Below are 49,513 nucleotides of genomic sequence, written 5' to 3'. Positions count from 1 at the left end.
CCTGTAACTCTATGCGGTCGATGAACTCGGGCCCGACGTAGTGAATGAGGTCCTCAAGCGGCCCCGCCGCAAGTACAGCAAGAATTGGCTCCGGTGGGTTGCGAGCGAGAATTTCCAGAATTGTTGCCCAGCAATCTTCTGCGCTTGCCGTATCGCCCGGAAACATAAAACGCTCGGCAGCCCAAAACAATGGATGGCCATCCAGTGCCCGGCCGCCATCCTGCTGCAGCGCGATGTACGCGCTTGCCCAGTCTTCGATTGTTCGCGAGTCCATGCTGTGCTGCCTAACGCTGGAGTTGAGCGGCGGCGTAGCCGTCCGCCTCGAACGAACTGTTAGACCTCACCCGAAGTCGCTTGGTTATCTTGATGGCGGCTGAGGATGTCTGCTAAGACCTTGTCGAAGCCCATTAGTCCGTCAATTGCTTCGTCAAGTGGCATAGGGGTACCCCGGCTCAGAACGAACGAAGCCGCCATTCTGTCGCCACCAATGACCAACTCCAATGCCTCTCGAAAAATCGCGTCGGGCACTTGAGCGGGGAACAAGTGTGCCACTTTTGACCTTAGGAATTCGAAACGTGCTGAGGTTAGCGGATGCCGACCAACGGAGTTGACCGCAATCTGGGAGAGAACCTGTGCCGTCGGTGCAGCCGCCATTGCACCAACAAGGCGGACTAGATCTTGGGTCACACGAGATGCAAGGTCTTCCGGAGATGAGAAGAAATTTACGACGTGACGCTCTTTGAGTTGACGCTTAAGCTCCCGCAAATTCGTCGCAGAATCACCAGTATCTACATGCTTTGGTAAAACCGAATGAGTCTCCTCGTCCATCACGTAAATGAGGCTCGGAAGGTGAACTGCTTGCGCCTCCTCATATTCAAGCTGGGTTAGCGATTTCCCTGACGCTTCGTCAACGTGGCCGTATCGCATTCCGAAGACCCCAACGTACGCGTTGGCGGCTCGAACCAGACGGAGACACTCATCTTTTGGTGTGTCAGGCAATGCACCAAAAAACTCCATGGCTTTTGAGTTCTGTTCCAACCTAGTGATTGCGTCGCGGACCAAAGCGCGATGCTGCGCCAAGTCAGCAAACGTAGATCCAAGGAATACTGTTACTGGCATGTGATGTCTAACGCCTGAGTTAAGCGGCGGCGCAGCCGTCCGCTTGGACGAGGAGTTAGACGGTTGCGACGCAGCATGCTTGGGCGACGATGTTGGCGCACAACGAACACGAAGCTTGAGCAACCGACTACCCCAAAAACTGCCAGCTCTGAAAGCTCAGGCTTGCGACGGCGCTGCGCGAAAAGTTGCTGCGGCGACGGACGACAAGCCAGCGCGAAGCTGGGCGAAACACACCACACGAAGAACCCACACGAGCTACCGACTAACGCTGGAATTGAGCGGCGGCGAAGCCGTCCGCCTCGAATGAAATGTTAGATGCCATGCTGCGCACGCAACCGGTCATAGCACGCGCCGCACAGAAGTTTGATGCCTGCAAACGCCTCGGAACGCTCGTTCCAATCGCCGGTCGAACCACCCTCGCGAACGCGAACCTCCTCACACGTGGAGCACCAAGCATCACCGCGCGGGCCACCCGACCAAAAGAACCCGACCTTCTCGCCCGTGTGGAGGGTGTCGACAAGATGTTGGCAAACGAAGGTTTCGTCTTGCTCTCCGTGTGCATGGCATTCGACAGTGTTGGTCATGGGATCTAACGCTGGAATTAAGCGGCGGCGCAGCCGTCCGCTTGAATGACTGGTTAGGACTTTGCGGCCCGAGCATGCCATGACCAACTGCACCATGCCGTGCAAGAACAACGAGCCGAAACCCCCACACTCTGAAACCTGATGACTTGCCGCAAACCCCAAAGGCAGCTTGCCGAAGCGAAGCATCTCACGTCAACGTGCTGCCTGACGAAAACCAAACTTGCGAACAGCACAGCAAGCAATGGCCTAACGCTTGAGTTGAGCGGCGGCGGAGCCGTCCGCCTCGAACGAAATGTTATACCGCGCCCACCCTATTGCCGAGCTTTGTTGCACGGGAAAGTCGTGGCAATGACGGCGCCTACGAGACTAGAAGCAGGCAGCTCTTTATCTCCGGGGTTGACCATTAAGTCTGCACCCAGCTTTGCCTTTACGAGCATTTCAAACTTTGAATCCTGCACATCGTCGGGAATGCACGGCCTCCCCGACGCGACTTTGCCGTCTGCCATGCCCAGCCCGATATTGATGCCCTGAACAATGCCCATGATGTAGAACCTACATGGCGCATCGACGTCACGGTTTGCACTACTACAGATCTGTTGAAGATCGCCGGCCGTCATCTCCTTGGCCCTCGCCGGGGAGCTCTGTGCAGCCGCAACTGCAGCAAGCAGGAATAGCAGCGAACAGGCTAGCTTTTGCATGATTCTTCCCTGTGCTTGCGCGGTATAACGCTGGAGTTAAGCGGCGGCGTAGCCGTCCGCCTTGAACGAAATGTTAGGACTCACCTGCGGTATGTGTGCCGCCTTGGCGAGGCCAGCTCCACGCATACCAAACCGTGAGCAGCCCAACTGCGATTTCTACGACGCCCAGCAATATGTAGAAGCTCCATGCGCCAGGCATGGTGAGCGCCATGACAGCAATGTAGAACGCGCCAAGCACGATGTTGCCCCAGCGGCAGATGGTTGCCGGCAAAACGAGCGAGAGAAACACCATGAGGCCGGGAACGGCGAGCAAGATGGACGTAATGATGAGTGTGCTCTGGCTCACATGCCCAATTGGACCGTCGCCATCGATCATGCCGCTAAGTTTGCCCGGCACGTAGAGGCCGAAGTAGTCGCCGTAGATGTAGCAGAACATCAATGCTGCCCAAAGCGCGGATAGTTTGGCTCGAACGGGTACCGTTACATCAACAAGTGGGGACGCGGCCATGCAGTGCTTTTCCCTTCTGGTAGCGAATATTTTCGGTGTGAGTCCTAACGCTGGAATTAAGCGGCGGCGGAGCCGTCCGCTTGGATGACGGGTTAGACCTCACTCTACGTTGAGCAACACAACTTTGCCATGCTCGACTAGTTTGACGTTGCCGAAATTGGACACGTACGCCGAGCAGATGCCGATTGCTTTAGCGCCGCTGGCAATGCTGTCAGGTGCAACACACGAACCTTGGCACTCGCTGGAGTCTGAGCAGACCTTGCCGGAGTCAGTGGCCTTGAGGTCGCAGACTTTTGGCTTGCCAGGATATGGAATACCGAGCGTTGTCCAGTTGCCGCCTCGCGCGGCGCACTCGGCTGCCGATTGCGGAACTGCCGGCTTTGTGACGGTTGCGGCCAACCTCGGGCCAGCGCAAGCGCTGACGACGAGAGGAACAAAGATCGAGATCAGCACGCGCAGAAGAGTCATGTTGTGAGGTCTAACGCTTGAGTTAAGCGGCGGCGAAGCCGTCCGCCTTGAACGAGATGTTAGACGGTTGCGACACAGCATGCTCGGGCGACAACAACTTGCCGACGAACGCAATGCATGAGCAACCGACTGCCCCAAAAAAACCAGCTCTGAATGCCCAGGCTTGTGGCGATGCCGCGCGAAAAGCTGCTGCGGCGACGGACGACAAGCCAGCGCGAAGCTGGGCAAAACACACCACACGAAGAACCAACACGAGCTACCGACTAACGCTGGAGTTAAGCGGCGGCGCAGCCGTCCGCCTTGAACGAAATGTTAGACGCCTACGGTGAACTGTGTACGCCAGCGGGTTGTGAAGCGGCCTCGCGAGCTTTTGCTTTGAGGTAGAAGGCTGTTGCAAACAGCGACTGCTGCTCCTTCTCCGAAGTGTCCTTTTGTAGAAAGATTACCTCGCCATCACTGGAAACTTGAGCAGCCCCGTCGGAAGGCTTGGCCAACATGACAATTTGGAGAGTTGCAGAATCGGAGTCTTGCTTAAAGTTGCCAGGATTGACTCCCGAACCATCCACAGTCACAACCTTGGAATGGACGGCTATATCTTGCATTGCGGCCTGAAGTTCTTTTGTGACCGTCACTTCCTCGGCCGAGACAGCGAAGGCGCAGATGGCGACGGAAGCTAAGAGCAATTTGGTTAAGTGACGCACGTTATTCCCCTGTGTCTAACGCTTGAGTTAAGCGGCGGCGAAGCCGTCCGCCTTGAACGAAATGTTAGACGGCACTTGCGTACCACCCAGGCGGCGCTTGGTCTTGAACGGACCAGGTCCAATCAACAAGACAATCAATATAGTCCGCAGGGTCAATTGCCAGGTTATGCGTCTCTGCAAGCATCGATGAACAGGCGAACCCCGCATTGATGGCGGCAGAGAAAGCATCGGGTACATATTTGATATCTATGAGCATCCCGCGCCCGCCACCGAACTGAGGTAGCAAGCACGCGAATTCATGTTGTTGCCCGCGCTCAAGATCGATGCAGAAAGATCCGATGAATTCAATCTTGAGCGCTTCAGCTACAGCACGCCATTGTTCTCGCAGGAGTTCACGATCCGTCATTTCGATACCGTCTAACGCTTGAGTTAAGCGGCGGCGAAGCCGTCCGCCTTGAACGAAATGTTAGACAGCCTCGCGGCTGCCTACCTTGGCCAGCCTGCTTGCCCGGAAGGCGAGAAAGCCAAAAAGTACGGAACATGCGAGTGCAACACACATGAGCATGCCCCAAAAGTTGAAGTTACGCAGAGCGCGCTCGCCAGTGAAGAGGCTGGCAGCTTGCAAGATGCCGAGAGCAGAGTAAATCGCAGCCAGAACCATAAGAACCGACAAGGCCGCGAATGCTTTTTTCTTTGCCTGATAGGTCATTGGCGGTCTAACGCTGGAATTGAGCGGCGGCGTAGCCGTCCGCCTCGAATGAACTGTTAGACAAACACTCCTCAGTATTGGGCACGTAGCTCAGCGCCTAGATGCTCCATAACTTGCGTAAGATGACCTGACAAGGTTTTAAAAGCGTGTTCTGACTCTTCTGCTGAAGAAGCAAGGGTAATTTTTGACAGGGCACTGTGAAATGTTTTGAGCTCAGATCGTAGCGCATCGTCTGCTACGCGCTGGACCAAGACTGTCAGGCGTCGGTTGGCAAGGCGCTGACCTTCGTTGACCTCTGGTGTGAGTAATTGTTTGCCCCAAACGCCGGTCTTTCGATGTGCTGCGCGATCTTCAGAGTCGCCTTGTGCGATAAGTCGCATCAGATCAAGGACCGCCTCTTGGAGCTCTAAGAGCGTATCGCGTTGAAACACTCGACGTGCTTCGATCCTGGCAAGCATTGATGCCGATGCTTGAAGCGAAGACGCTTGCCGATTTGAAAGCCACGTAGCGCCAATACTTGCAAGCGCGCCAACAAGTGTGCCGATAAATCCCCAAAGCGCAGCCGCCATCAGTCTCCCCTTGTTGATCTAACGCTGGAGTTAAGCGGCGGCGTAGCCGTCCGCCTTGAACGAATAGTTAGGCCGCAGCCCACCGAGTGATGAACCAGCCAACCGCAGAGCCGGCCAAGCCACCCCAAATAACGCCGGTGGAAAATTGGGCGCCGCTGACGTAAGCGACTGCAGCCCCGATGCCGGCGCCGACGAGAGCGAGCCAAGCGACTCGCCGTTTGCGAGCAAGTTGCGCGGACTCTATGGCCCGCTTGCTCCGGAGCTCTTCTTGAGCGCGAAGGTCCGGCTCTAGGATGGCCCGAGCGACCGCGTCAGCTTGCGACTTTTCCATGTTGCGAATATCCCTGTGTGCGGCCTAACGCTTGAGTTATGCGGCGGCGAAGCCGTCCGCCTTGAACGAGTAGTTAGACCCCTTGCGGAGGCCTACCACGGAGACTTAAGCCAATAGAAGCAGTGTGGACAATAGTCGATGTCGAGGGGCGATGCCCGCTCGAATGGACTGACCGGAGTTTGGGAGCAGTGGGGACAGACCAGGCTGACTCTCTCTGCGGCACGAGCGATCATGAGGGCAAGAAAGAAAGCAAGGAACAGGGCAACAACATAGATGTTTTGCAGATAGACGCCGGCAGCTATACAGGCCAGCGCTGCCAAGCCTATAGAGGGCTGCACAAGTTTGTATCGCTTGCGATACGTCGATGTCGCTTGTGCCCAAGCGGCAATTACTTGTGGATCATTTACGGCTCGAATCGGCACTGGGTCTAACGCTGGAGTTGAGCGGCGGCGTAGCCAGCCCGCCTCGAACGAAATGTTAGATTGCATGGACGCGGACTTTGGCAAAGGCATCTACAAACACCTGCTGAAGGCCCTGAGGAGGAACAATAAGCCATGTACACGCTACTGTTGTAAACGCCTCAATTGCGTCAATGGTATTTGGAAACACGACGCCGGGTCTCGCAAGATCAAGGACGGCCTGCATGGGACCAAGATCGGCGCCGCCAACTACCGGCTCTAAAGTATGGCCGAACTGATTTCGTATGGCGTTGAGCCGCAAAATACCGGGCTTTACGAAAGCGGCCGATTCAGCGGAGTCGGGAAGAAGCGTAGCTTTTTGGAAGAACGAAAGCTTTGCACTACTGATGTTATTGAGATTGAAGTGTGCCGCTAGAAACCGACCAAGATAGTGCTCGACGATTAGGTGACACTTGAGTACACGCCCAAGGGTGTCGTGATCGCGTGCGAATAGCGCTTTGAAACGCTCGTTCTCACGGTTGAAGTCGTCTTCGATCGCGGCCCAGTGGGGGCGCAAAATCTCGATCGCTTCTTCGATTCCTTCAATTTCGCGCATTTCTCACCAATGACATCTAACGCTTATTAGACCCCACATTGGGCCATATGCATTGGATGTTCAGCTCTAGGACGCTCTTCGTCAAGCGGACAAATCTCACGGACTGACAAGGGTTTGCCGCATGGTGGGTGCCGTGAGAAGGGGCGAGGATGACCTTTGCATATTGAGTGGAGCGAAGCGCTATGTCTTATGGCCCCGGAAGCGCAGGAATAAACCGTATGGTCGGTGGTTCGGCCGCGCCGCGGTTGATGGACGAAGTGCGGCGGGTGTTGCGGCTGAAGCATTACAGCATGCGTACCGAGACGGTCTATGTCGGCTGGATCCGCCGCTTCATCCTGGCCAATGGCAAGCGGCATCCGCGCGATATGGGCGAAGCCGAGGTCGAGGGGTTTCTGTCGCATTTGGCGGTTGAGGGCAAGGTGGCGGCGACGACGCAAAACCAGGCGTTGGCGGCACTGCTGTTCCTGTACAAGCAGGTGCTGGGTATCGACCTGCCATGGATGGAAGGGGTGGTGCGGGCCAAGCGGTCGCAGCATGTGCCGACTGTGCTTTCGCGTGACGAGATCACGCGCGTGCTGGCCAGGATGGACGGTCGACCCTGGCTACTGGCGAGCCTGCTGTACGGCACCGGCATGCGCCTGATGGAAGCGCTGCGGCTGCGGATCAAGGACGTGGATTTCGCACGCAATGAAATCACCATCCGCGACGGCAAGGGTGGCAAGGACCGCCGCACCATGCTGCCGCGATCGCTGGCCGAACCGTTGCTGCGCGAGATCGAACGTGCCCGTCTGCTGCACGAGGTTGATCTAAACGAGGGATTTGGCGCGACATGGCTGCCGCACGCGCTGGCACGCAAGTATCCGAATGCCCCGCGGGAGATCGGCTGGCAGTACGTGTTTCCCGCTACGCATCGTTCCCGTGATCCACGCGAAGATATCGAGCGTCGGCATCATTTTGACGACGCCATACTCTCGCGTGCCTTGAAGAAGGCGTGCCGCGCCGCCGATATCGCCAAGCTGGTGAGTGCGCACACGCTGCGCCACTCGTTCGCCACGCACCTGCTGGAATCCGGATATGACATCCGCACGGTCCAGGAACTGCTCGGCCACAAGGATGTCGCTACCACCCAGATCTATACGCATGTACTCAATCGCGGTGGCCACGGTGTACTGAGTCCGCTGGACCGAGGCTGAGGGCAAGCTGCGCAGCGGCGACGTCCGCACAACTCAATGGAACTGATCGCTGGCCGGTACCCACGACGAGCTGGATGAAGACGCGGGCCTGCCCGCCGGCTTGACTGGCAGCACGATGCCCTCGCAACCGGGCGGCGGTGGGCTGCCGGCGACCCGGGCCGCCGCGCATTCTGCGCTGTTGTCGAACTTGACCATGGGTGCCGGCGCCGCACTGCTGACTGCCGGCGCCGGTGGTGCCAGCGGGTTGGCGGGCGCGAGATGCATGCGTTCGTAGACCTTCGCGTCGACCGGCTTCGGCGGCGGGTCGGGATTCTTGCAGCCGAGCAGCGACATCGGCAGCAGCGGCATCACCGCACATTCGACACGCACGCCGCGCGGCAGATGGAAGGTGTGCTTCACGGTGGTCTTTTCCACGGCATGGCGCAGTGCGGTGTCGATCGAACTCTCGCCTTCGGGTGCCCAGTCCTGTTCGAAGCGGGTCGACCGGTAGCCGATGTTCGGCGTGCCGTGGCTCATGACTTCGGTATCGCCGCGCGGCTTCAGCTGCACGTAACTGCCGACCTGCCCCTGCAGCGCGCCCGGGGCGAGACTGCCCTGGTCGGCACCGGGCCGGTTGCCACCGGGCTGACCGATGCCCTGCTGCTTGCCGCTGCGGCCCTTGTCGCTGCCCTTCCCTGCTGTCGGCTGTACCGCGGCGGTGTTGCTGCCGGCATTTTCCGGCGCGGCAGTCGCGCCGTCAGGCTCGCCAGGGACGGCCGTGTCGCTGCCTTGCGGTGTTGCATTGGGCGCGCTGCTGACATCGCGACCGCTGTTGACTTCGCCCGGGCTCGGGGTGATCTCGTGCGCCGAGGGTTGCTCCGTGGTGTCGGCTGACGGCGCCTGTGCTGGCTTGCTGGCAGTTGCGGCAGCCGCTGTCGAGACAGTCGGCGGGGCGCTCAGTTGCGGCCGCTCGATGGACGGCTGGACGGCTGTCTTCGGCGCCGTGTCCGCAACGTCGATCTTCACCGCTGGCGCTGCCATCGCCGCCTGCGCCGGTGCTGCCGGGGTCAGCGGCACCGCTTCGAGTTCGGCCTCGGCTACTTCAATGCTCGGTGCCTGCACCTGCGGCTTTTCCGTGGGCACGGTCGGCGCCGGCACGCTCAGTTGCGCCTGCAGGTTCACACTGGGCGATGGCTGGGCCGGCAGCGGGATCGGCTGCATTTCGGGCACGGGCGGCGCGGCAGGCAGCTGCGCACGGGCCGGCGTTACGCTGGCGGGCGAGCTGGATTTGGGCACCTCGGCATTCAACGCAATGCTGGAAACGGTGATGGGCGGTGACGACGGTGCCGATACTTCCGGCAGCGCCAGCGAGGCCGGAGGCGGCAGTGGCTGGGTACCTTCCAGTTGCGGCTTGCGTACCGACTCGGGCTGGAACTTCGGCGGCACCGGTGGTTGCAACGCGGGCGTCGGCAGCGTCACCGACGGCGGCTCGCCCGCCAGTGGGATGGGTTGCAGCTCCGGCGCCGGTGCCGGTTGCGGCAGGCTCACCGGCGGCGGTGGCGCTGCCACGGGTTTCGGCGCCGGCGCGCGTGGCTTTGTCGCCTTGGCGATCGCCGGTGGCGCCGTGGCCGGCACCGGTTGCACCACCGCCACAGCCTGCGTAAAGGCACTGCGCTCGCTGCTCGGTAAGGGCCGACTGCTGCGACCCTGGTGGCGCGGCCCGCGTTCTTTCGGTGGCGTGCCGCGCACGGGCGGCGGCGGTGGCGGTTCGGGTGGCTCGATCAGGCGTACCTGCAGAAACTGCTGGGCCGACTCCGGCGGCAATTTCAGCTCGTACGCCGGGCCGAGCACGAAAGCGAACAGGAACAACAGATGCACCACCAACGCACCCACCGCGGCGAGTACGCGCAGGCCGCTTTCGCGCGGGCGCTGCCGGGTGCGCTGGTGATAGACCCGCGCCCGGCTGGCCGCTGCCAGCGGCGAGTTCAGCATGATCCGCGCAGGATTGGCGGAACGGCCGGCAGGTTGATCCGGGGGCGGCAAGGGCATGCGGCCAGTGTAACGGGCGCAGCCGTGGTTCCGCATGACACTCAGTGAGCGCGGGCGGCACCTGCGGCGCGATCACGCAACTCCGCATCAACCGCACGGTTCGGGGTATCCACCGGGCACCCCCACACCAGCGGCTTGCCGGCACGATACATGGCGACGCATGCCTCCTCGGCGGGCTTTTTTGGCGCATGCGCCGCGCCGTCCAGCGGACTGGCTGGCGCCATGCTGAGACGTTCGTCGCCGTCCTTGGCTGACGGCGGCGCGGGCGGATTGATGCAATTCGGGGTCGGAATGCCCAGCACCGTCATGCATTTCAGATGCACGCCACCGGGCAGGTCCACGTCCTGCGACTTCACCACGGCATCGACCACATGCCGAACCGCCGCGCCACCGGCCGTTTCACCCGGCGGTGGAAAGTACTGCTCGAAGCGCGTCGCCTTGTACTTGATCGGATCGGTGTGCTGCATGACACGCGCATCGCCTTGCGGCAGGTGTTGCACATAGCCGGGCTCGGGCGCACTGGTGGCAGCGGCCGGCAGCAGCGGCTGGCCGTGCTCGTCATACAGGTGCGCCGCGGCGGCCGGCCTGGGCGTCGGCAACTGCAAGGTCATCGCGTTTTTTGCCACCGGCTCCGGTCGCCGCGGCAACACGCGGGGTTTCGATGGCGGCGGTGGCGCCTGCAGTGGCGGTGGCTCGGCGAGGGTGTTCGGGGTGCTGGCGATGAAGCGCACCTGCAACACTTCGTCGGGCTGTGCCTGGGCCAGCGCGGTTGTCGGCGGCGGACGCATGCCGTACCAGATCGCCACCACGAATACCGCATGCAACAACACGGCCACCACCAGCGCCAGCCAGTGCTGCCGGTGGTCATGCCCCGGTTCGCGGCCACTCCGCTGCGGCAGCATCGCCCGCACCGAACCTTCCGGCGGGATCAGCCCGCCATCGGGTTGATCCTGATCCGGCGGTGGCTGGCGACGATATGCAACCTGCGTCGAACGGACGATGGCAATGCCTCATGGGATGCGGGTGACTGCGGACAGGATGCCGAATGGCGCTTGAACCCCACCGCACCGAGCGGACTTGATTGAGTCCGCTGGATGTGGCGCAGGTTCGCGCCCACCACAGACCACGCGGGCACCGCGGCGGTTCCCCGCAGTGCAACTTGACCGCACCGGCGGTTCGCTCAAGTCTAGGCGAACGGCGCACCGCGCCGTCTCTCCGCCATGACCGCCATCGCCCGGTGCACGCACGCCCTGCACATGTGCAAGACGACCATGACGGCCCGCCATCGTCAGCCGCCAATGCGCGGCCTCATGCGGCGCCGTTCATGCCACGAGGCCACGCCCTGCATGGGAGGGTCGCATCGTGACGTATTCCACGGAAAGCATCCGCAACATCGCACTCGCCGGACACGCCGGTGTCGGCAAGACCACGCTGTTCGAAGCCCTGCTGCTGGCCGGCGGCGTGATCCAGGCACCAGGCACGGTCGAGCGCGGCAACACGGTATCGGACACCGACAGCCAGGAAAAGGCACGCGTGCATTCGATCGACAACTGCATCGCCGGCATGGATCGCGGCGACTGCCACTTCAACCTGATCGACACCGCCGGCTACGCCGATTTCCGCGGCCCCACGCTGGCCGCACTGGCCGCGGTGGAAACCGTGGCGATCGTGGTCAATGCGATCAACGGCATCGAACACGGCACCCGACGCATGATGATGCACGCGAAGCAGCGCGGCCTGGCACGCATGCTGGTGATCAACAAGATCGACTTCGACGGCGCCAACCTTGCCGCGCTGGTGGACGCGCTGCGCGAGGAGTTCGGCAGCGAATGCCTGCCGGTGAACCTGCCGGTCGGTCGCGGCAGGCGCGTGCTGGACTGTTTCTTCCACAGCGAAGGCGCCACCGATTTTTCCTCGCTGGCCGAGGCGCACCAGCGCATCCTCGACCAGGTGGTCGAGATCAACGAATCGGTGATGGGCCAGTACCTCGATGCCGGCGAAGGCGCGCTCACGCCGCAGCAGCTGCACGATGCGTTCGAGCAGTGTCTGCGCGAAGGTCACCTGGTACCGATCTGCTTCGTCAGCGCCCGCACCGGTGCTGGCATCAATGAATTGCTGGATGTCGCCACACGGCTGCTGCCGAATCCGGCCGAGGGCAACCCGCCGCCGTTCGTGCGCGGCGACGGCACGCCGCTGCAGATCAGCGCCGATCCGGCGGCCCACGTGATTGCCGACGTGTTCAAGATCGTCAACGATCCGTTCGTGGGCAAGCTCGGCGTGTTCCGCGTCTGGCAGGGCACGATCCGGCGCGACAGCCAGCTGCTGGTCGACCACGGACGCAAGCCGTTCAAGGTCGGCCATCTGTTCCGGCTGCAGGGCAAGACCCATGTGGAGATCGAGGCGGCGATACCCGGCGACATCGCCGCGGTGGCCAAGATCGAGGAGATCCATTTCGACGCGGTGCTGCACGATTCGCACGACGAGGACCTGATCACGCTGGCACCGCTGGCGTTTCCGTTGCCGATGTTCGGCCTCGCGCTGGAGCCGAAGCACACCGGTCAGGAGCAGAAGCTCTCCAACGCGCTGGCGCGGCTGGCCGAGGAGGACCCGTGCTTTCGCATCGAGCATCACAAGGAGCTCAACGAGACGGTGGTGCGCGGATTGTCCGACCTGCATCTGAAGATCATGCTGGAACGCATGCGCGAGCGTTATGGGGTCGAAGTGGAAACCCATCCGCCACGAATCGCCTATCGCGAAACCATCGCCGGCCACGCCGAAGGCCACCACAAGCACAAGAAGCAGACCGGGGGTGCCGGCCAGTTCGGCGAAGTGTTTCTGCGCATCGAGCCGCTCGAGCGCGGCGCCGGTTTCGAATTTGTCGATGCGGTGAAGGGCGGCGTGATTCCCGGCCAGTTCCTGCCGGCGATCGAGAAAGGCGTGCGCCAGGCGATGGAACACGGCGCGATCGCCGGCTATCCGCTGCAGGATCTGCGGGTGACCGTATACGACGGCAAGTACCACCCGGTCGACTCGAAGGAGGTCGCTTTCATCAGCGCCGGCAAGAAGGCGTTCATCGACGCCGTCGGCAAGGCGCGACCGATCGTGCTGGAGCCGATCGTCAACGTCGAGGTGGCGATCCCCGAGCACAATGTCGGCGACGTCACCGGCGGGCTCGCCGGCAAGCGCGCGCGCATCCTGGGCACCGACACCCAGCGCGGCGGCGAGCTGGTGATCAAGGCGCAAGCGCCGCTGGCCGAACTGGTCGACTACCCCACCGAACTGAAATCGATGACCGGTGGACGTGGCCGCTACAGCCTCGACCTCAGCCACTACGAAGCGGTGCCACCCACCGTGCAGAAGCAGCTCAGCGAGGCGTGGAAGCCGCACGTGGAGGAGGATTGAGGGGTGTTTTCGGCGTTCGGGAATGGGAATTCGAATCGACATCGAAACTCGGCCGAAAGCCCCTCTCCCCTCGGGAGAGGGGTTGGGGTGAGGGTACGGGCGAAGCGAGCTATGGCAGCAATCCATATTGCGGCTCCACGCTTCGCCCATACCCTCATCCGGCGCTGCGCGCCACCTTCTCCCAAAGGGAGAAGGGCCATTTCGGCCGAGCCTCGACGCCAATTCGAATCCCGACCTACAGCCGACTGCTGCGCTTCACGGCCAGGTAGCGCTCGATCAGCGCACCGGACAATTCCGCGCAGCCGACATCGAGCGTGTTGATGCCTTCGCGGCGCAGGCCTTCGTGCACGCGCTCGCGCTCGGCCAGGTAGTGCATCGCCGCCGCGCTGCGGATGCTGGTTTCCAGATCGTCGCCCGGTTCGACCGCGGCACGATCCAGTGCCAGTTCGCGCAGGCTGACCAGCATCACCAGGTGCCGCTTGGCCAGCATCGATACCGCCATGCGCAGCTCCACATCGTCTTCGTCGCGTACGTTGGTGATCAGCACCACCAGCGCGCGGCGCCGCTGATGCGCCTGCAAGGCACTGGCAGCGGCGAGGTAGTCGGTGGCCAGCGGCATCGCCTGCAGGTCGTAGCCGGCGCCCAGCAGCATGTCCATGCCACCGCTGCCCTGCTGCGGCGGCAGCCAGCGTTGCTGCTGTCCGGTGCAGGCCAGCATGCCGACCGCATCGCCCTGGCGCAGTGCGATGCTGGCCAGCGCCAGCGACGCGTTCAAGACGTGATCGAAATGCGCCAGCTGATCGTCCTGCGCCAGCATGCGTCGGCCGCAGTCGAGCATCAGCACCACCTGCTGGTTGCGTTCGTCGCGGTACTCACGCGAGATCAGCCGGCTGCTGCGCGCGGTGGCCTTCCAGTCGATCTTGCGCAGGCTGTCGCCGACCCGGTAATCGCGCAGTTCCTGGAACTCGGTGCCTTCGCCGCGCCGCCGCTGCAGCCGCGCGCCGACACTGCGCGAAGCGAGCTCCACGCTCAGCCCCGCCAGCTCGGCCAGCGACGCGAAATTCGGATATACCCGCACCGTCGAGGCCGCGCCGACGACGCGGCACGACGACCAGCAATGCCACGGCGAACGCAATTGCAGATGGCAACCGTCGAAGGCGAACTGGCCGCGCGCGTCCGGCGTCACCGCATAGTCGAGCAGCACGTCGTTGCCCGGCTGCAAGGAAACTTTGCGCGGCATGCCGCGCACCGCCCAGCCGCCCGGATGCAGGTCGTGCAGCCGCAGTTGTTGGATGCGTGTCGCCGACGCACGCAGACGCAGACCCACCCGCGCCTCGGGCCCCAGCGGCATCACCGGCGATACGTCGCGCTGCACGCTCGGCGAAGGCATCCGCCGCAAACGCCAGCCATCGACCCATGCCAGCACCGCGATGACAGCGCCGCACGCCAGCCATGCCGTCAACGGCAGCCACGCCAGACTGGCTAGCACGCCGAGCACGGTCCAGCCGGACAGCAACCACAGCAGTAGAGGTGCGGGTCGCATCATTGGCGCGGCGCAGGCACCTTGTGCAGCAGCGCGGTGAGTACGTCGTCGGGGCGCTGGCGTTCGATCAGAGCTTCCGGCGCCAGCACCAGCCGATGCCGCAAGGCCGGCAAGGCCACCGCGCGCACATCGTCGGGCGTGACGAAATCGCGACCATCGAGCACCGCCTGCGCGCGCGCCAGCCGCGCCAGCGCCAGGCCCCCACGCGGGCCCGCGCCGCCGATCACGCCCGGCCACTCGCGCGTAGTGCGCACGATGCGCACGGCGTAGTCGGTCACCGTCTTGTCCATGCGGGTCGCGGCGACACCCTGCTGCAAGGCCAGCAGTTCCGCCTGTCCCATCACCGGCTTCACCTGCGACACATCGAGGTCGGATGCCACCTTGCCGTTGACCACGCTGGCGACCATGCGGCTCTCGTCCTCCGCGCTGGGATAGCCGATCACCACCTTGATCAGGAACCGGTCCAGCTGCGCCTCGGGCAGCGGATAGGTACCCTCCTGCTCGATCGGGTTCTGCGTGGCCACCACCATGAACGGTGCCGGCAGCGCGAAGCGGCGACCTTCGATGGTCACCTGCCCTTCCTGCATGGATTCGAGCAGCGCCGCCTGCGTTTTCGCCGGCGCGCGATTGATCTCGTCGGCCAGCAGCAGGTTGGCGAATACCGGGCCGCGACGGATCTGGAAACGCTCGGCTTTCGGATCGTAGATGGCGTGGCCGGTGACGTCGGCCGGCATCAGGTCGGGCGTGAACTGGATGCGCCCGAAGGTGCAGCCGACCGATGCGGCCAGTGCGCGCACCAGCAGGGTCTTGCCCAGCCCCGGCACGCCTTCGATCAGCACGTGGCCTGCCGCCAGCAGCGCCAGCAGCACCTGGTCGAACACTTCCGCCTGGCCGATGAAGGCGTGCGCGACCTGCTCGCGCAGCGCCCGCGCATGCGCGCCGAGTTCCGCGATCGAAAGCGGCGCCAGCAGGGTAGCCGGTACAGCGGCAAGTGTCTCGGTGGTCATGAGTGGCTCCTGAGTCGCGCCAGGGTGATGATGCTTGCGCGAAACGCCGGTGCGTTCGCGGGTGACTGGAAGGCCTGGGCGATTTGCAGCGCATCGAGATCGCTGCGCTCGGCCAGGCGCGCATACAAGGCGTCGCCGTTAAACATCGCGCAGGCCGGATCGCGCCGGCGCAGGCGCGCCAGCACGGTGTGGCAGGCCAAGTTGTGCAGGCTGCGACCGCCATCGCGGCGATACAGAAACTCGCCGGCGGCCTGCACATGTTCGAGCAACGCGCGTCGATGCAGTACCGGCGCCGGCATCAGCGGACCCAGCCGCGCGCTGCTGCTGGCCATCCAGCCGGCCAGCAGCAGGGTCAGCGCCAGCAGCGCCGGCCAGCCATCGCGCAGCAGCATTTTCAGGAACGAGATGCCGTCCAGTGCGTAGACGAGATAGACGCGGCCGTTGCCCATGTTGGGCGCCAGCAGGCGCCAGCCGAACTGCTGCGCCGCGGGGTGCTTCAGAGCGTTGCGGGAGAGAGTGTCCAGGTTGACCAGCAGGCTGACCGAGCCCCTGGCCACCCGCGTGCGGGCAAACAGATAGCCGCCCTGCGCGTCGCCGATCGCCGCATCGACGGCCGCGCTCGCTGCCGACTTGAGCCGGAACCGCGTGCCGCACAACCGGGTAGTGTCCTTGTCGTTGGTGATTTCATCCATGTGGATCGCGCTGCAGGCATATTTCGCCGGGCGCGGATCGAGCAGGCCAAGCGCCTCGAACAATGGCGTATGGACGGCCAAATCCGGTAACCCCGGCGACAGCAGCAAGTGACCGCCGCCACGAACCCATGCGGCTATACGCGTGGCATCGTCGACATCGACCCGGGCCACGTCGTCACCCAGCACCAGGGTATCGCCCGGATGCAACGGCACCCGTTGCGGATCGAGCGTGGTCAGCGAGGTCGCCGGCAGGTTCAGCCGATCCAGCGTCTGCTCCAGCGCGAAGAAGCGGTTGAAGCGCGCCTCGCCCGTAGCAGCCGCCGGCTCGCTGACGTCCTTGTGCTCGAACAGGGCGAAGAATCCACCGACAAGAAGCAGCAGCACCGCGAGCACCAGCAGAATCACATAGAGCGGCTTGCGATTCATGCCGGCACTCCTGTCTGCGCCGGCCATCCGGCGAGCAGGCTCTCGATGCCGGCGTCATCCGGATAGCGCCCCGCATAGGCGGCGAACTGCCAGGTGCGCACGATCGCGATGACGCGTTGCGCGCGGGCTGGGTCGTCGATCGCCGCGGCCTGGCGCAGCCAGTCCGCCTCGGTCGCATCTGGGGACGGCGGCACCTTCAGCAGTCGGGCGGTCTGTTCCACGCAGCCGCGATACATCAGCGCCAGCGCCTCACGCTGATACTGCGCCTGCCACAACGCACGCGCGGCGCCCGCCAGATCGGCCGGCAGCGGCGCGTCCGCCACGACACTCGCATGCACACTCTGCGACAGCGCCGACGCCGGTTCGGCTGGCGTCGGCGCCAGGCGCCCACGCCAGCGCCAGGCGAAGCGCAGCAGCGCCCCGATCGCCACGATCAGCAGCAGCCACATGAAGGCCTTGAATACGACGGCCAGAGCGGTGCCGAAGGCCGGGAACAGTATCGGCTGCGCGCTCGTCGCAGCCTTCGGCGTGTACTTGAAGACCCACTTGCGCAGCTTGTGTTCACCACCGAAACGCGGATCGCGGTACGTCTCCGCCGCTGCCGTGGCAAAGCGCTGATCGGCGCTGTCCATCGGCTGCCGGAATACTTGCTGCAACGATGTCACCATGGGCTTCGGCGGTGCATCCGCCGGTGTCGCCGCATGGCCCGACATTGGCCACACGCACGCACACACCAGCAACACGCCCAACACCTTGCCCAGCGCCTGCAGCCGTGTACGCAGGCGCCGGAACGCCAGATCGATGTCCCACGCTTCCAGCTGCGTACGCCGGTTGAGATACAGCGCGAACCCGCACGCCACGTACAGCGGTTCAATCGCGCTCATCGCCAGATAGGCCACGGTTGCGCCCAGCAGCGTCCACATCGTCGATGCGTCACGCACGTCGTGACGAAAGAAATCGGCCAGCGATTGCGGCAACCACTCGCTCGGTATCAGCAGCAGCACCAGCAGCCATACACTGAGAAACAGCACCAGCTCGAATTGCAGGCAGCCATACGTCAACAGACTGGTGTCGGCCACGATGCGCCGACGCAGCACTTTCCAGCGAGCCATGCGTTGTTTGCGCGGTGCGCCTTCAAGCAATTCCATCGGCAGGCGCAGTGCGCGATTGCTGTCGATACGCAGCCAGCTGAGCGCGGCCAGTGTGCTGCGCCAGCTCCACTGACGCTGGCCGCGCAGGGTTTCGCGCCAGTTCGGTGCGCGATCGAACACGGCGCGCGACAACACGTACAGCGGCAACCTGTCGAACATCGGCTTCAGCCACCACATCAACACCAGACCCAGCCACGGCAGGCCCAGCAGCACGCCCAGCACATTGCAGGCGATGAAGATCGGCACCGTAAACGCGAACCATGCCGACCACACCGCCACGGCATTTGCGCGCAACATCGCGGCGCCCAGATCCAGCACCTCGCGCGGTGCGCGCGGCCGCAGCACCACGCTGATCCGTTCAAGCTCCATGCGTACCCGCCCTGCCGCCGCGCCACAACCAGCCCAGCACCAGCACCCACAGCAACGCGCCGCTGCCGAACTTCAGCAGATCCGGCAGCGCCGCGATCGACGACCAGTACGCCTCGACGAAGGCCGCCGCCAGCAACATCGCGAACGCGCCCAGCGCCAGCTGCGCACCGACCCAGCCAGCCGCGACCAGCGCCGGGCCGCGCCTCTGCCGGCCCGGCATCAGCAAGGTCAGCCCCAACTGCAGGCCGGCGCCGCCGGCGATCACCAGCGCGCTCAATTCGAACGCCGAATGTCCCACCACGAAACGCCAGAATGGACCGCCGTAACCGATCGCGGTGAGATGCCCGGCGACACCTCCGATCAGCACGCCGTTGGCACCCAGCACGTAGATCGCGCCGACCCCGAAGAACAATCCCGACGCAAACGTGCGGAACGCGATGCTGACGTTGTTCATCACGTAGAAACCGAACATCTGCATGTCGGTGCCGCTGTTGCGGCCGATGTGCGCATTCGCCGGGTCGTACATCTTTTCGAAATCGGCCAGCTGGGCGCTGCTGAATACCGTATGCGCCAGCTCGGGCCGCAGTTGCATCAGCACCAGGGTGATCAGGGCGGGCACGTAGAACAGCACCGCCGCCGCGATCATGCAGCGCCACTGCGCGCGCACCAGGCGCGGGAATCCCGCGACCAGGAAACTGGCCACCCGATGCCAGCGCGGTGCCGGTGCCCGATACAGCACGCGATGCCCCTGCTGCACCAGGCGCTGCAGGCGATCGGTGACTTCATGGCTGTAACCGCGCCCGCGCGCCAGCGCCAGATGGTGGCAGGCGCGTCGATACGACTGCGGAAAATCCAGCGCCTGTTCCTGCCGAAGAGTGCGCTTGGGCTGCCGTTCGAGTGCGCTCAGCCACGACTGCAGGCTGTCCCACTCGCCTCCATGCAGCGCCACGAAACGCTGCTGCTTCATGGCCGCCCCAGCAGCCAGTTGGCATGCCCGATCAATTGCCGTACTGCCGCGGTATCACTGCGCGCGGTCAACGGTGTGAGCAGATTGGCCAGCTCCTCCTGCCGCTGCAGGGTGAGCTGGCCCGAGCGTTCGGCAAACTCCACCAGTGCCGCCTGCTCGTCGGCGGCAAGCACCAGCGGCAGTGGCACGGCGGCGGCCGCCGGCACCTGCTGACCTGTCGGCAGGTCGCTGGCATGGATCACCATCGTGCCGGCCACGATGTCACCCAGCCGGCGCCCATAAGGATCGATCAGTGTGCTGGCCAGACCCACGCCGTATACGCCCGGCAACACGTCCACCACGCGCAGCAGGTTGCGCACCACCGACGGCAGCCACGTCACCGGCGTGCCGTCCGCGTTGACCACACGCAAGCCCAGCGCGCGCTTGCCCAACGTCTGCCCATCCAGCCAGACCTCGCACACCACCCAGTACGCCCACATCAGCGCGAACAGCAACAACATGGCCAGCCCGTTGCCGCCCGCGCCGAACAGCGACAGCGGGATCATCGCCACCGTGAACACGCCCATGCGCAAAACCAGGTCGACCATCCACGCCTGCGCACGCGGCAGCGCACCTGCTGCACGCAGGTGCAGAGAGATGCCTTCGGGTGTCTCGATCTCGCGAACGGTGTCGAGCATCAAGCGTCGACGACGATGGTGTCGGCGATCAGGTCGTGCAGGCAGCGGCGTTCCTTGCCGAAGATCAGCAGCGGATCGACCAGGTTGATCAGCCTGCCCACGAAAGGAATCATGCTGATCAGAATGATCGGCACCACCCGCAGGAAGATGTAGCGAAGCAGTCCGATGCGGCTGCCGTCGGTACGCACGATGGCAATATCCAGTGCACGCTTGCCGATGGTCTGGCCACTGCGGTGAATCATCATGCAGTTGACGACGAAGATGCCGATCAACAGGGCCAGACCCAGCAGCATCACGCCCACCATCGGCGCGGCCGGCTTCAGCCCGTGCCTGACGTCAACCGCCATGGTGGCACCCCAGATGATCGGGAGAATCCAGATCAGGTTGATCACGCCATCCAGCAGCGCAGCGCCTAGGCGTTTGCCACGCCCGGCCTTGCGGTTTTCCAAGTCATACGCATCCCATGCGGCCACATCGTCGACAACGGCCGCTGGCGCGGCGTACGGATTCGCTTCCATCGCTTCCTTCCCCTTGTTGCTGTCCTCGTTGCCCTCCCCCATGTCGGGCAACTTTCAGGAGTATAGAAGCGAATTTTGATCGTTGCCTACCGCTTCGGCTTGAGCAGGGTGCCGCTGCATTTCGGCGAGCCGCACAGGCAAACCCACAGCTTTTTCAGGCGCGCGGTGTGCGGTACATCCAGCACGATGCCGTAGTCGTAGGTGAGCTCCTCGCCCGGCTTGATCGCGCGGATCGTCTCGATCAGCACCTTGTCCTTGCGCGGATCGCCGCTGGCGCTTTCCTCGACCACGGCGCGGCAGTTCGGCGCGCAGCTGTGGTTGATCCAGCGCGCGCTGTTGCCGTGCTGGTTGGCGTCGATAATGTAGTCGTCGTTGAGGGTGAACAGGAACGTGTGGCCGGTCTCGCCACCGTCGCCATACAGCTCGTCGGCCTCGGCATGAGTCAGCAATTTGCCCTTGTACTGGATGATCTCCTCGCCTTTGGCAATGGCGCTGACGGCGAAGACTCCGTTGCCGTGGATCGGCGAACGGCGGGCGATGATGCGACGTGCTGAGGTCATGGGCGAATCTGCTGGCTCTGGGAAATGGAGCGGGGATGATGCCCGTTGCGGGCCGTCATGGGAATTTCCGCCAATTTTGCTAAGATTCAAACAATCGTTTGAGGTGAAGCCATGAAACGACTGCTGCAAGGATTTCTGCTCGTGCTGCTGGCGGCCGGCCTGATCGCCTGCGGCCCGGCGAAGAAGAGTGTCTACCCGCCCACGCTGAGCATCCAGCAGCTGTCGGTGCTGCCCGGCGGTCAGTGGCAGTTGACCATGCGCATCCAGAACAACAGCTACGGCGAGATGGATTTCAAATCGCTGGACGGCCAGCTGCAGATCACCGACTCGGTGCCGATCCGGCTGCACGCCGTGTTCAAGCTGGACATTCCGGCGCTCGCTGGCGACGTGATCCAGCTCGACGTGCTGCCCACCGCGGCGATGACGCAGGCGCTGCAGACGATCGCCGGCAAAGGCAGCGGCGGCAGGCTGGCCTATCGCGTCGGCGGCAGTGCCAGTGCCAAGCCTGAACAGGAAGACAAGCCGCGCGACTTCGACTTCAACGGCAACGACTGGATCTCGCCGGTGCCGGGCATTGCCAACACGTATCGCTGATCTCGTTCCACGACGTCACCTTTCATCGCATGTCACCTTTACCCCAGGAATCACCATGACCGCTTACAAGGCTCCCCTCGATGACCTGCGCTTCGCCCTGTTTGATGTGCTGGGCGCCGAAAAAACCCTGACCGGTCTGCGCGATGGCGAGGCACACAGCCGCGACCTGCTCGACGCCGTGCTTGAAGAAGCCGGCCGCCTCAGCGAGCAGCTGCTGGCGCCGACCAACGGCCCCGCCGATGAGGAAGGCTGCCACTTCGACAAGGCCACCCAGACGGTGACCACGCCGAAGGGTTTCAAGGAAGCGTTCAAGCAGTTTGCCGAAGGCGGCTGGACCGGCCTGACCAACCCCGAGGCCTACGGCGGCCAGGCGCTGCCCAATGTACTGGGCACCGCCACCACCGAAATCTTCCAGTCCGGCAACCTGGCCTGGAGCCTGTATCCGCTGCTGTCCGAAGGCGCCACCCATGCCATGGAGATGCATGGTGAAGAGTGGCAGCGCGAGCGCTTCATGAAGCCGATCGTCGAAGGCCGCTGGACCGGCACCATGTGCCTGACCGAGCCGCAGGCCGGCTCCGACCTCGGCCTGCTGAAAACCCGCGCCGAACCGGGCGACGGCAATGCCAACGGCCACACGAACTACCGGATCACCGGCACCAAGATCTTCATCAGTGCCGGCGAACACGACCTCACCGAGAACATCGTGCACCTGGTGCTGGCGCGCCTGCCCGACGCGCCGGAAGGCAGCCGCGGCATCTCGATGTTCATCGTGCCGAAGTTCAAGGTCAACGAGGACGGTTCGCTCGGCGCGCGCAACACCGTTGCTGCCGGTGCGATCGAGCACAAGATGGGCATCCACGCCTGCTCCACCTGCGTGATCAACCTGGACGGCGCCGAGGGTTACCTGATCGGCCAGCCGCACAAGGGCCTGATGGCCATGTTCACCATGATGAATGCCGCACGCCTGTCGGTCGGCGTGCAAGGCCTGGCACTGGCCGAGCGCGCGCTGCAGAACAGCCTCAACTACGCGCGCGAGCGGTTGCAGTCACGCGCGTTGTCCGGCCCGAAGTTCCCCGACAAGCCGGCCGACAACCTGCTGGTGCAGCCGGACGTGCGGCGCATGCTGCTGACCCAGCGCGCGTTCGTCGAAGGCTCGCGCGCACTGCTGCTGTACACCGCGCTGCAGACCGACGTGGAGGCACGCGCCGCCGACGAGGCCGCACGCAAGGCCGCCGGTGAGCTGGTCGCGTTCCTGATTCCGATCGCCAAGGGCGTGGTCACCGAACTGGCCCAGGAGAGCACCAAGGAGGCGCTGCAGATCTATGGCGGCCACGGCTACATCGCCGAGAACGGCATGGAGCAGTTCGTGCGCGACGCTCGCATCATCACCTTGTACGAAGGCACCACCGGCATCCAGGCCGCCGACCTGCTGGGCCGCAAGATCCTCCAGCTGCAAGGTGTCGGCTTCAAGCATTTCCTGCAGGAGATCAGCACGTTCTGCCAGCAGCATGCAGCCGACGAGGCCCTGCGTCCGTTCATCGCCCCACTCGCCGTCGCCACCAAGAACTGGGGCGACCTCACCCTGAAACTCGCCGCGCGGGCGCAGGCGAACCCGGAAGAACTCGGCGCCGCCGCCGTCGACTACCTGTACTACTCCGGCTACGTCGCACTGGCCTACATGTGGGCGCGCAGCGTGGCAGCGGCTGGCGCCGGCGCGCAGTCCGCCGCATTCAAGCAGGCCAAGCACGACACCGCGAAGTTCTACTTCGCGCGCATCCTGCCGCGCTGCCTGACCCACCAGGCAGCGATCGAGGCAGGCGTGGATACGCTGCCCGCCATCGTCTGAGCCATCTCCGAACCGACACGCAAACAAAAAGCCCGGGCATGCCCGGGCTTTTTGTTTCGCCACTCTGGCCGGTTCTAGGCAGCCAGCATGGACAACTGGAAACCTCGCCGTCCATCGAAGGTCACGGCGAGGTGTCGAACTTGGTCACCTATGGCTCAGCAGTGACACCATCCCGACCGCGAGAAGCGCGTCACTGGCCGTAGCTGTCCTGATAGGCAACATCGGTCATCCGCAGGTATTGCTGGATCAGCGCCTCATGCGCGGCGGCAGCCTGCAGAAGTTCCTTTGCCAGCGCCTCCTGTGCGGCGGCGACGCTCTGCACCGGTGGTGCCACAGACGCCACCCGGGCCGTCCTGAATTCCGGCACGGACGTCTTGAATGGCTCGGATTCGAGCAAATGGGAAATGTCGTAGGCGAGATCGTTCATGCCATGGGCAAAGCAACAGTCTTGCCAACCTCGGCGAGCACCTCTCCCGGATCCTGATTGGAGTTAGGCTAGGCGAGTCGTCCATCAGGGGATCGCCATGAAATCGAGTCACACCGCTGCCGGGTTGAGGTCTGCGTTTTTCGTCCTGCTGTTCGCGCTGAGCAATGCGCTGCAGGCCACCGATACACCCCAGGCAAAGTACCCGAACTACCCCAGCGAGACGCCAGCGAAGTTCGTGCCGGCCACCGACAGCCACGACTACGTATCGCGCGACGTGATGATCCCGATGCGCGACGGAGTGAAGCTGCACACCATCATTCTGATCCCGAACGGCGCCAGCCACGCCGGCATCCTGCTCACCCGCACGCCGTACGACGCCAAGGCGCTGACCACGCACACCATGAGCGGCCATCTCGGCCCGATGCTGCAGGGCTACGACAACGCCACCGACGTCATCGTCGAGGACGGCTACATCCGCGTGGTGCAGGACGTGCGCGGCAAGTACGGTTCCGAAGGCGACTACGTGATGAACCGGCCGGTGCACGGGCCGCTGAATCCCACGCCCGTCGACGACGCCACCGACACGTACGACACCATCGACTGGCTGGTGAAGAACATCCCCGAGTCCAACGGCAAGGTCGGCACGCTGGGCATCTCCTACGACGGCTTCGAGCCGCTGATGGCGCTGATCAATCCGCATCCGGCACTGAAGGTGTCGGTGCCGATGAACCCGATGGTCGACGGCTGGATGGGTGACGACTGGTTCCACAACGGCGCGTTCCGGCAGCAGAACCTCAGCTACGTCTACGAGCAGACCGCCAGCCGCGACAACAGCATCAAGTGGTGGACGAACTACCATGACGAGTACGACCTGTTCATGCACTACGGCTCCGCCGGCGCACTGGCCCACGCCTACGGCATGGAGCAGCTCGGCTTCTGGAACAAGATGCTGGCGCATCCCGCCTACGACAGCTTCTGGAGCGACCAGGCGGTGGACAAGCTGCTTGCCGCGCAGCCGCTGAAAGTGCCGGTGATGCTGGTGCACAGCCTGTGGGATCAGGAAGACAGCTACGGCGCGCTCGCCGTCTACCGCGCGATCGAGCCGAAGGACACCAGCGGCAGCATGGTCAGGCTGGTGATGGGTCCGTGGCATCACGGCCAGGAGATCGACGAAGGCAGCTCGCTCGGCGCGATCCGGTTCGGCAGCGACACCGCCCAGTATTTCCGCGAACACATCCTGCGCCCGTACCTCGCGCAATATCTCAAGGACGGCGCACCGAAGGCCGACATCGCCGCAGTCACCGCGTACCAGACCGGCAGCAATCAATGGCAGCGGCTGGGTCGCTGGCCGCTGGCCTGTGCGACTGGCTGCCCGACGAAGAGCCGCGCGCTGTACCTGGAAGCCGGCAACAAGCTCGGCTTCACCGCGCCCGCCGCCGGCGCCGACTACGACGAGTACGTGTCCGATCCCGCGCACCCGGTACCGTATCGTGCGCGCCCGATTCAGCCGATGGGTTACGACGTCGGCCAGACCTGGTCGCAATGGCTGGTCGACGACCAGCGCGAAGCCTCCGGCCGCACCGACGTATTGAGCTATGTCTCCGACGTGCTCACCACGCCGCTCACCATCAGCGGCGCACCGCAAGTGAACCTGGTCGCCTCGACCAGCGGCAGCGACAGCGATTGGGTGGTCAAGCTGATCGACGTCTACCCCGACCAGGTCGCCGAGCAACCCGAGATGGGCGGCTACCAGCTCGCCGTGGCGATGGACATCTTCCGCGGCCGCTACCGCGAAGGCTTCACCGAAGGCAAGCCGATCGCCGCGAACCAGCCGCTGCCCTACCGCTTCGCGCTGCCCTCGGCCAACCACGTCTTCCTGCCCGGCCACCGCATCATGGTGCAGGTGCAATCCAGCTGGTTTCCGCTCTACGACCGCAACCCACAGACCTTCGTGCCGAACATCATGCTGGCGAAACCGGCGGATTACGTGAAGGCCACCCAGCGCGTGTATCACGCGCCGGCGCAGGCGAGTTTTATTGCGTTGCCGGTGGTGGGAGGCTGAGTCGTTTTGCTCCTCTCCCTGCAAGGCAGGGGGAGGTTGGGTGGGGGGTTCGCTTTTGACCTGAGAGATCAGATCAAGAGCCACCCCTCACCTGAAGGACTCTCTTCGGTCGCCCCACCCTCCTGCCTTGCCCCGTAAAGGGACTTCCTTCGGTCGCAAGAGAGGGAGCGCGGCAAAGGTCAGTCGCGACTCTGTCCCTTCGCGATCACACCCGCCTGCCCGAACGTATCGGAACTGATCAACGCCTCCGACGTGGGATAGCCCGCCGGTATGCCCGGTGCAGTGACGGGCTGATGAGTGGTGATGCGTGCGGCGACGCGCTGGTTGAGGTCGAGCAGTTGTTCCAGCAAGTCCTTCTTCACGGCAAAGCCGTAACCCGTCTCAAGTTCGTCATCCCTGCGGCTTTCAACAGCCGCATGGCTGGTCAGGGAGGGATCGCTGTTGAGGTGCGATGACCAGCTTCGCTGCTGAAAAACTCCTCCGACCTCGCCGGAATGATGCCGTCAGGTGGGATGTTCGAGATCCCTACGGCTTCGCTACCCGCAACGCTGCCGCATGCAGCGCGAGAATCCTGCGCAGCTCCAGGATCGCCGCCGGGGTTTCCTGCACGCTGTGCCATGACGGGATGGCGAGTTCGGAGTCGGCGCCGTCGAGGTGCGCGCTCTCGTACGGCACCACGCCGTCGCTGCTGTTGGCGAGTGGGCCGGTGGATTTGTAGACGCCGACGATGGTGTGATAGCGCACGCGTGGCGAGATCGGCAGGTTGGCGGCCGCGACGATGAAGGGGTCGGTGTCGCTGAGGTTGTCGATGCTGTTGGGTATGCGCAGCGGCGTGGGCGCGCCAGGGCCTTCGCCCTTCATCAGATCGGACAGGCTGGCCACTTCCTTGAGCACGTTGACCGGCAGGCGGATCAGGTTGCCGATCCAGCGCGCGATGCGATGCTGCGCGTACGGCGTGCCGCGATGCGGCGAGGCGAGGAACACGGCGCGGCTGACCTGCGGCATCGGCGTGAACTGCAGGTAGGGCGCGAGACGCTTGCGCACGCGTGCGCGCTTTTCCGGTGACAGGTTGGCGCGCACGGGTATGACATCCCACAACTTGTCGCCGCTGGACGACACCAGCAGCCGCGCGATGACGCCGCCCATGCTGTGGCCGACCAGCACCACGTTCTGTGAGGCGCGCGCACGACCGGAGGGATCGAAATGCTGCAGGGTCGCGTCGAGAGCCTTGCGGATCTGCACGAGATTCACTGCGACGGGCGCATTGGTCGGGTAGTAGACCTCCCACACCTGATAGTTGCGGCGCAGGTATTCGTCGCCCATGACTTCGTTCGCCACGTTGATCCACGCCTCCGGGCTGCTCGCCAGGCCGTGCAGCATGACCACGGTGAGGCGATCGGGATCGTACGGCTGCATCAGCAGCACGCGCGGCGTGGCGATGCCGCCCTCGCGGCCCAGCAGCGAGCGGATCGACTGGCTGGCAAAGCCCGAACGGGCCAGCCACATGCCATAGGCGGCGGTGAAGTTGGCGCCGAGCGGCACCACGCGGCCGCCGACGGTGATGCTGCTATCACGATACGGATCCTTCGCCAGCAGCTGTACCTGTTTCGTGACCAGCACGTCGCCCAGCGTATTGCCATCGAAGACCAGCGCACCGGTCATCGACACGTATCCGGGATTGCGCCATGGCACTTCGGTGGTGCGCGCTTTCGGTGGCGCGACGGCGACGAAATCCGAGCCGAAACCGTCGCGCTGGTAGACGTTGCGCAGGCCGTTGAAACGCAGGTCCGAGGCAGGAATGAGTTCGGTTGGCACGCGCGCGTCGCCGGCCAGGCGCAGATCGGTCTGCGGTCGCAGTACGGTCCATCCGGCCATCGAGGTCTGCGTCCACTCTGTGCCCAGCTGCGGCAATGCATGGAAGAAGCGAGCCACCGCGCGCTGCACGGCGAAGTTGTAGAAGCCGATCACCTGCACCTGGCGCAGTTCGAAGGCGCGGTCGGATGGCTGGCGCGCGGTATAGAAGAGGTAGGCGTAAGCGTAGCGCGCGGACTGCAGGTAGGCATCGAGCGTCGGGTCGTCCATCGGCGTGCCGACCTTCGCGCGGTCGCTCTTCATCGCCTTGCTCATCCACAGTTCGGACAACGTCGAAAGCCGCTGCTCGTCGGTCAGCCCGCCTGAACGGGCGACCGTATCCGTGCAATCCACGAACGCACGCGCGCAGGCATCGGCGGCGAGCGCGACCACGCTGAGCGACTGCACCGTGCCATCGCTCAAACGGCCGCTGCCGAGTATGTCGGCGCGCCGTTCCGCGACATAGTCGTGCGGTTTGACATTGCTGACCCCGACCATCGCGCACGCACCGAGGGAAAGCAGCATGGCAAGCGCGATGCACCGAACGATCCATATCCGTGGTCCGCTACTCATGCTGCTGTGGTCCATTCGACGGGTGGCGGGGTGATTGTAGCGATCGGATTGCAGGCGGTGCGTGCTGTGCCTGGCCATGCATTGTCTTCCCGCGATCAAAGCCGCACGCTTGCGGCGGCGGTCGATATGGTGGAGAGGCGATGACGAAGAAACTCTGGATGATGGGCCGGGCCGTGCTGTTCGTGGCGACTGCGTTGATCGCGGTTCTGTCGGGCGCGTGGGGTGCGCTCGCGCTCTGGTACCAGTTGCCGGGTGGCGCAGTTGCGCGGACGCTGGGTAGCACGATCTGGGCCCTCGCCGTGATCGCGCTTGCGGTGTTTGCGATCAGTCGGCGCAGCTGGCTGCCGCTGGGCGTCTACATGGTGATGTACGCGGCGCTGCTGATCTGGTGGGCGAGCATCGCGCCATCGAACAATCGGGTGTGGTCGGACGATGTCGCCCGCATGCTGACCGGCCGCGTGCAAGGCAATGCGGTCACGCTCGACAACGTGCGCGATTTCACCTGGCGCACCGACGCCGACTACGATGCGCGCTGGGAAACCCGCCATTACGACCTGGACCGGCTGATCTCGGCCGACGCGGTGCTGTCCTACTGGGGCAGCAAGGCAATCGCGCACGCGATGATCTCGTTCGGCTTCGACGATGGCAGCCACGTGGTGTTCTCGGTGGAGATCCGCAAGAAACGCGGCGATCAGTACTCGTCGATTGGCGGATTCTTCCGCCAGTTCGAAACCACCCTGGTTGCCGCCGACGAGCACGACATCATCCGCGTGCGCACCAATTTGCGTGGCGAAGACGATTACCTCTACCCGCTGCGCATGGACAAGGCCACCATGCGCGCGCTGTTCCTCTCCTACGTGCACGCGGCGAACACGCTGTCCGACACGCCTGCGTTCTACAACACGATCACCTCGAACTGCACGACGATCGTCTATCGCATGGCCCGCCAGATCGACTCGGGACTGCCGTGGGACATGCGCCTGCTGCTGACCGGTTACCTGCCCGAGTATCTGTACAAGGTCGGCGCACTGGATCGCAGCGTCTCGGTCGAGCAGTTGCGTCAGCGTGGGCGCATTACCGATCGGGCGAGAAGCACGGTACCAGGCGAGGATTTCTCGAAGGCGATCCGCACCGGACTTCGCTGATCGCCTGCCGGTCAGCCGGCCAACTCGAAGCGCGTGGTGCGCTTGACCGGATCGGCCTCGACCAGCTTGACCTTGACGTCGGCGCCGAGCGGCAGGTTGGCAGCGCTCGACACGCTGGCTTCGATTGCCGGATCGCGCACGATGACCACACCCTTGGTGGGTGCATTGGCGGCGACTTCGACAATCGAGCCCATGAAGGTTTCGCCCACGCGCGGCGCCAGCGCTGCGGCCTCGGCCAGATCGAGCACGGCTTTCTGGTACTGGCCGGCGCGGTGGCCGGAGGCCTGCATCGTGGCGGGCAGGCCTGGCAACGCGGCGAGCGCCCAGTCGGGCACCGATTGTTTCGCGCACAGCGCCACGCAGACTTCGCCGGTATAACGGTCGACCAGCCGGCGCAATGGCGCGGTGGCGTGGGTGTATTCCGCGGCCACCGCCCACTGCATCGGCTGTGCCGGCAGTTCGCCATTGAATGCCGTATAGCCGGCGCCGCGCAGCACCGTGGTGCATGCCGTCAGCATGGCGACATGGGTGTCCTTCGATGGGTCGAGCGTGCGGATGAACTCGGGATAGCTCAAGCCGTCCGGCCAGTCGATGCCGAGCGCCCTGGCGGTGATGTGCAGGCGCTGCAGCGATTGCGGCTCGGGTGCGGGCAAGGTGCGCAGCAGGCCGACCCTGGCCTGCACCATCAGCTGCGCCGCGGCCATGCCGGTCAGCAGCGAGATCTGCTCGTTCCAGTCCTCGACCGCCAGGCGCGCGCGGAATGCCAGCGACCAGCGGCCGTCGACCACGTCAATTTCCTGCTCCGGCAGCGGCAGGCTGATGCCGCCGCGCGCCTGCTCGCGCTGCTTGCGCAGCTCGCCGATCTCGCGCAGCACGGCCCACATCGGATCGGCTGTGCCGGCGTCGATCTGCTGCTGCACACCGGCATAGTTGAGCTTGGCGCGGCTGCTGACCCTGGCGCGCCGCACGTCGATGCCGGCGATCTCGCCGGCCTTGTCCAGCTCGATCGTCCACAGCAAGGCAGGACGCTGCTGACCGGGCAGCAGCGAGGTGGCGCCTTCGGACAGCACCTTGGGATGCAGCGGGATCTTGGCATTCGCGCCGTACAGCGTCTCGCCGCGCCGGTTCGCCTCCAGATCGATCGGGTCACCGGCAGTGACGAACGCGGCGACGTCGGCAATCGCGTAGTACACCCGATGACCGCCGTCGGTACGCTCGACGTACATCGCCTGATCCAGATCCATCGACTCCGGCGGGTCGATCGTGACCAGCGCGATGTCGGTGCGATCCAGCTCCGGCAGCCGTGGATTGGCGGCGGCTTGGGCGGCCGCGGCCTCGACCTCCGGCTGAAACGCCGGCGGCAGTTTCAGCTGACTCTGGATGTCGCGCATGCCTTGCACGAGCACGTTGTCGTCGCTGGGCTGGATGTGGATGCGGCGGGTGGTGGTCGGCACGGGCGAATTCCCTGGCGCAGTGTCTGTCGATGGTCCAGGGCCGTTGCCTCACCCTGCCGGTTGTTGCGGCTTTCAAAAATATACACGGGTCGGCGGGGACTTCCCCGGTCACCGCACAAGGTGTAGAAACGGCGTCGATACCTCCGCCACTCCACCGACTCCCCATGACCGACACGTCCCTGCTGATTCGTCTGGCCGAAGACGACGACGATTTCATCCTTGCGCTGGTGCCCCGTTTCGTGGACTTCACGCTGCCACCATGGCGGCGTCGGCACGAATGCATCGAGGGCATCCGCAACGATCTGCTGCGGCATCTGGAGGATCAACCGGCCAACAGCTACCTGTTCGTGGCCGAAAGTGCGGAGGGCGAACGAGTCGGCTTCATCCACCTGCAGCGCACCGCGGATTTCTTCACCGGCCGCAGCAATTGCCACATCTCCGACCTGGCTGTGACCCCCAAACACGAAGGCAACGGTGTCGGCAAGGCGCTGCTGACCCACGCCGAGGGATGGGCGCGCGAGCATCATTGCCAACTGGTGACATTGGCGGTGTTTCCCGGCAACGATCGGGCGCGTGCGCTGTACGAGGCCGCCGGCTACGCGCCGGATCTGCTCAGGCTGGCCAAGCCGGTGCACTGACCGAAACGAAGAAGCCGCCCGGGGGCGGCTTCTTCGCGATCATGCCGATGAAGGCAACGATCAGTTGGTGGTGCCACCGGCAGCCGCTTCCGCCTGCTCACGCTCGTCCAGGCGCTGGGCCAGGCGGTCGATGTTCGCCAGCGACAGCAGGTGCGCGTAAACCCAGCCGAGCACGCCTTCGCGCAGGAACTCGTGGGTGACCTTCTCGTCCAGTGCGCGCAGCTTTTCCTCGCTGACCACGAACAGGCCGTTGAGGTTGATCGCCTTGCCTTCCTTGCCGTCCTTGCCGTCTTTCTGCAGGCGGACATTGCGCGGCTCCAGCAGGTCATGCTTGAGCAGTTGCTCCATGAACCACTTGGTGCGCGCGACGTTCTGCTGGAACTCGCCGAGGAAACCGACCGCCTTGGTCAGCATTTCGCTGTCGGTGCCGTCTTCCAGGAACAGGCGCTCGCCCTCGCTGGCGTTGAAGCCTTCGTAGCGTTCGTCGAGGAACACAGTGAAGTCATCGCCATCCTGTCCGGCCGGCTTTTCGGCCAGCACGAACGGATAGCGGCGCACGAACGCGGGCATGTAGGTGTTCGGCGCCCACTGGCCTTCGGCGTCGACATACAGGTTTTCGTTCTGGCGCAGACCCAGCAAGGCCACCGGCCCGGCGCTGGCCATGTCGGTGCCGGCAAAGACGATCAGCAGGTCGCGCGCGGCGACGCCGAACTCCACGCCGGTCAGCGGAACCGAGTGCGCGTTCATCGCGAACTTCACGTTCGGCAAGCCCTTCAGGCGCAGATCCTTGTGTTCGGCGCGATTGAGCGGAACCGGGTGTTCGTAGAAAAGAACTTCAGCCACGTTACTTACCTCTGCCCCCGCCGTGCCGGGTCACCACCGAAGCGCCCCTACCAAACCCGGCGTCAGGTCTGTGTTGACTGTCAATCATATCAGCGCTTCCGCGCGGCGGCGACTGCCGTGCCAGGGGCTCTGCTGCCGCATTTGCATGCGAATTGCAACGAAATTGTTCTATGCTGGCTGCAGACAAGCATTCCGCAATACTGAAACGCTCTTTCGAAGCCCTGGCTGAAGGACGATTTACATGCTGATGGAAGTGCCAAGTCGGGCCGACCTCAATGCGACCCGCGTGCTATCGCTGGACGCTGCCGGCCGCATCCTCGACTGGATCAGCTGGCAGGACGCGGTTTGCCTGTACGTCCGCGATGCCGTCGCCTGGACGCTGGGTGACCCGTGCCTCACCGTGCATGGCGGCCACAATCGCCTGCTCGGCACGCAGAGCCATATCGAGTTGCATCCGATCATCGCCAGCACCGGCCATTGCCGGGAACATGCGATCGATCCGGCCCCGGCACTCACCAATACCGCGCTGTTTGCCCGCGACCGTCATATCTGCCTGTACTGCGGCGAGCACTTCACCCGCGGTGAACTGACCCGCGACCATGTGTTGCCGATTTCCAAGCACGGCAAGGACGACTGGGAGAACGTGGTCAGCGCCTGCCTTGCCTGCAATCTGAAGAAGAGCAACCGCACACCACAGCAGGCCAACATGCCGTTGCTGGCGGTGCCGTACCGGCCGAGCTGGGTCGAGCACCTGATCCTGTCCAACCGCAACATCCTGGCCGATCAGATGGAGTTCCTGGTCAGCCGGCTGCCGCGCCAGCGTCGCCGCGATCGGCTCGAACACGCCTAGCCGCCTAGTCGCCGGAGCTTCCTCCGGTGCCGGTGCCGGTCTGGGTCTCACGGTTCTTCTTCAGCTCGCGATCGATCTCCCTGACCTCCGCACAGGCCTCGTCGGCCTCTTTCTGGCTGGCCGCATCGTTCGCGGCGTGCTCACTCTGCTTGCGGCTGGCCAGCTTGCGATAGTTCTCGCGAATGCGTTCCAGCGTCTCCTCGTCCATATCTTCGAGGTCGAGAAGGCTGTTATGCGCCGCGGTCGCGCGGATCAACTCGTCCAGCTTGATCTGCAACGCGGCGCTGTCGCGGTTTTGGCTGTTCTGGATCAGGAACACCATCAGGAACGTGATAATGGTGGTGCCGGTATTGATGACCAGTTGCCAGGTATCGCCGAAGTGGAACAGCGGACCAGTCGCCGCCCACACCACCACCACCAGCGCAGCCAGCAGAAAGGCCGTCGGCCGGCCGGTGCTGCGGGCCGTCACTTCGGCGAACTGGCGAAAGTGCTGGGAAAGAGTGGCCATGGCTGATTTCCTGACGGGTCTTCGACAGCATGCAACCGCGCTCGTATGCTGAATGTGCACGCGCAATGCCCTGAAAAGACCCCGTGCCTTCACGGCCGTGCCCTTGCTCCGCCCGGCCGCTGGGCCAACAATACGCAGATGAACGACCTTTCCCACTACCCTCACCTGGCCTCGATCGAGACGCCGGCCGACCTGCGCCGCGTGTCCGACGACGAGCTGCCTGCCGTAGCCGACGAGCTGCGCCAATACCTGATCGAGGCCGTTGCCAGCTCTGGCGGCCACTTCGGCGCAGGCCTGGGCGTGGTGGAACTGACCGTGGCGCTGCACCATGAATTCGACACGCCGCACGACCGCCTGGTGTGGGACGTCGGCCACCAGTGCTATCCGCACAAGATCCTCACCGGCCGCCGAGAGCGCATCACGACGATAAAGAAGAAGGACGGCCTGGCGCCTTTTCCCCGCCGCGAGGAAAGCGAATACGACACCTTCGGCGTCGGCCACTCGTCCACCTCGATCTCGGCCGCGCTGGGCATGGCGATCGCCGCGCAGTACAAGGGTGACCAGCGCAAGGTGGTGGCGGTGATCGGCGACGGTGCGATGACTGCCGGGATGGCGTTCGAAGCGCTCAATCATGGCGGTGATGTCGAGCCCAACATGCTGGTGGTGTTCAACGACAATGGCATGTCGATCAGCGAGAACGTCGGTGCGATGACCAAGATGATGGCCCGCGCCATGGCCAGCCGCCGCCTCAACGAATGGCGCGAACGGGCCAAGCGGGCGATTCCCAAGCAATCCCTCATGGGCCGTTTCTTCAAGCGCTGGGAGGAACACGCCAAGGGCATGTTCGTGCCCAGCACGCTGTTCGAGGAACTGGGCTTCCATTACACCGGCCCGATCGACGGCCACAACATCCCGCAACTGCTGCAGGCGCTGCGCACGGTAAAGAACCTGCCCGGTCCGCAGCTGCTGCACGTGATCACCACCAAGGGCAAGGGTTACGCCCCGGCCGAACAGGCGCAGATCGAGTACCACGCGGTCGGTCCGTTCGATCCGCAAGCCGGTCTGGTGAAGAAGAACGCGCCGGCAAAACCCACCTATACCGACATCTTCGGCGACTGGTTATGCGACCAGGCCGCGGCCGACGAACGCCTGCTCGCGATCACCCCCGCGATGCGCGAAGGCTCCGGCCTGGTGCGCTTCTCGAAGGAATATCCACTGCGCTACTTCGACGTGGCGATCGCCGAACAGCACGCTGTGACGCTGGCCGCCGGCATGGCCTGCGAGGGTGCCAAGCCCGTCGTGGCGATCTATTCCACCTTCCTGCAGCGTGCCTACGATCAGGCGATCCACGACGTGGCGCTGCAGAATCTCGATGTGACCTTCGCCATCGACCGCGCCGGCGTGGTCGGCCCGGATGGCGCCACCCACTCGGGCAGCTTCGACCTCACCTTCCTGCGCTGCCTGCCGAACATGCTGATCATGGCGCCGGCCGACGAGAACGAGTGCCGCATGATGCTGAGCACCGGTTTCCAGTACCACGGCCCGGCTGCGGTGCGTTATCCGCGCGGCAGCGGTCCTGGCGCCGCGATTCATCAGCAACTCGACACCTTGCCGATCGGCAAGGCCGAGCTGCGCCGGCGCGGCCGCGGCCTGGCCCTGCTCAGCTTCGGCACGATGCTGGCTCCCGCCGCCACGGTTGCCGCCGAGCTCGACGCGACCCTGGTCAACATGCGCTTCGTCAAACCGCTGGATGAGGCGCTGATCGTGGAGCTGGCAACAACCCACGACGCCTTCGTCACGCTGGAAGACAACGCGATCGCCGGCGGCGCCGGCTCCGCCGTGGCCGAGTGCCTGGCCGCGCACGGCATCACCTTGCCGATCCTTCATCTTGGCCTTCCAGACGTCTATCTGGAACACGGCAGCCGCGAGGAAGTGCTGAGCATGGCCGGCCTCGATCTGCCCGGTATCCGCAACGCCATCCACGCACGTTTCCCGCAGCCTGCCGCATCGAACATCGCCAGCACCGGCTGAGGCTCCCGCCCGCCCTGTACTGTGGGAGCGGCTTCAGCCGCGATGCCTTTGCTCCGGATTTGCCATCGCACAGCCGCGTGCTTTCGCTCGTCGGCAATCAACCAAAGAGCATCGCGGCTGAAGCCGCTGCCACAAAAGCCCGCGGAAGACGATGCGCAGCGGTTTACCCCAAGCGGCCGCCACTGACGCGGTCGCGCTGTTCCAGGTCACAGGCCGTAAATACTTCGGCATAGCCTGCCTCGCGCAGCAATGCACGAGAGGCATCGCCCTGGTTCCAGCCATGTTCGAACAGCAGCCAGCCGCCGGGGCGCAGGTGGACGTGTGCGTCGTGCACGATGCGGCGGATATCGTCCAGGCCATCAGGGCCTGAGGCCAGCGCGCTGGCCGGCTCGAAACGCAGATCGCCCTGCGCCAGATGAGGATCTTCCGCTTCGATGTAAGGCGGGTTGGAGACGATCAGGTCGAACTGCTGACCGGCCAGCGGTGCCAGCCAGTCGCCCTGCACGAAAGCGACGTTGCCGATGGCGTGATGCTGCGCGTTGCGCCGCGCGACGGCGAGAGCGTCGGCGCTGGCGTCGGTGGCGATCACCTGCGCGTACGGGCGTTCGTTTGCAATCGCCAGTGCGATCGCACCGCTACCGGTGCCGAGATCGGCCACGCTGCACGGGACATCATCCGGCAAACGCCGCAGTGCCAGTTCGACCAGCAACTCGGTTTCCGGGCGCGGGATCAGCGTGGCCGGGGTCACTTCCAGGTCCAGCGACCAGAAACCGCGCTGGCCGGTGATATAGGCCACCGGCTCGCCATTCGCACGCCGCTCGATCAGGCTCGCGTAAGCCATCCGGGCATCCGGATCGAGCACGTCATCGGCATGTGTGAGCAGCCAGCTGCGTGATTTCTGCACGACGTGCAACAGCAGCAGCTCGGCATCGAGACGCTCACCGAGCTGCTGCGTGGCCGCGGCCAGCATGTTGCGGACATCAGGCATCGTGCGGCGGCTCTGGCGTGGATGGCGGCAGCTGCGGCGGCGTCACGGCAAGCTTCGGCTCGCGCTTGCGCCAGTAACCGCCGTGCGTCCATGCATCGAATGCCCAGCGCAGCCAGCCGATCAGCGCGTTGGCCAGCCACAGCGCCCACGCCAGCATGGCCAGCTTGTAGACCCACAGTGAAACGCTGAACACGCCGCCGCTCGGCAGGGCATTGGCGCTCTGATCGGCGAACCAGCGCAGGCTCCAGGCGCTGGAATCGTTGCCGGCCACATGCATGTCGGGCAGACCGAGCAACCCCTTCGGTACCGCGCTGATCAACACGGTCAGCGCCACCAGCGTGAGTGCGGCGAGGCCGAATTGCAGCAGGTTGAATTTCGTTGCCGTCAGTCGCTCCGCAGGGGCTCCGCGCGCGCGCAGGCCGAGCAGGATCAGCCACAGCACCACCAGCGCATAGGCACTCCAGGCGAATGCCGAGAAGCCCAGCCCGAGCAGCAGCCAGTGATGGAAACGCAGCGGCGTCGGCGCATAGCGTGCCAGCAGCCACGCCGCCAGCAGCAGCACGATCAGCTGCGACCAGTACAGCACCGCCGGCCCCACCGTCGGCCCCCACGTCCACAGCACCCAGCGATCCTGCGGCAGCTGCAGCGCGAGGTTGATGTTCGCCACCGGCGCGTGCAGGGCGAACGTCGGCGTGCGCAGGCGCGCGGCAACACCATGCGGCTCGCGCAGGCGCAACGTGTAATCGTGCGCGCCGGGCAGCAATGGCAGGCTGAGCTTGCCGTCGCGCACGGCGAGGTTGATCGGCTGGTTGTCGCGCTGCGCCTCCAGCAATTCGGCACGTGCCGGCAGATCGATCGCATGCTCGCCACCGCGCGTGCTGCGCGCATGCAGGCTCAGCGTGGTCTCGCTCGCACGCTCGCCGGCCGCGCTGGTCAGCTGCACGCCATCGAAGGCCAGACTGTCGCCCGCCACCGCCACCGGCTGACTGAAGGCAAGCTGCAGGTTCTCGCCCGGCAGCGGCTGGTAAAGCAGGCCATCGTCACTGGTGCTGGTCGGCACACCTTTGGCATCGACGTGCCACATCGGCGCGGCATGGATCTCCCAGACCTCGGCACGTTCACCGAGGTCCGGTGCCTTCAACGCCAGCTGCGCGGCATGATCGAGACGACTGGTCCAGCTCACGCTGTTGCTGTTCGCGTTGAAGGTGATGCTGATATGGCCATCCTTGACCAGCGCATCGTCACCCAGCGGATGCTCGCCGGGCAGCAGCGGCAGCGTGGTGCTGAAACCACCCTGCTGTGGCGCGATGCGTTCGGCCACGTTCTGCACCGTCCAGTCGAGACCCAGCACCAGCCGGCGGGTCAGCCGCACATACGGCGGAAAACTCTGTGCGGCTGGCAGGTTCTTGCCGTCACTGGCGGCGTGCACGCGGTGCAGCGCGATGCTGTCGCCCAGCGCACGACCATCATCGACACCGTCCAGCGACCACCCCTGGCCGTTGAACGTGACGCGCTGCGGTCGCTGCGCAAAACGCAGACTGACACTGTCGGCCGTACCGATGCGGTAGTGCAGGCTGACCCGATGCACGCCGCGATCCAGTCGCAGTAGCAGTTGATTGCCGCGGCGCGTGAGCGGCGCGTCGGCATGGCCGTCCACGCTGACATCGAGCAATTGCAAGGCGTCATCGGCCTGCGGCAACGGCAACGCGACCGGCGTGCCGATATGTGCTTCCAGCTCGACATCGAGCGCATCGCCATTGGCCTGCAACTGCGCCTGCGCCAGATCGGCACAGGTCGGCGCGCATTTCGGCGCCTCGGTCAGACGGTTGCGCAGCTGATCGAGCAGTTGCTGGCTCGGCATGTCCTGCGCACGCACGCCATGCGGCAGCAACGCGAGAGCCAGCAACGCGGCACCCATCACGTTGCGGCCGCGCCAGTCGGGCCAGCGTCCACGCAGCGGCAACAGCGTCGATACCAGTCTGGCCAGCAGCGCTGCCAGCAACACGACCATCGCCACACGTAGCAAGCGCACCAGCCATGCCGGTGCGATCACCAGTCGCGTGTTCTGATCCGCCGTCACCGGCCCGGACCAGCCCAGTCGATAATTGTTGCCCTGATCCCAGTGCGGCATGCCTGCGCCAGCCTGAATCAACGCGCGGCTGTCTTGCTCAGGCCTCCTCAACGAGGAGGCCAACACGACGATCCCACTAAGCTTACCTTTTTCGGTTGCAGCATCAGTCTCGCTCGACTGATCCTCCACGGAGGCAACGGCGGCATTGGTACTCATTTCTGAAACCACAGGCGACCCGGGCGGTGGAGGCGGTAAAGGTGGAGGTGGCAATGCTGGCGCCGGCTGGATGTATTGCACTTGCACCATCTTGTCCACCGGATGTTTTTCCAGCTGCGGATGCAACGCGTACTGCAGCTGCGTCGCAACGAACGGCAGCGTCCACAGCACGACCAACGCAAAAACCGTCAATGCACCGATACGCGCAGAAGAGCGCAGGCGACCTTCCGACAAGGCACGCAGCAGCAATGCCAGCGCCAGCGTGCCGGCGAGTGTCCACAGCGGCGCGGCGTTCTCGTGCTGGGCCAGCGCGAGATAACCGGCAGCCAGCAGTGCCCACGGCCAGCCGAGCAGACGGCCGGCCAGCAGCGCAATCAGCGCCACCACGAACAGATCGAGCAGGCTCCATTGTGCGACCCATGAATCGGGCGAACGATCGGCACCGACTGTACCGAGCAAGCGGTAGCCCGAAGGCAGGTGCAAGGTGGCCTGGATGCCTTCCAGCGGCAGCTGCCAGCCCGCACTCGGGATCGCGCCGCCATAACTGGCGAGGCGCAAGCCGGCATCGAGGTCGAGCTGCTGCTCGCGCAGCTCGACGCCGCTGCGATCGTCGGCACCCTTGGTGATCAGCAGCGGTTCGTCAGCCTGTGCGGCACGCTGCAGCTGCCACGGCGCCGGCACGTCCAGCCGTTGGTGATGGCGCAACTCGCCGGTGAGATGATCGGCAACGCTGAGGCCGACGCCGTCGAAATCCAGCCACAGCTCACGCTGCAAATGCAGTTGGTCGCCCTTGCCGCCTTCGTCGCCGCGCGTGCCCTGCTCGATCGCCAGACCAGTGCCGTCATCCAGTGCATAGGCCGGCAGGTCACCCCACTCGGACGGCACACCAGCCTGGGCCGCGTCGGTGGCATGGCCTTCCACGCGCGTGCTGCGCAGGCCGGTGTCGTCGGCGTAACTCCAGACTTCCTGCTGCGGCCACGGCGTGGCCGGCAACTTCAGCGCGACCTTGCCCAGCGGCGCGACGCTGCGGGCGGCGAGCGTGATCGTCCAGTGTCCCGGCCGCAGCTGCACGCGCAGGCGGCCATCATTCTCCAGCCGTGCCGGCAGATCGCCGGTCAGCGCGGTGGCGACGAAGCCGTCCGGCAATGCCGGCCCCAGCAACTGCTCGCGAGCGCTGCCGGTGACATCGAGCTGCAATTGCGTCTGCAACGTGGCCGGCAGGCCGTCTTCGAGACGGCGATAGACGCGCAACGACAGTGCATCGGCGGCACGCTGTGCCGCGGCAGCTTCGCCGAGGGTGAGTTGATCACCGTTGCGTTCGATGCGCGCAACAGCCGCACCATCGACACTCAGCGTGACCAATCCGATCATGGCCGGGACACGCACTCGTGCAGGGCGAGAAGTCCATGGCAACGTGCCACTCAATTGGTAGTCGCCCGGTGTCAGCCACAGCATCGGCGCACCGGCGCGCTGCAGCACCGTGGCCGTCTGCTTGTTGGCGCTGACCTGCTGTGGCCAGTTCCTTTCGTCGCCAGGCAATGCCACCCAGCTCGGCGCATCCACGTGCACATCCAGGCTGAAACGGCCACCGTCCTTGCCGGCGTCGAGGGTCAGGCGGCCGGGCCACGCACATTGATGGCTGCCGGCACCGGGCATCTGATTGGCGAGGAACGGACAATCATGCTGCGGCACATCGTGCAGTACCCAGCCCTGCCAGTCGCGCAACGGCGGCGGTACATCCTGTGCCGGCAACGGTGTGGCAAACAGCAGCCACAGACTCAGCAGTCCGAACGTTCGAGCGAGCATGCAGTTCTCCCTGTGTGCCGTGCGGCCGGCACAGTGTAAGTGGAACACGACAGGCACACAGCCATGCCCGCCTACGGTTGTGGTCCCGGGTCTCCGGGCACGAAACAATTCCGATCACTGATTCAACGCAGCCGGCGACACAATGGGGTTACATGCCGATAACGACGGCGCCGTATAGTGGAATGCGATCTACCTCGCTTCCTCATCACGGTGAACCGCATGCCCCTGATCAATCGCCAGTTGCGCCTCAAGGCCCGTCCCGAAGGCCTGGTCAGGCGCGAGGATTTCGACCTGATCGAGCAGCCCGTACCCGAGCTGAAAGATGGCGAGGTGCTGGTATGCGTGCTGTACCTCTCGATGGATCCGACCAATCGGGTGTGGATGCGCGACATCCCGCAGTACCTGCCACCGGTGGCGATCGGCGAAGTGATGCGTGCACTCGGCCTCGGCCGCGTGGTGCAGTCGCGCTCGGCGCAGTACCAGGTAGGCGAGCTGGTGCAGGGCGTCACTGGCTGGCAGGACTATCTGGTCCTGCACGAGAGCGCCAAGGGCTACGTGTGCCTGCCCGCCGATCCCGGCATTCCGCTGCCCACCCTGCTCGGCGCCTGTGGCATGAGCGGTGTCACTGCCTATTACGGCCTGACCGATATCGCCCCGGTGCAGCCTGGCGAAACCCTGGTGGTTTCCGCCGCGGCCGGTTCGGTCGGTTCCATCGCCGGACAGATCGGCAAGATCATGGGTGCGCGCGTGGTCGGCATTGCCGGCGGCGCCGACAAGTGTCGCTACCTCACTGACGAACTCGGTTTCGATGCCGCCGTCGATTACAAGGCGGCGGACTTCAAGCAGCAGCTCAAGGCCGCCACGCCGGATGGCCTGCATGTGAACTTCGAAAACGTGGGCGGCGAGGTGATGCGTGCAGTGCTCTCACGCATGGTCATCGGCGGGCGCGTCGCGCTGTGCGGGTTGATCTCCGGCTACAACAGCAGCGAACGCCCCAGCGACGACTTCGGTGTGATCGTGATGAAGCGGTTGAGCATGCGGGGGTTTCTGGTGCTGGATTACACGAAGACGCGGGAGGCGGTGCAAGCGTTGGGTGGATGGATTCGTGAGGGGAAGTTGAAGGCGGAGGAGACGGTGGCAGATGGGTTGGAGAACGCGCCGGTGGTGCTCAATCGGTTGTTTGATGGGAGCCATCGGGGGAAGTTGGTGTTGCGGGTGGGGGCGGATGTGCAAGGTTCAAAGTGAACCACCTTCTGGAACAAAGCGGCCATCCCCAAGGGCTTTCCTTCATGAATCACTGAATGCTTCTGGCCCCCGATTGCCACAGTTCACGACCTGCCTTAGACTCACATGTACGTAATTTTGTACAAGTTCCGAGGACAAGGCTCATGCGAACCGTGAATTTCAGCGATGCTCGAAGCAACCTCAAACAGTTGCTCGACGAGGTGGTGGCTGATCATACGGTCACACTAATTAAACGCAGGGACGCCGGCGACGCAGTCGTAATGTCACTCGACGACTACAGTGCCATCGAGGAGACGATGTACTTGCTCAGCACGCCGGCCAATGCCTCGTGGTTAATTGAAAGTCTTGCCGAGGCCCATGCAGCGTTCCCCAGCGTACGTGTGCTTGGCCCGGAGGACTTCGGTGGGGCTGCACCTGTCCCACAGGCGCCGACTGCGACTGGCAAGACGACCCGCGCGGGTTCTGAGAAATCCATTCGTAACAAGAGCACGAGTGGAAACAACTCACTGACGGCCTCAGCGCTTGCCAACAAGGTCGATAAGGCGGTCAAACCCAAGTCTCGAGCAGTGGCCGTCCAGTACCTCAGCCCCAGCGATAGTCGCAGCCGCCTAATGCTTGAGGAAGTAAAATTGCCCTCGCCACGTGTCACTCAAAAGACCAAGGCCCGTGGCTAATGGCTAGGGAAATCATCACGGACGATGTGTGCTTCACCAAGCAAGCCTGGGAAGATTACGTCTACTGGCAAGAACATGATTCCTCCCAAGTGGACCGAATCAATGCCCTGATCAAAGACATATGCAAGTCACCGTTCACTGGAATCGGAAGGCCTGAGCCCTTAAAGAGCAACCTGACGGGCTGGTGGTCTCGTCGCATCGATCGCGAGCATCGACTGGTTTACCGGCTGTTCGAGGCTGGTGTGCCACGTAAAGGAAAAGAACGAATCGATCCGACCCGGTTCCTGCAGATTGCTTCCTGTCGATTCCATTACTGACATAGCCAATCTAGGCCACCAGCAGACAGACAAGGGAACGGAGGCAATTAATTCGGACGCAGTTCTGCATCGAAGCTAGGGTTTTCGTGCGCCTTCGACGCCCAAGTTGCTGTCTCTTCGCGTAGAGCAGTGAGCCATGCGGGCAGGTGCAGGTGCCGAGTGCGCCTGCACGGCCCGGCGTATGATTCCTGGAGCCATTCTTCTGCGCGGGAGTCACGCCATGAGATACGTGAAGCTTGGCCACACCGGCCTCGAAGTATCGCGTCTGTGCCTGGGCTGCATGACCTATGGCGTGCCCGATCGTGGCGCGCACCCGTGGTCGCTGGACGAGGACGCCAGCCGGCCGCTGATCCGCCGGGCGCTGGACCTGGGCATCAACTTTCTCGATACCGCCAATATCTATTCCGACGGCACCTCGGAGGAATTCGTCGGCCGCGTATTGAAGGAGCACGGCCAGCGCGATGCCATCGTGCTGGCAACCAAGTTGCATGGGCGCATGCATGCCGGCCCGAACGCGGTCGGCCTGTCACGCAAGGCGATCATGGCCGAGATCGACCACAGCCTGCGCCGCCTCGGTACGGACTATGTGGATCTGTACCAGATCCACCGCTGGGACGGGCGCACGCCGATCGAGGAAACCATGGAGGCGCTGCACGACGTGGTGAAGGCTGGCAAGGCGCGCTATATCGGTGCCTCGTCGATGTACGCCTGGCAGTTCGCCAAGGCGCAGCATGTGGCCGAGCGCAACGGCTGGACCCGTTTCGTCAGCATGCAGAACCACTACAACCTGCTCTACCGCGAGGAGGAGCGCGAGATGATGCCGCTGTGCCAGGACTCGGGCGTGGCGGTGATCCCCTGGAGCCCGCTGGCCCGCGGCCGCCTCACCCGTGCCTGGGGCGAAGACAGCGAGCGCCTGCAGACCGACGAGTTCGGCAAGACACTGTATCGGGCGCCCGATGCCGACCGTCCGGTGGTGGATGCGGTGGCGAGCGTTGCCGCCGCGCGCGGCGTGCCGATGGCGCAGGTGGCGCTGGCGTGGGTGCTGAGCAAACCGTGGGTCACCGTGCCGATCGTGGGCGCCTCGAAAGCGCAGCACCTGGACGATGCGATGGCGGCGCTTTCGTTGTCGTTGACGCCGACGGAAATCGAAACGCTGGAAGAACACTACGTACCGCACGCGGTATCCGGGCACTCGTGAGGGAGCCCATCCGGACAGTGAGGTGGCTCCCGATCCTGCTCTTCTGACCGCTGCATTCGTGCGGGTCGGTATCGACGTGCCGCAACGTGTGGCACTGGAGGTGTTCATCATCAGCTGGATCGATGCCAACGTGCCGAAGGACGTCGTCGTGGCGAGCTGAGGCCTCGGCTGTTCGAGGCGGTGATGGCAACCCCGATCATGCGAAGCGTGTTGGTGGTCCGAGAAAACCAGGGGCGGATTGACTGCTCCTATCAGCACGACGCCGGCACGTTCCACGTGCCGGCGTACATACGTCCCTTCTTCGCGCTTACCGCAGGATCGCACCCGCATCCTGCTTGGCCTTGAGCGCACTGCACAGCTGGATCGATTCGCTGGTCTGCGCCAGACCACGATCGATGCCGGCGGCATCCTTCAGACGCGGCTTGAAGAACGCCTGCAGACGATCACCCTCGGCGGAGGTGCAACCGCCACCAGCGGCCAGCGATGGCAGTCGGCCACCGGAGAAACTGCCGGTGCGATCGAGGATCTGCTGGTAATGCGCGGTGAACCACGTCCACATCGCATCGCGCTGGGCCAGCGTGTCACGGCCGGCGCGCAGCAGCATGGCCATCTCGCCGACCTTGACCGGCTTGGTCAGCGCGAAGTTGCGCACCTGCTCGGTCAGCGCCGGATCTTCCACACTGGCCAGGCCGCCGAGGATGCCGTTGCGCAGGGCCGGATCGCTGGTCTTGGGCAGTTCGGCGATCAACGCATCGACCGCGCTCTTGCCGTGTTCCTGCACGGCCATGCCCAGCGCATCGCCGAGCAGGTCCGGATCGGCCGCGGCCAGGTTCAGATGGCCGTCCGCCGTCGGCTTGAGCGCCGCTTCACCCTGCTTGAGCAGGGCCGCGCGAACTTCCGGCAGCTTGAAGCCGAAGCCGAGGCTACCGGCCAGCTCGCTGCGCATCAGCGAGTCTTCCTCCGGCTCGCCCGCCTTGCGCTGGTAACTCAATTGCTCCAGACGCGGCAGGTAGGCGGCTTTTGCCCATGCGGCCAGACGGGCACGCTGCGCATCGGTGGTGGCTTCGTGACGATAGATCCAGCCGACCTGATCCAGCGGCGCGGTGGCCACGTCGCGGATCTTCGAACCGGTCAGCGGCTGCAGCGCGGTCAGCACGTCGCCGGCGTCCAGGTCGCCATGACGGAAGCTGGCATTGACCGCATCGGCGTAGGCCAGCTGTTCGGCATCGCTGAGCTTGCCGACCTGCTTCACCAGACCGGCGAGGGCCGCCTTGCCGAGGCTGAAGCGGTAATAGCCGCTGGCGTTCGCGTTCGGCATCACCCAGGTCGGGTTGCTGGCACCGGCCAGCACCATCGACCCGGTGGCCTGATCGAGCATGTCGCAGCTGACCTTACTGGACTGTGCTTTATCTTTGCCGTTGGCGGCGGTGCCGTAACGCACGCACACCGGCACGCCCCAGATGCGCTTTGCATCGCCGGTGCTGCCGATCGGCAGGTAGCGGCTCTGGCTCAGATGCAGCACGGTCTTGCCGTCTTTCTGTTCCAGCCTGGTCGTCACATAAGGCACGCCGGACTGGTCGAGGAAACTCTTGAACGCATGCTTGAACGCATCGCCCTTGTCGGCGGCGGTGGCGATCGCCGCGACCAGGTCATCGGCGGTGGCGTTGCCGAATTTCTGCTTCTGGATGTACGCGCGCATGCCCTTCTGGTACGTCTTCTCGCCCACGTAGTTCTCGAACATGGCGATGACGCCGGCGCCCTTCTGGTAGGTGATGCCGTCGAATGCGGTCATGATGTCGCCGTTGCCGGTGATCGGCTGGCGGATGCTGCGCGCGCTGACCAGGCTGTCGTTGCTCATCGCGCCCTGCGCACCACGCACGCGATCGAGATCGGCGCGGTACTCCGGGTGCACTTCCATGGTGACCTTCTGCTGCATCCAGGTGGCGAAGGCTTCGTTGAGCCAGATGTCGTTCCACCATTCGGTGGTCACCGTGTCGCCGGTCCACTGGTGGGCCAACTCATGCGCGGTGACGTTGAACGAACCCTGCACGTTGCGCGCCGGCGAATCCTTGTCCAGCAGCAGCAGCCAGTCGCGGAACGTCACCAGGCCCGGGTTCTCCATCGCACCGGCCTCGAAGTCCGGTGCGGCCAGCAGATCGAGCTTGCCGAACGGATAGCCGAAGCCGTAGTAGTTCTCCAGCGCATGGATGATGCTGGGGGTCTCGCCCAGCACGTGCTGCATGCGGTGGCCTTCGCCCTTGGCGGCCACGCCACGCAGCTTCAGCGGCTTGGCACGGTACGCATCCGGCGAAATGTCCGGGCCGGCCACGATGTCCCACGGACCGACCGCGAACGCGACCAGATACGTCGGCAACGGCAGGGTCTGCGCGAACGTCACGGTTTTCCAGCCCTTGCCGGCGGCCTGCTCCTTCACCTGGTCGGTGTTCGCCACCACCGCCTGGCTGTCAGGCACGGTGATGCTGAGGTCGAACGGGGTCTTGAAGCCCGGTTCGTCGAAGCCGGGGAATGCGAAGCGCGCGCTGATCGGCTCCATCTGCGTCATCGCATACGGCTGGCCCTTGGCGGTGACCTTGTACAGGCCCTGCAACTGCGCGTTGAGCGGCGCGGTGTATTCGAACTTCAAGGTCAGCTGCTGCGGCTGCAGCGTGCTGCCGAAATCCACCCGCACCACGCCGGCCTTCGGCTCCACGCTGACGTACTTGCCGACGTGCGCCTTGCCGGCGGCGTCGGTGATGGTCACCTTCGACACCTTCAGCTCGGCGCCGTCCAGCCACAAATGGTCGGACGCCTGGGTCAGCTTGACCTTGATCGTGGTGGTGCCCGAAAAATCCTGCTGCGCCGGATCGACCTTGAACGCGAGCTGGTACGACTGCGGTACGGCCCAGCCCGGCAGCCGGCCTTGCGGCGCCTGATCGGCGGTAGCGGCGAACGCCGCGCCACAACAAGTGGCGAGCGCAGTAAGCAGGAGGGGGCGGACAAGACGGCGCATGGGGCGTTTCCCTGAAAGTGGAGAACTCCAACGCTAGGGGCGGGGTGACTTTCGACCCAGTGCCAGAAGGCACAGGTACGCAGACCTGGCGACCGTGACGCGGCCACGGTCAACAAATCAGCCCGAGGGAATCCGGGCAAAAAAACGGCGACGGAGTGAGCTTCGTCGCCGTGGGAAGACCCGCGCGCCGGCGGGGAGAGGGAGGGGACTCCGACGCGCGGGGTGTTGCGAGCAAAACGTGTGAGCACAATAGAACCCACGCTTGTATTGCTCCAATTGATTGTTACCATCCAGGCCATAGCGCAAGCCTATGGCAACGAGTGACCCATGAACCTTCGCGATCTCCAGTATCTGGTCGCCCTGGCCGAGCACCGGCACTTCGGGCGCGCCGCCGAGGCCTGCTTCGTCAGCCAGCCGACCCTTTCCACCCAGATCAAGAAGCTCGAAGACGAGCTCGGCGTGCCGCTGGTCGAGCGCACGCCGCGCAAGGTGCTGCTGACCGAGGTCGGTCGCGACATCGCCAGTCGCGCACGTGATGTGCTCAACGAGATCGAGCAGATCCGCGGCGTGGCACGGCGCACGCTCGATCCGGAATCGGGCACGGTGCGGCTGGGTATTTTCCCGACGCTGGGGCCGTACCTGCTGCCGCATGTATTGCCGCTGGTGCGCAAGGCGTTTCCCAAGCTGGAGCTGCTGCTGGTCGAGGAAAAGACCGAGGCGGTGCTGCGCCTGTTGCGCGAAGGCAAGCTCGACGCCGGCATCCTCGCGCTGCCGTTGCATGAGGACAGCCTGCACAGCGAGTTCCTGTTCGAGGAGCCGTTCCTGCTGGCGGTGTCGTCAGCACACCCACTGGCACACAAGCAGGGCCAGCTGAAACTGAGCGATCTGTCCAACCAGAACCTGTTGCTGCTGGAGGATGGCCACTGCCTGCGCGACCAGGCACTGGAGGTGTGCCACATGGCCGGCGCGGGCGAGCGCAGCGGTTTCCGTGCCACCAGCCTGGAGACCCTGCGGCAGATGGTGGCCGCGAACGTCGGCATCACCCTGCTGCCGGTCACCGCAGTGAAGCCGCCGGTGGCGCCGGTGGAGAACCTGCACCTGATCGAGTTCAAGGGACACCCACCGAGCCGGCGCATCGCGATGGTCTGGCGCAAGAGTTCGGCGATGGACGGATTCCTGAAGCGCCTGGCGGAGGTGCTCCGGCAACTGCCCGCCGATCTGCTGGATCCCCATACCGCGACCACCCCGGCAACGATTTCCCGCTGAGCATGCGCAAGCTACTGATCGGTGCTGTCCTGTTGCTGGTGATGGTGGGTGCGCTATCGCACTGGCGACACCGTCCGCTGCACCCGCTGCCCGGCGTGCTTGCAGCCGACGTGCCCGAACAGGTCGACCTCGACCCCGGCACGCAGCTGCAGCGCGGCGATGTCACGCTGACCACGCGCGCACATTTCGACATCACCGCACGCGTGCTGTCGCGCAAGGATTACTCGTGGAGCGCCGATGCCGATCTGGTCCCCGAGGATCTCGCGCTGGGCTGGGGCCGCATGTCCGACACCGACATCCTGGCAAAGATCGACATTACCCAGTCCGGCCGCTTCTACTACTGGCATGTGAACGAGTTTCCGATCCCGCGCCGCGAGATCGAAACCTCCAGCGCGAACATGCACATGATCCCTGCCGATGCCGGTGTGAAGCGCGAACTCGAACAGGTTCGCCAAGGCCAGGTCGTCCATATCGAAGGCTTCCTGGTCGACGCCAGCCGCCGCGACGGCTGGCACTGGAACACCTCGATGACGCGTGACGATACCGGCGCGGGTGCGTGCGAGTTGATCTATGTGGAGAGCATCGGCGTGGTGGCACCGTAAGCGTCACGGCGAATTTTGCAGCGGCTCGGTTTGCGCCCATGGCTACGCCATGGCCGATGGCGCA

The 49,513-nt window shown here is 64.3% G+C and carries 46 protein-coding genes; 16 read left to right on the top strand and 30 right to left on the bottom strand.

The features are described from left to right. The 11 genes from EAH75_RS10590 to EAH75_RS10535 form a co-directional block, all read right to left on the bottom strand. Positions 1-274, bottom strand: a 274-nt coding sequence (locus tag EAH75_RS10590) for a DUF6869 domain-containing protein (protein WP_140805401.1), incomplete at its 3' end; no start/stop codon positions are given. Positions 275-333: 59 nt separating this feature from the next. Next, positions 334-1,119, bottom strand: coding sequence for a DUF4062 domain-containing protein (locus tag EAH75_RS10585; protein WP_140805399.1), 786 nt, complete (start codon positions 1,117-1,119; stop codon positions 334-336). Positions 1,120-1,430: 311 nt separating this feature from the next. After that, positions 1,431-1,703: a hypothetical protein gene (locus tag EAH75_RS10580; RefSeq protein ID WP_140805397.1), complete on the bottom strand. Its 273-nt coding sequence runs from the start codon at positions 1,701-1,703 to the stop codon at positions 1,431-1,433. 311 nt (positions 1,704-2,014) lie between these two features. Next, positions 2,015-2,401 carry a Rap1a/Tai family immunity protein gene (locus EAH75_RS10575; RefSeq protein WP_140805395.1) on the bottom strand — a complete coding sequence of 129 codons (387 nt, stop codon included), beginning with the start codon at positions 2,399-2,401 and terminating at the stop codon, positions 2,015-2,017. 73 nt (positions 2,402-2,474) lie between these two features. Further along, the gene (locus EAH75_RS10570) at positions 2,475-2,909 is read right to left on the bottom strand and encodes a DUF6326 family protein (RefSeq protein ID WP_140805393.1); all 435 of its coding nucleotides are present in this window, start codon (positions 2,907-2,909) and stop codon (positions 2,475-2,477) included. 99 nt (positions 2,910-3,008) lie between these two features. After that, positions 3,009-3,377: a hypothetical protein gene (locus EAH75_RS10565; protein ID WP_140805391.1), complete on the bottom strand. Its 369-nt coding sequence runs from the start codon at positions 3,375-3,377 to the stop codon at positions 3,009-3,011. Between the two features lie 320 nt (positions 3,378-3,697). Continuing rightward, positions 3,698-4,078 carry a hypothetical protein gene (locus EAH75_RS10560; RefSeq protein WP_140805389.1) on the bottom strand — a complete coding sequence of 127 codons (381 nt, stop codon included), beginning with the start codon at positions 4,076-4,078 and terminating at the stop codon, positions 3,698-3,700. Between the two features lie 64 nt (positions 4,079-4,142). Beyond that, positions 4,143-4,484, bottom strand: a complete 342-nt coding sequence (locus EAH75_RS10555) for a hypothetical protein (protein ID WP_140805387.1) — start codon at positions 4,482-4,484, stop codon at positions 4,143-4,145. A gap of 60 nt (positions 4,485-4,544) precedes the next feature. After that, positions 4,545-4,787: a hypothetical protein gene (locus tag EAH75_RS10550; RefSeq protein WP_140805385.1), complete on the bottom strand. Its 243-nt coding sequence runs from the start codon at positions 4,785-4,787 to the stop codon at positions 4,545-4,547. Between the two features lie 71 nt (positions 4,788-4,858). Beyond that, positions 4,859-5,356, bottom strand: coding sequence for a hypothetical protein (locus EAH75_RS10545; RefSeq protein ID WP_140805383.1), 498 nt, complete (start codon positions 5,354-5,356; stop codon positions 4,859-4,861). Positions 5,357-6,164: 808 nt separating this feature from the next. Continuing rightward, positions 6,165-6,701, bottom strand: coding sequence for a hypothetical protein (locus EAH75_RS10535; protein WP_140805379.1), 537 nt, complete (start codon positions 6,699-6,701; stop codon positions 6,165-6,167). 218 nt (positions 6,702-6,919) lie between these two features. On the opposite strand from EAH75_RS10535, the gene EAH75_RS10530 reads away from it, so the two are divergent. Further along, positions 6,920-7,894: an integron integrase gene (locus EAH75_RS10530; RefSeq protein ID WP_140805377.1), complete on the top strand. Its 975-nt coding sequence runs from the start codon at positions 6,920-6,922 to the stop codon at positions 7,892-7,894. Positions 7,895-7,927: 33 nt separating this feature from the next. Here the strand turns inward: EAH75_RS10530 and EAH75_RS10525 are convergent, their stop codons facing one another. Both EAH75_RS10525 and EAH75_RS10520 read right to left on the bottom strand, forming a co-directional pair. Beyond that, entirely contained in the window at positions 7,928-9,865 is a 1,938-nt protein-coding gene (locus EAH75_RS10525) for a hypothetical protein (protein WP_240046118.1), read from the bottom strand. A 98-nt stretch (positions 9,866-9,963) separates the two neighbouring features. Then, a complete protein-coding gene (locus tag EAH75_RS10520) occupies positions 9,964-10,824 on the bottom strand; it encodes a hypothetical protein (protein ID WP_140648574.1) in 861 nt (286 codons plus the stop codon). A 460-nt stretch (positions 10,825-11,284) separates the two neighbouring features. On the opposite strand from EAH75_RS10520, the gene fusA reads away from it, so the two are divergent. After that, a complete protein-coding gene (fusA, locus tag EAH75_RS10515) occupies positions 11,285-13,324 on the top strand; it encodes an elongation factor G (RefSeq protein ID WP_140648573.1) in 2,040 nt (679 codons plus the stop codon). A 235-nt stretch (positions 13,325-13,559) separates the two neighbouring features. Here fusA and EAH75_RS10510 read toward each other — a convergent pair whose 3' ends face one another. The 8 genes from EAH75_RS10510 to EAH75_RS10475 are packed head-to-tail and all read right to left on the bottom strand — an operon-like array spanning position 13,560 to position 21,234. Next, entirely contained in the window at positions 13,560-14,867 is a 1,308-nt protein-coding gene (locus EAH75_RS10510; RefSeq protein WP_140805430.1) for a DUF58 domain-containing protein, read from the bottom strand. After that, a complete protein-coding gene (locus EAH75_RS10505; RefSeq protein WP_140648572.1) occupies positions 14,867-15,874 on the bottom strand; it encodes an AAA family ATPase in 1,008 nt (335 codons plus the stop codon). Before EAH75_RS10505 ends, EAH75_RS10510 begins: the two co-directional genes overlap by 1 nt. Further along, positions 15,871-16,992 carry a DUF4350 domain-containing protein gene (locus tag EAH75_RS10500; RefSeq protein ID WP_140805375.1) on the bottom strand — a complete coding sequence of 374 codons (1,122 nt, stop codon included), beginning with the start codon at positions 16,990-16,992 and terminating at the stop codon, positions 15,871-15,873. Before EAH75_RS10500 ends, EAH75_RS10505 begins: the two co-directional genes overlap by 4 nt. Next, positions 16,989-18,512: a DUF4129 domain-containing protein gene (locus EAH75_RS10495; RefSeq protein ID WP_140805373.1), complete on the bottom strand. Its 1,524-nt coding sequence runs from the start codon at positions 18,510-18,512 to the stop codon at positions 16,989-16,991. Before EAH75_RS10495 ends, EAH75_RS10500 begins: the two co-directional genes overlap by 4 nt. Beyond that, positions 18,502-19,479 carry a stage II sporulation protein M gene (locus EAH75_RS10490; RefSeq protein ID WP_140648569.1) on the bottom strand — a complete coding sequence of 326 codons (978 nt, stop codon included), beginning with the start codon at positions 19,477-19,479 and terminating at the stop codon, positions 18,502-18,504. The genes EAH75_RS10495 and EAH75_RS10490 overlap by 11 nt, the downstream gene beginning before the upstream one ends. Beyond that, entirely contained in the window at positions 19,476-20,156 is a 681-nt protein-coding gene (locus EAH75_RS10485) for an RDD family protein (RefSeq protein ID WP_140805371.1), read from the bottom strand. Before EAH75_RS10485 ends, EAH75_RS10490 begins: the two co-directional genes overlap by 4 nt. Continuing rightward, positions 20,156-20,716: an RDD family protein gene (locus EAH75_RS10480; protein WP_240046117.1), complete on the bottom strand. Its 561-nt coding sequence runs from the start codon at positions 20,714-20,716 to the stop codon at positions 20,156-20,158. Before EAH75_RS10480 ends, EAH75_RS10485 begins: the two co-directional genes overlap by 1 nt. Positions 20,717-20,760: 44 nt before the next feature. After that, a complete protein-coding gene (locus EAH75_RS10475) occupies positions 20,761-21,234 on the bottom strand; it encodes an SET domain-containing protein (protein ID WP_140805369.1) in 474 nt (157 codons plus the stop codon). Positions 21,235-21,345: 111 nt separating this feature from the next. On the opposite strand from EAH75_RS10475, the gene EAH75_RS10470 reads away from it, so the two are divergent. Next, a complete protein-coding gene (locus EAH75_RS10470) occupies positions 21,346-21,828 on the top strand; it encodes a hypothetical protein (protein ID WP_140648566.1) in 483 nt (160 codons plus the stop codon). Between the two features lie 55 nt (positions 21,829-21,883). Continuing rightward, entirely contained in the window at positions 21,884-23,674 is a 1,791-nt protein-coding gene (locus EAH75_RS10465) for an acyl-CoA dehydrogenase C-terminal domain-containing protein (protein WP_140805367.1), read from the top strand. Positions 23,675-23,864: 190 nt separating this feature from the next. Here EAH75_RS10465 and EAH75_RS10460 read toward each other — a convergent pair whose 3' ends face one another. Further along, positions 23,865-24,101, bottom strand: a complete 237-nt coding sequence (locus EAH75_RS10460; RefSeq protein ID WP_140805365.1) for a hypothetical protein — start codon at positions 24,099-24,101, stop codon at positions 23,865-23,867. A 97-nt stretch (positions 24,102-24,198) separates the two neighbouring features. Between EAH75_RS10460 and EAH75_RS10455 the strand changes: the two genes are divergently transcribed. Continuing rightward, the gene (locus EAH75_RS10455; RefSeq protein ID WP_140805363.1) at positions 24,199-26,163 is read left to right on the top strand and encodes a CocE/NonD family hydrolase; all 1,965 of its coding nucleotides are present in this window, start codon (positions 24,199-24,201) and stop codon (positions 26,161-26,163) included. Between the two features lie 179 nt (positions 26,164-26,342). Here the strand turns inward: EAH75_RS10455 and EAH75_RS10450 are convergent, their stop codons facing one another. Both EAH75_RS10450 and EAH75_RS10445 read right to left on the bottom strand, forming a co-directional pair. Beyond that, entirely contained in the window at positions 26,343-26,525 is a 183-nt protein-coding gene (locus tag EAH75_RS10450) for a hypothetical protein (RefSeq protein WP_140648562.1), read from the bottom strand. 163 nt (positions 26,526-26,688) lie between these two features. Next, on the bottom strand, positions 26,689-28,539 hold the full coding sequence (locus tag EAH75_RS10445) for an esterase/lipase family protein (RefSeq protein WP_428993505.1): 1,851 nt from the start codon (positions 28,537-28,539) through the stop codon (positions 26,689-26,691). A gap of 188 nt (positions 28,540-28,727) precedes the next feature. Between EAH75_RS10445 and EAH75_RS10440 the strand changes: the two genes are divergently transcribed. Further along, positions 28,728-29,732 (top strand): DUF4105 domain-containing protein, encoded by a 1,005-nt coding sequence (locus tag EAH75_RS10440; protein WP_428993504.1) that lies wholly within the window; start codon positions 28,728-28,730, stop codon positions 29,730-29,732. 11 nt (positions 29,733-29,743) lie between these two features. Here the strand turns inward: EAH75_RS10440 and EAH75_RS10435 are convergent, their stop codons facing one another. Beyond that, a complete protein-coding gene (locus EAH75_RS10435; RefSeq protein ID WP_240046116.1) occupies positions 29,744-31,186 on the bottom strand; it encodes an RNB domain-containing ribonuclease in 1,443 nt (480 codons plus the stop codon). Between the two features lie 164 nt (positions 31,187-31,350). Here EAH75_RS10435 and EAH75_RS10430 point away from each other — a divergent pair, with 164 nt between their 5' ends. Beyond that, a complete protein-coding gene (locus EAH75_RS10430; RefSeq protein WP_140648560.1) occupies positions 31,351-31,824 on the top strand; it encodes a GNAT family N-acetyltransferase in 474 nt (157 codons plus the stop codon). Positions 31,825-31,884: 60 nt separating this feature from the next. Here EAH75_RS10430 and EAH75_RS10425 read toward each other — a convergent pair whose 3' ends face one another. Then, positions 31,885-32,667 (bottom strand): SapC family protein, encoded by a 783-nt coding sequence (locus EAH75_RS10425; RefSeq protein ID WP_140648559.1) that lies wholly within the window; start codon positions 32,665-32,667, stop codon positions 31,885-31,887. Positions 32,668-32,908: 241 nt separating this feature from the next. Between EAH75_RS10425 and EAH75_RS10420 the strand changes: the two genes are divergently transcribed. Beyond that, positions 32,909-33,517 (top strand): HNH endonuclease, encoded by a 609-nt coding sequence (locus EAH75_RS10420; RefSeq protein ID WP_140648558.1) that lies wholly within the window; start codon positions 32,909-32,911, stop codon positions 33,515-33,517. 4 nt (positions 33,518-33,521) lie between these two features. Here EAH75_RS10420 and EAH75_RS10415 read toward each other — a convergent pair whose 3' ends face one another. Beyond that, positions 33,522-34,025: a low affinity iron permease family protein gene (locus EAH75_RS10415; protein ID WP_140648557.1), complete on the bottom strand. Its 504-nt coding sequence runs from the start codon at positions 34,023-34,025 to the stop codon at positions 33,522-33,524. A 138-nt stretch (positions 34,026-34,163) separates the two neighbouring features. Between EAH75_RS10415 and dxs the strand changes: the two genes are divergently transcribed. Further along, the gene (gene dxs / locus EAH75_RS10410; RefSeq protein WP_140648556.1) at positions 34,164-36,056 is read left to right on the top strand and encodes a 1-deoxy-D-xylulose-5-phosphate synthase; all 1,893 of its coding nucleotides are present in this window, start codon (positions 34,164-34,166) and stop codon (positions 36,054-36,056) included. Between the two features lie 163 nt (positions 36,057-36,219). On the opposite strand, the gene prmC is transcribed toward dxs, so the two are convergent. Further along, positions 36,220-37,044: a peptide chain release factor N(5)-glutamine methyltransferase gene (prmC, locus tag EAH75_RS10405; RefSeq protein ID WP_140648555.1), complete on the bottom strand. Its 825-nt coding sequence runs from the start codon at positions 37,042-37,044 to the stop codon at positions 36,220-36,222. Next, entirely contained in the window at positions 37,037-41,137 is a 4,101-nt protein-coding gene (locus EAH75_RS10400; protein ID WP_140648554.1) for a hypothetical protein, read from the bottom strand. The genes prmC and EAH75_RS10400 overlap by 8 nt, the downstream gene beginning before the upstream one ends. A gap of 219 nt (positions 41,138-41,356) precedes the next feature. Here EAH75_RS10400 and EAH75_RS10395 point away from each other — a divergent pair, with 219 nt between their 5' ends. The 5 genes from EAH75_RS10395 (at position 41,357) to EAH75_RS19630 (ending at position 44,731) form a co-directional block, all read left to right on the top strand. Continuing rightward, positions 41,357-42,382: an NADP-dependent oxidoreductase gene (locus EAH75_RS10395; RefSeq protein WP_140805359.1), complete on the top strand. Its 1,026-nt coding sequence runs from the start codon at positions 41,357-41,359 to the stop codon at positions 42,380-42,382. Between the two features lie 143 nt (positions 42,383-42,525). Continuing rightward, complete coding sequence (locus EAH75_RS10390) at positions 42,526-43,056, top strand: type II toxin-antitoxin system Phd/YefM family antitoxin (protein WP_140648552.1); 531 nt, start codon at positions 42,526-42,528, stop codon at positions 43,054-43,056. After that, on the top strand, positions 43,056-43,373 hold the full coding sequence (locus tag EAH75_RS10385) for a Txe/YoeB family addiction module toxin (protein ID WP_140648551.1): 318 nt from the start codon (positions 43,056-43,058) through the stop codon (positions 43,371-43,373). Before EAH75_RS10390 ends, EAH75_RS10385 begins: the two co-directional genes overlap by 1 nt. Before the next feature lie 220 nt (positions 43,374-43,593). Further along, a complete protein-coding gene (locus tag EAH75_RS10380) occupies positions 43,594-44,571 on the top strand; it encodes an aldo/keto reductase (RefSeq protein ID WP_140648550.1) in 978 nt (325 codons plus the stop codon). 22 nt (positions 44,572-44,593) lie between these two features. Continuing rightward, entirely contained in the window at positions 44,594-44,731 is a 138-nt protein-coding gene (locus tag EAH75_RS19630) for a hypothetical protein (protein WP_161596180.1), read from the top strand. A 147-nt stretch (positions 44,732-44,878) separates the two neighbouring features. On the opposite strand, the gene EAH75_RS10375 is transcribed toward EAH75_RS19630, so the two are convergent. Continuing rightward, the gene (locus EAH75_RS10375; protein ID WP_140648549.1) at positions 44,879-47,581 is read right to left on the bottom strand and encodes a M1 family metallopeptidase; all 2,703 of its coding nucleotides are present in this window, start codon (positions 47,579-47,581) and stop codon (positions 44,879-44,881) included. 327 nt (positions 47,582-47,908) lie between these two features. Between EAH75_RS10375 and EAH75_RS10370 the strand changes: the two genes are divergently transcribed. After that, positions 47,909-48,847: a LysR substrate-binding domain-containing protein gene (locus EAH75_RS10370; RefSeq protein WP_140648548.1), complete on the top strand. Its 939-nt coding sequence runs from the start codon at positions 47,909-47,911 to the stop codon at positions 48,845-48,847. Between the two features lie 2 nt (positions 48,848-48,849). Continuing rightward, on the top strand, positions 48,850-49,449 hold the full coding sequence (locus EAH75_RS10365; RefSeq protein ID WP_140648547.1) for a hypothetical protein: 600 nt from the start codon (positions 48,850-48,852) through the stop codon (positions 49,447-49,449). The last annotated feature ends 64 nt before the right edge of the window (positions 49,450-49,513 follow it).

The sequence above is a fragment of the Rhodanobacter glycinis genome, from assembly GCF_006438785.1.
Taxonomy (GTDB): Bacteria; Pseudomonadota; Gammaproteobacteria; order Xanthomonadales; family Rhodanobacteraceae; genus Rhodanobacter; species Rhodanobacter glycinis_A.
The sequence above is the reverse complement of the archived record's forward strand: the minus strand, read 5'-3'. Positions and strand labels throughout refer to the sequence as shown.

Bases quoted from the DNA above. Each gene is read 5' to 3' on its own strand.
- EAH75_RS10585 (WP_140805399.1), bottom strand. From the start codon at position 1,119: ATGCCAGTAACAGTATTCCTTGGATCTACGTTTGCTGACTTGGCGCAG.
- EAH75_RS10580 (WP_140805397.1), bottom strand. From the start codon at position 1,703: ATGACCAACACTGTCGAATGCCATGCACACGGAGAGCAAGACGAAACC.
- EAH75_RS10575 (WP_140805395.1), bottom strand. From the start codon at position 2,401: ATGCAAAAGCTAGCCTGTTCGCTGCTATTCCTGCTTGCTGCAGTTGCG.
- EAH75_RS10570 (WP_140805393.1), bottom strand. From the start codon at position 2,909: ATGGCCGCGTCCCCACTTGTTGATGTAACGGTACCCGTTCGAGCCAAA.
- EAH75_RS10565 (WP_140805391.1), bottom strand. From the start codon at position 3,377: ATGACTCTTCTGCGCGTGCTGATCTCGATCTTTGTTCCTCTCGTCGTC.
- EAH75_RS10555 (WP_140805387.1), bottom strand. From the start codon at position 4,484: ATGACGGATCGTGAACTCCTGCGAGAACAATGGCGTGCTGTAGCTGAA.
- EAH75_RS10550 (WP_140805385.1), bottom strand. From the start codon at position 4,787: ATGACCTATCAGGCAAAGAAAAAAGCATTCGCGGCCTTGTCGGTTCTT.
- EAH75_RS10545 (WP_140805383.1), bottom strand. From the start codon at position 5,356: ATGGCGGCTGCGCTTTGGGGATTTATCGGCACACTTGTTGGCGCGCTT.
- EAH75_RS10535 (WP_140805379.1), bottom strand. From the start codon at position 6,701: ATGCGCGAAATTGAAGGAATCGAAGAAGCGATCGAGATTTTGCGCCCC.
- EAH75_RS10530 (WP_140805377.1), top strand. From the start codon at position 6,920: ATGGTCGGTGGTTCGGCCGCGCCGCGGTTGATGGACGAAGTGCGGCGG.
- EAH75_RS10525 (WP_240046118.1), bottom strand. From the start codon at position 9,865: ATGCTGAACTCGCCGCTGGCAGCGGCCAGCCGGGCGCGGGTCTATCAC.
- EAH75_RS10520 (WP_140648574.1), bottom strand. From the start codon at position 10,824: ATGCTGCCGCAGCGGAGTGGCCGCGAACCGGGGCATGACCACCGGCAG.
- EAH75_RS10510 (WP_140805430.1), bottom strand. From the start codon at position 14,867: ATGCGACCCGCACCTCTACTGCTGTGGTTGCTGTCCGGCTGGACCGTG.
- EAH75_RS10505 (WP_140648572.1), bottom strand. From the start codon at position 15,874: ATGACCACCGAGACACTTGCCGCTGTACCGGCTACCCTGCTGGCGCCG.
- EAH75_RS10500 (WP_140805375.1), bottom strand. From the start codon at position 16,992: ATGAATCGCAAGCCGCTCTATGTGATTCTGCTGGTGCTCGCGGTGCTG.
- EAH75_RS10495 (WP_140805373.1), bottom strand. From the start codon at position 18,512: ATGGAGCTTGAACGGATCAGCGTGGTGCTGCGGCCGCGCGCACCGCGC.
- EAH75_RS10490 (WP_140648569.1), bottom strand. From the start codon at position 19,479: ATGAAGCAGCAGCGTTTCGTGGCGCTGCATGGAGGCGAGTGGGACAGC.
- EAH75_RS10485 (WP_140805371.1), bottom strand. From the start codon at position 20,156: ATGCTCGACACCGTTCGCGAGATCGAGACACCCGAAGGCATCTCTCTG.
- EAH75_RS10480 (WP_240046117.1), bottom strand. From the start codon at position 20,716: ATGGGGGAGGGCAACGAGGACAGCAACAAGGGGAAGGAAGCGATGGAA.
- EAH75_RS10475 (WP_140805369.1), bottom strand. From the start codon at position 21,234: ATGACCTCAGCACGTCGCATCATCGCCCGCCGTTCGCCGATCCACGGC.
- EAH75_RS10470 (WP_140648566.1), top strand. From the start codon at position 21,346: ATGAAACGACTGCTGCAAGGATTTCTGCTCGTGCTGCTGGCGGCCGGC.
- EAH75_RS10465 (WP_140805367.1), top strand. From the start codon at position 21,884: ATGACCGCTTACAAGGCTCCCCTCGATGACCTGCGCTTCGCCCTGTTT.
- EAH75_RS10460 (WP_140805365.1), bottom strand. From the start codon at position 24,101: ATGAACGATCTCGCCTACGACATTTCCCATTTGCTCGAATCCGAGCCA.
- EAH75_RS10455 (WP_140805363.1), top strand. From the start codon at position 24,199: ATGAAATCGAGTCACACCGCTGCCGGGTTGAGGTCTGCGTTTTTCGTC.
- EAH75_RS10445 (WP_428993505.1), bottom strand. From the start codon at position 28,539: ATGCTGCTTTCCCTCGGTGCGTGCGCGATGGTCGGGGTCAGCAATGTC.
- EAH75_RS10440 (WP_428993504.1), top strand. From the start codon at position 28,728: ATGACGAAGAAACTCTGGATGATGGGCCGGGCCGTGCTGTTCGTGGCG.
- EAH75_RS10430 (WP_140648560.1), top strand. From the start codon at position 31,351: ATGACCGACACGTCCCTGCTGATTCGTCTGGCCGAAGACGACGACGAT.
- EAH75_RS10420 (WP_140648558.1), top strand. From the start codon at position 32,909: ATGCTGATGGAAGTGCCAAGTCGGGCCGACCTCAATGCGACCCGCGTG.
- EAH75_RS10415 (WP_140648557.1), bottom strand. From the start codon at position 34,025: ATGGCCACTCTTTCCCAGCACTTTCGCCAGTTCGCCGAAGTGACGGCC.
- dxs (WP_140648556.1), top strand. From the start codon at position 34,164: ATGAACGACCTTTCCCACTACCCTCACCTGGCCTCGATCGAGACGCCG.
- prmC (WP_140648555.1), bottom strand. From the start codon at position 37,044: ATGCCTGATGTCCGCAACATGCTGGCCGCGGCCACGCAGCAGCTCGGT.
- EAH75_RS10400 (WP_140648554.1), bottom strand. From the start codon at position 41,137: ATGCTCGCTCGAACGTTCGGACTGCTGAGTCTGTGGCTGCTGTTTGCC.
- EAH75_RS10395 (WP_140805359.1), top strand. From the start codon at position 41,357: ATGCCCCTGATCAATCGCCAGTTGCGCCTCAAGGCCCGTCCCGAAGGC.
- EAH75_RS10390 (WP_140648552.1), top strand. From the start codon at position 42,526: ATGCGAACCGTGAATTTCAGCGATGCTCGAAGCAACCTCAAACAGTTG.
- EAH75_RS10385 (WP_140648551.1), top strand. From the start codon at position 43,056: ATGGCTAGGGAAATCATCACGGACGATGTGTGCTTCACCAAGCAAGCC.
- EAH75_RS10380 (WP_140648550.1), top strand. From the start codon at position 43,594: ATGAGATACGTGAAGCTTGGCCACACCGGCCTCGAAGTATCGCGTCTG.
- EAH75_RS10375 (WP_140648549.1), bottom strand. From the start codon at position 47,581: ATGCGCCGTCTTGTCCGCCCCCTCCTGCTTACTGCGCTCGCCACTTGT.
- EAH75_RS10370 (WP_140648548.1), top strand. From the start codon at position 47,909: ATGAACCTTCGCGATCTCCAGTATCTGGTCGCCCTGGCCGAGCACCGG.
- EAH75_RS10365 (WP_140648547.1), top strand. From the start codon at position 48,850: ATGCGCAAGCTACTGATCGGTGCTGTCCTGTTGCTGGTGATGGTGGGT.